43 protein-coding genes and 2 pseudogenes are annotated in these 40747 nt (G+C 67.9%); 29 read left to right on the top strand and 16 right to left on the bottom strand.

The window, feature by feature from the left end; all coding sequences use genetic code 11:
- Positions 1 to 292: 292 nt before the first annotated feature.
- From U1F38_RS16455 to U1F38_RS16445, 3 genes are all read left to right on the top strand, one after another.
- Positions 293 to 712, top strand: coding sequence for an MAPEG family protein (locus tag U1F38_RS16455; RefSeq protein WP_409988154.1), 420 nt, complete (start codon positions 293 to 295; stop codon positions 710 to 712).
- 101 nt (positions 713 to 813) lie between these two features.
- The gene (locus tag U1F38_RS16450; protein WP_409988153.1) at positions 814 to 1041 is read left to right on the top strand and encodes a hypothetical protein; all 228 of its coding nucleotides are present in this window, start codon (positions 814 to 816) and stop codon (positions 1039 to 1041) included.
- Positions 1022 to 1093 (top strand): DUF1010 domain-containing protein, encoded by a 72-nt coding sequence (locus tag U1F38_RS16445; RefSeq protein WP_409988158.1) that lies wholly within the window; start codon positions 1022 to 1024, stop codon positions 1091 to 1093. The genes U1F38_RS16450 and U1F38_RS16445 overlap by 20 nt, the downstream gene beginning before the upstream one ends.
- Positions 1094 to 1215: 122 nt before the next feature.
- On the opposite strand, the pseudogene U1F38_RS16440 reads toward U1F38_RS16445, so the two are convergent.
- Together U1F38_RS16440 and U1F38_RS16435 are read right to left on the bottom strand one after the other, a co-directional pair.
- A pseudogene (locus U1F38_RS16440) lies at positions 1216 to 1785 on the bottom strand (HipA N-terminal domain-containing protein); the annotation flags it as partial.
- Between the two features lie 23 nt (positions 1786 to 1808).
- Positions 1809 to 2048, bottom strand: a pseudogene (locus U1F38_RS16435) (helix-turn-helix domain-containing protein); the annotation flags it as partial.
- A 229-nt stretch (positions 2049 to 2277) separates the two neighbouring features.
- On the opposite strand from U1F38_RS16435, the gene U1F38_RS16430 reads away from it, so the two are divergent.
- Positions 2278 to 2478: a heavy-metal-associated domain-containing protein gene (locus U1F38_RS16430; protein WP_409988152.1), complete on the top strand. Its 201-nt coding sequence runs from the start codon at positions 2278 to 2280 to the stop codon at positions 2476 to 2478.
- 148 nt (positions 2479 to 2626) lie between these two features.
- Positions 2627 to 3019 carry a Cu(I)-responsive transcriptional regulator gene (cueR, locus tag U1F38_RS16425; RefSeq protein ID WP_409988157.1) on the top strand — a complete coding sequence of 131 codons (393 nt, stop codon included), beginning with the start codon at positions 2627 to 2629 and terminating at the stop codon, positions 3017 to 3019.
- 46 nt (positions 3020 to 3065) lie between these two features.
- On the opposite strand, the gene U1F38_RS16420 is transcribed toward cueR, so the two are convergent.
- Both U1F38_RS16420 and U1F38_RS16415 read right to left on the bottom strand, forming a co-directional pair.
- Positions 3066 to 3353 (bottom strand): helix-turn-helix domain-containing protein, encoded by a 288-nt coding sequence (locus U1F38_RS16420; protein ID WP_409988151.1) that lies wholly within the window; start codon positions 3351 to 3353, stop codon positions 3066 to 3068.
- Positions 3334 to 3660 (bottom strand): transcriptional regulator, encoded by a 327-nt coding sequence (locus U1F38_RS16415; protein ID WP_409988150.1) that lies wholly within the window; start codon positions 3658 to 3660, stop codon positions 3334 to 3336. The genes U1F38_RS16420 and U1F38_RS16415 overlap by 20 nt, the downstream gene beginning before the upstream one ends.
- Before the next feature lie 206 nt (positions 3661 to 3866).
- Here U1F38_RS16415 and U1F38_RS16410 point away from each other — a divergent pair, with 206 nt between their 5' ends.
- The 8 genes from U1F38_RS16410 (at position 3867) to U1F38_RS16375 (ending at position 10884) form a co-directional block, all read left to right on the top strand.
- Positions 3867 to 4361, top strand: coding sequence for a Spy/CpxP family protein refolding chaperone (locus tag U1F38_RS16410; RefSeq protein ID WP_409988149.1), 495 nt, complete (start codon positions 3867 to 3869; stop codon positions 4359 to 4361).
- A gap of 93 nt (positions 4362 to 4454) precedes the next feature.
- Positions 4455 to 5324: a DUF2189 domain-containing protein gene (locus U1F38_RS16405; RefSeq protein ID WP_409988148.1), complete on the top strand. Its 870-nt coding sequence runs from the start codon at positions 4455 to 4457 to the stop codon at positions 5322 to 5324.
- Positions 5324 to 5533: a DUF2788 domain-containing protein gene (locus U1F38_RS16400; RefSeq protein ID WP_409988147.1), complete on the top strand. Its 210-nt coding sequence runs from the start codon at positions 5324 to 5326 to the stop codon at positions 5531 to 5533. The genes U1F38_RS16405 and U1F38_RS16400 overlap by 1 nt, the downstream gene beginning before the upstream one ends.
- A 440-nt stretch (positions 5534 to 5973) precedes the next feature.
- A complete protein-coding gene (gene minC / locus U1F38_RS16395; protein WP_409988146.1) occupies positions 5974 to 6723 on the top strand; it encodes a septum site-determining protein MinC in 750 nt (249 codons plus the stop codon).
- A gap of 227 nt (positions 6724 to 6950) precedes the next feature.
- Positions 6951 to 7766 carry a septum site-determining protein MinD gene (gene minD, locus U1F38_RS16390; protein ID WP_409988145.1) on the top strand — a complete coding sequence of 272 codons (816 nt, stop codon included), beginning with the start codon at positions 6951 to 6953 and terminating at the stop codon, positions 7764 to 7766.
- Between the two features lie 3 nt (positions 7767 to 7769).
- Entirely contained in the window at positions 7770 to 8063 is a 294-nt protein-coding gene (gene minE, locus U1F38_RS16385) for a cell division topological specificity factor MinE (RefSeq protein WP_409988144.1), read from the top strand.
- Between the two features lie 178 nt (positions 8064 to 8241).
- On the top strand, positions 8242 to 10137 hold the full coding sequence (locus U1F38_RS16380; RefSeq protein ID WP_409988143.1) for an adenylate/guanylate cyclase domain-containing protein: 1896 nt from the start codon (positions 8242 to 8244) through the stop codon (positions 10135 to 10137).
- A gap of 36 nt (positions 10138 to 10173) precedes the next feature.
- Positions 10174 to 10884, top strand: coding sequence for a hypothetical protein (locus U1F38_RS16375; protein ID WP_409988142.1), 711 nt, complete (start codon positions 10174 to 10176; stop codon positions 10882 to 10884).
- A gap of 35 nt (positions 10885 to 10919) precedes the next feature.
- Here U1F38_RS16375 and U1F38_RS16370 read toward each other — a convergent pair whose 3' ends face one another.
- Positions 10920 to 11192, bottom strand: a complete 273-nt coding sequence (locus U1F38_RS16370; protein WP_409988141.1) for a hypothetical protein — start codon at positions 11190 to 11192, stop codon at positions 10920 to 10922.
- 339 nt (positions 11193 to 11531) lie between these two features.
- Here U1F38_RS16370 and infA point away from each other — a divergent pair, with 339 nt between their 5' ends.
- The 6 genes from infA (at position 11532) to U1F38_RS16340 (ending at position 16092) form a co-directional block, all read left to right on the top strand.
- Positions 11532 to 11801: a translation initiation factor IF-1 gene (gene infA / locus U1F38_RS16365; protein ID WP_377483641.1), complete on the top strand. Its 270-nt coding sequence runs from the start codon at positions 11532 to 11534 to the stop codon at positions 11799 to 11801.
- A gap of 20 nt (positions 11802 to 11821) precedes the next feature.
- Positions 11822 to 12403, top strand: coding sequence for a protein-L-isoaspartate O-methyltransferase family protein (locus tag U1F38_RS16360; RefSeq protein WP_409988140.1), 582 nt, complete (start codon positions 11822 to 11824; stop codon positions 12401 to 12403).
- 636 nt (positions 12404 to 13039) lie between these two features.
- Positions 13040 to 14461, top strand: coding sequence for a cbb3-type cytochrome c oxidase subunit I (locus U1F38_RS16355; protein ID WP_409988139.1), 1422 nt, complete (start codon positions 13040 to 13042; stop codon positions 14459 to 14461).
- Positions 14458 to 15453, top strand: coding sequence for a cbb3-type cytochrome c oxidase subunit II (locus U1F38_RS16350; RefSeq protein WP_409988138.1), 996 nt, complete (start codon positions 14458 to 14460; stop codon positions 15451 to 15453). The genes U1F38_RS16355 and U1F38_RS16350 overlap by 4 nt, the downstream gene beginning before the upstream one ends.
- A complete protein-coding gene (locus tag U1F38_RS16345; protein WP_409988137.1) occupies positions 15450 to 15611 on the top strand; it encodes a hypothetical protein in 162 nt (53 codons plus the stop codon). Before U1F38_RS16350 ends, U1F38_RS16345 begins: the two co-directional genes overlap by 4 nt.
- A 13-nt stretch (positions 15612 to 15624) precedes the next feature.
- The gene (locus U1F38_RS16340; RefSeq protein ID WP_409988136.1) at positions 15625 to 16092 is read left to right on the top strand and encodes a hypothetical protein; all 468 of its coding nucleotides are present in this window, start codon (positions 15625 to 15627) and stop codon (positions 16090 to 16092) included.
- A gap of 49 nt (positions 16093 to 16141) precedes the next feature.
- Here U1F38_RS16340 and U1F38_RS16335 read toward each other — a convergent pair whose 3' ends face one another.
- Positions 16142 to 17227 (bottom strand): 3-deoxy-7-phosphoheptulonate synthase, encoded by a 1086-nt coding sequence (locus U1F38_RS16335; RefSeq protein ID WP_409988135.1) that lies wholly within the window; start codon positions 17225 to 17227, stop codon positions 16142 to 16144.
- A gap of 62 nt (positions 17228 to 17289) precedes the next feature.
- On the bottom strand, positions 17290 to 17532 hold the full coding sequence (locus tag U1F38_RS16330) for an ATP-binding protein (protein ID WP_409988134.1): 243 nt from the start codon (positions 17530 to 17532) through the stop codon (positions 17290 to 17292).
- 55 nt (positions 17533 to 17587) lie between these two features.
- Between U1F38_RS16330 and U1F38_RS16325 the strand changes: the two genes are divergently transcribed.
- Complete coding sequence (locus tag U1F38_RS16325; protein ID WP_409988133.1) at positions 17588 to 17875, top strand: acylphosphatase; 288 nt, start codon at positions 17588 to 17590, stop codon at positions 17873 to 17875.
- A 6-nt stretch (positions 17876 to 17881) separates the two neighbouring features.
- Here the strand turns inward: U1F38_RS16325 and U1F38_RS16320 are convergent, their stop codons facing one another.
- The gene (locus U1F38_RS16320) at positions 17882 to 18466 is read right to left on the bottom strand and encodes an NnrU family protein (protein ID WP_409988132.1); all 585 of its coding nucleotides are present in this window, start codon (positions 18464 to 18466) and stop codon (positions 17882 to 17884) included.
- 244 nt (positions 18467 to 18710) lie between these two features.
- Between U1F38_RS16320 and U1F38_RS16315 the strand changes: the two genes are divergently transcribed.
- Positions 18711 to 20303: an AMP-binding protein gene (locus U1F38_RS16315; protein WP_409988131.1), complete on the top strand. Its 1593-nt coding sequence runs from the start codon at positions 18711 to 18713 to the stop codon at positions 20301 to 20303.
- 159 nt (positions 20304 to 20462) lie between these two features.
- Positions 20463 to 23732 (top strand): carboxyl transferase domain-containing protein, encoded by a 3270-nt coding sequence (locus U1F38_RS16310; RefSeq protein ID WP_409988130.1) that lies wholly within the window; start codon positions 20463 to 20465, stop codon positions 23730 to 23732.
- Between the two features lie 192 nt (positions 23733 to 23924).
- Here the strand turns inward: U1F38_RS16310 and U1F38_RS16305 are convergent, their stop codons facing one another.
- Complete coding sequence (locus U1F38_RS16305; protein WP_409988129.1) at positions 23925 to 26849, bottom strand: EAL domain-containing protein; 2925 nt, start codon at positions 26847 to 26849, stop codon at positions 23925 to 23927.
- Positions 26850 to 27101: 252 nt separating this feature from the next.
- Between U1F38_RS16305 and U1F38_RS16300 the strand changes: the two genes are divergently transcribed.
- Complete coding sequence (locus tag U1F38_RS16300; protein ID WP_409988128.1) at positions 27102 to 27419, top strand: RNA-binding protein; 318 nt, start codon at positions 27102 to 27104, stop codon at positions 27417 to 27419.
- Positions 27420 to 27537: 118 nt separating this feature from the next.
- Here U1F38_RS16300 and U1F38_RS16295 read toward each other — a convergent pair whose 3' ends face one another.
- Positions 27538 to 28218, bottom strand: a complete 681-nt coding sequence (locus tag U1F38_RS16295) for a MarC family protein (RefSeq protein ID WP_409988127.1) — start codon at positions 28216 to 28218, stop codon at positions 27538 to 27540.
- A gap of 93 nt (positions 28219 to 28311) precedes the next feature.
- Here U1F38_RS16295 and U1F38_RS16290 point away from each other — a divergent pair, with 93 nt between their 5' ends.
- Together U1F38_RS16290 and cutA are read left to right on the top strand one after the other, a co-directional pair.
- Positions 28312 to 29472 carry an aminotransferase class V-fold PLP-dependent enzyme gene (locus U1F38_RS16290; RefSeq protein ID WP_409988126.1) on the top strand — a complete coding sequence of 387 codons (1161 nt, stop codon included), beginning with the start codon at positions 28312 to 28314 and terminating at the stop codon, positions 29470 to 29472.
- Positions 29473 to 29652: 180 nt separating this feature from the next.
- Positions 29653 to 30009: a divalent-cation tolerance protein CutA gene (gene cutA, locus U1F38_RS16285; RefSeq protein WP_409988125.1), complete on the top strand. Its 357-nt coding sequence runs from the start codon at positions 29653 to 29655 to the stop codon at positions 30007 to 30009.
- Positions 30010 to 30064: 55 nt separating this feature from the next.
- On the opposite strand, the gene U1F38_RS16280 is transcribed toward cutA, so the two are convergent.
- The 6 genes from U1F38_RS16280 to U1F38_RS16255 form a co-directional block, all read right to left on the bottom strand.
- Positions 30065 to 30796 (bottom strand): LrgB family protein, encoded by a 732-nt coding sequence (locus U1F38_RS16280; RefSeq protein WP_409988124.1) that lies wholly within the window; start codon positions 30794 to 30796, stop codon positions 30065 to 30067.
- Positions 30796 to 31161: a CidA/LrgA family protein gene (locus U1F38_RS16275; protein WP_409988156.1), complete on the bottom strand. Its 366-nt coding sequence runs from the start codon at positions 31159 to 31161 to the stop codon at positions 30796 to 30798. Before U1F38_RS16275 ends, U1F38_RS16280 begins: the two co-directional genes overlap by 1 nt.
- Before the next feature lie 14 nt (positions 31162 to 31175).
- On the bottom strand, positions 31176 to 32690 hold the full coding sequence (locus U1F38_RS16270) for an FAD-linked oxidase C-terminal domain-containing protein (RefSeq protein WP_409988123.1): 1515 nt from the start codon (positions 32688 to 32690) through the stop codon (positions 31176 to 31178).
- A gap of 306 nt (positions 32691 to 32996) precedes the next feature.
- On the bottom strand, positions 32997 to 33422 hold the full coding sequence (locus tag U1F38_RS16265; RefSeq protein WP_409988122.1) for a barstar family protein: 426 nt from the start codon (positions 33420 to 33422) through the stop codon (positions 32997 to 32999).
- A gap of 74 nt (positions 33423 to 33496) precedes the next feature.
- A complete protein-coding gene (locus tag U1F38_RS16260; protein WP_409988155.1) occupies positions 33497 to 33907 on the bottom strand; it encodes a ribonuclease domain-containing protein in 411 nt (136 codons plus the stop codon).
- Between the two features lie 164 nt (positions 33908 to 34071).
- The gene (locus U1F38_RS16255) at positions 34072 to 36372 is read right to left on the bottom strand and encodes an NADP-dependent malic enzyme (protein ID WP_409988121.1); all 2301 of its coding nucleotides are present in this window, start codon (positions 36370 to 36372) and stop codon (positions 34072 to 34074) included.
- 127 nt (positions 36373 to 36499) lie between these two features.
- Between U1F38_RS16255 and U1F38_RS16250 the strand changes: the two genes are divergently transcribed.
- The 4 genes from U1F38_RS16250 to U1F38_RS16235 all read left to right on the top strand — a co-directional run.
- Positions 36500 to 37549 (top strand): SPFH domain-containing protein, encoded by a 1050-nt coding sequence (locus U1F38_RS16250; protein ID WP_409988120.1) that lies wholly within the window; start codon positions 36500 to 36502, stop codon positions 37547 to 37549.
- 65 nt (positions 37550 to 37614) lie between these two features.
- Positions 37615 to 39117: a DUF4178 domain-containing protein gene (locus tag U1F38_RS16245; protein WP_409988119.1), complete on the top strand. Its 1503-nt coding sequence runs from the start codon at positions 37615 to 37617 to the stop codon at positions 39115 to 39117.
- Between the two features lie 28 nt (positions 39118 to 39145).
- Positions 39146 to 39364 carry a DUF350 domain-containing protein gene (locus tag U1F38_RS16240; RefSeq protein ID WP_409988118.1) on the top strand — a complete coding sequence of 73 codons (219 nt, stop codon included), beginning with the start codon at positions 39146 to 39148 and terminating at the stop codon, positions 39362 to 39364.
- Between the two features lie 244 nt (positions 39365 to 39608).
- The coding region (locus tag U1F38_RS16235) for a polyamine aminopropyltransferase (RefSeq protein ID WP_409988117.1) at positions 39609 to 40747 on the top strand (1139 nt) is incomplete at its 3' end.

The raw sequence follows: 40747 nt of genomic DNA, 5'->3' as shown, positions 1-40747 counted from the left end.
GCCCGGTTAATCTCACGCTTCAAAGTTCATGGTTTTTTCACCGACCTTCACCCTCGCAAGCGTTCATCCGCTGGGTGTTTGGCCGTGTGTAGGGCTTCGCCTGCAATCACTTTGCCAGTTTCAAGCATTTTCTGCCTCTAGTGCACGCCAGCCAAGCGCAAGCAGCTATGGGGTTGGTAGCGCTGCGCATTCACGCCCCATTCCATCGCCGGGGCTAACTCTGCGGTCAAGCCGACCGCCTACGGCGGCGGCTTACCTTGGCTGTTAGGCAGAACCAAAGGAACCCTTGTACATGAATCAAGCTGCCATCTTGTACCCAGTAATCGCATTAGCTTTGCTTACTTTCATCGTTCTCCTGCTTATCCCATATCAGCGCGCCAAGGCTCTAATTCTCAAACAAATGGTCATAGACGATTTGAAATTTGGAGAATCTAAAAATGTCCCAGTTGAGGTCAGCATCCCTAACCGGAACTACATGAACCTTCTGGAGCTCCCCTTACTGTTTTATGTGGTGTGCCTAACCACGTTCGTAACTCACACCGTCACCTCCGCTGCAATAGGTCTCGCATGGGGCTATGTCGCGTCACGGGCAGTTCATAGCTTGGTGCATCTCACTTACAACAAGGTGTGGCATCGCCTCGCGGCTTTTGTATCAAGCAATTTTTTTCTATTGGCACTGTGGGGGTTACTGACCCTCAATCTCAGCAAATGAGTGCCAGCTTGCCTAACAAGGCGTTGCACCGGAAAAACTTGCCTCCGCTTCGCTACGGCAATTTTTCCGGTGAACTTGGGCGTTAGAGAAAGGAAATATAAATGAGCGATTGGGATTTTCTTCATGAAATGCATGCCCGTGGCTATAGCTCCGCAGATATTGCTGATGCTGCGGGCTGTGGCTATGCACCTTGGGAAGCTGTTCACATAGCTGAGCAGGAGACAAAAGACGCGTTAAAAGAGCTGCAGACTATGCGTAGCGCGCAAGAGATTTCCCGTGAAGAATTTCTAAAGGCTAGGGAAAAAATTCTTGGCCACGGTAGGCTCTAACCCGGCGGTCAAGCCGATCCGCCTTCGGCGGCCGGCTTACCTTTTTCGTTAGTCCCCTCATAATCCGCTTTATGCAGGCCGTCATTAATCCCAGCGTTTCGTCCTTCTCAAGCGTTTGTTCGCTGGGGTTTTGACGCTCCTCTGGGCTTCGCCTGCATTCGCTGCGCCAGTTTCATTCGGGTAGTCCACGTCCGGGTGGTCGGGCTTGAGGATGTGGGTGGAAGGCGTGGCACCGGCCGGTTCAAACAGCGCGCCATCCTGCAGAACCACGGCCAGCTTGTGCTGCGCGCCGGCCAGCGACATGCGTTTGACGGCGGCGCGCGTCAGCGGCGCTTTGGGCAACTGGCGGATGCGTGTCTGCAGCGCGTCGTCGGGCAAGGGGCGCAGGGGTTCGCCGGCTTGTGGCGCGGCCTCTGGCGGCAGCAGGGTCAGCGACCCGGCAGATTCCGCGCCGTACCAGGCCAGCAGGCCAAAGGCGTCTGCCGCGTCCAACCTGGCATCCTTGGCCAGCAGCACCCGTTGATCTTCTTCCGGCAGCAGGTTGTCGAAGTACCACTGCACCGGGCGCCGGCTGGCACCGTCCAGCAAAGGCTCTGGCGACAGCGGGATATGCGGGCTGAGCGCAAAACCCTTGGGGTTGGCCAGCCAGTCTGCGGCGTACTGAAAGCTCCACAGGCCAGCGACTTCCTGCAAGCGGCCGACTTCGTGCGGGTTGATCGACGCGTGCAAAGACCGGCCGGTCATGGCTTGCCCTTGTTGTCGGCCGGGTCGTTCAAATACGCCGCCACGCTCTCGGGCACGTCCACCATGACCCGGATACCCAAGCCTTCCAGCACCTGAAAGAGCTTGCCCCACTGCACCGTGTCGCCGCCACGCTCGATCTTGCCAAGAAAGTTCTCGCTCACACCGATGCTGCCTGCGGCATCGTCCTGGCGGATCTTCTGTGCCTTGCGGCTGGCGCGCACGATCTTGCCGATGGTGGCTGCGTCGGGGATGGATATGTTCACGTTCAATCTCCACAAGCGTGAGGATTTTCAGCCAGATCACCCCGATTGACAAGAAATCCTTTCGATCATGCGGATTTGTCTTTTGATTGATCTTTCATGCCAACAATCCTCAGCAGCAAGAGGATTTCATGACCACCAAGCGACCCATCGGCCTGTCCGGCACGTCCGTCTTGACTTTCCCATGGTGTCAAGCTTCATGATGCAGCTTTCAATCCACGGAGCTTTCATCATGAACCAAACCTTCACCGTCACCGGCATGACCTGCGGCCACTGCGAGGCCGCCATCAAGCGCGCGCTGGCGCGGCTGGATCCGGCCGCCCAGGTGCAGATCGACCGCAGCCAGAACCGGGTGGACGTGACCGGCAGCCAGCAGCCTCGCGAGGCACTGGCCGCCGCCATCCGCGAAGAAGGCTACGAGGTCAACCCATGAGCGCGCCGGGCCGCTCCCAAGCGCGAATCCCGCAGCGCGCAGCGCGGAGGGTAGTCCAGTGAGCGCCGCACGGCCGTCCGAAGGCGCGAAGGCCCCCTCGGGGGGCAGCGCAGCATGCGCAGCAGCGGAGCGTGGGGGCCAGGAACCCATCAACATCGGCCAGGCCGCCCGCGCCTCGGGCGTGTCGGCCAAGATGGTGCGCCATTACGAATCGCTGGGTCTGCTGGGCAGCGTGGCGCGCACCGACAGCGGCTATCGCCAGTACCGCGCGGCCGACGTGCACACGCTGCGCTTCATCAAGCGCTCGCGCGATCTGGGCTTTTCGATGGCCGAGATCGCCGAGCTGGTGAGCCTGTGGCACGACCAGGGCCGGGCCTCGGCCAGCGTCAAGCAGATTGCCCAGGCGCATGTGGACGAGCTTGAAAAACGCATCGAGGCCATGCAGGCCATGCGCCGGACACTACAAAATCTGTTGCAACACTGCCATGGCGACGCGCGCCCGGACTGCCCCATCCTGGACGACCTGTCGGGCAGCCGCTGACCGGCGCCCGCGCCGCCCCCGGGGCGGCTTTACTGCGTCAGTGGCTTCAGGCCGCCAGCTCGCGCAGCACATCGGGGTGACGCTGCGCCACGGCCAGCAAGGTTTGCGCCGCACCGCTGGGGTGCCGGCGGCCCTGCTCCCACTCCTGCAGGGTGCGCACGCTCACGCCCATGAGCCGCGCGAACTGGGCCTGAGACAACCCCGATGCCGCCCGCGCCAGCGCCACGGGCGAATGCACCACGGCACCCTGGCCCGCGCGCATCTGCTTGACCGAAGCCAGCAACTTGGCGCCCAATTCCGCGCCCGTCATCGTTTCATGCTTGGTTGTAGACATTTTCGATCTCCTGCTTGATCGCCTTGAGCAGGTGCGCCGGAATGCTGCCACGCACCGCTTTGGCGTAGATCACCAGCAGATGAATCACGCCAATTTCCAGCCGATTGAAATAAATCACCCGCACCCCACCGCGCTTGCCCACGCCCGCGCGCACCCAGCGCACCTTGCGGCAACCGCCGGAGCCGGGTATCACGTCACCCGCCTCAGGATTGGCCGCCAACCACGCACAGAACTCACCGCGCTCACCATCGGTCCAGATGCCTCTTGCGTCGGCGCTGAAGACCGGCGTTTCGATGATGGTGTACACACAAAAATTATACGTCAATGACGTATTACAACGATAGCCCGCCGCCCCCGAGGCGGTTTTTTTGCGCAACTTTACAGAGCGACATGCGCGAGCGATGGGGCCGAAACAGCGACGCGCCACACTGCGCAGCAAGGCGGCATTCACACCCGATCCCGGTGCCGGCCCCACGCATCCAAGCCTTTGTTCTCATTGAAAGGACCCCGACCATGACGAACCGCAAACACCTGCTGCTGGCCACCCTGCTGGCCACCGCCAGCACCCTGACCCTGGCACAAACCCCTCCGCCCCCGCCGCCCGCGCCTGGCGCCGCCGCCACGGCGCCCGCCGACTCCGGCGCGCGCCAGCAACGCTGGGCCGAGCGCCGCGCCAGGCACCTGGACCAGCTCAAGGCCGCGCTCAAGCTCAGCCCGGCGCAAGAAGGCGCCTGGAGCACCTACACCGCCGCCATGCAGCCGCCGGCGCAGCGCCCACCGCGCATGGACCGCGCCGAGATGGCCCAGTTGACGACGCCCCAGCGCATCGACCGCATGCAGGCCATGCAGGCCGAGCGCCAGCAGTTCATGACCCAGCGGATGGACGCGATCAAAGCCTTCTACGCCCAGCTCACGCCCGAGCAGCAGAAGGTTTATGACCAGCAGTCGATGCGCCACGAACCGCGCGGTCGCCACGGCGGCGGCCCTGGCATGCATCGCGGCGGCTGACACCCGCCCACGCTGCCCGCCAGGCCAGCCCGCGGCGCAAGCCCGGCTGGCCTGGCTGTTTTTGGCGCGCGCCCGCTGCCTCACAATGGCTGCATGGCGCCCAACAAGATCCACCCCCTCCCGCCCCTGCCACCGCGCCCGGCGCGCGGCACGGTACCCCTGCCCACCATCCGCCCCGTGCCGCTGGGCGCGCCGCTCGCCTGGCTGACGCTGGGCTGGCGCGATCTGTGGCGCTGCGGCCCTTGGGGCCTGCTGCACGGGTTGGTGCTGGCGTTTTTTGGTGCGCTGCTGGTGCTGGGGGCCGGCAACCGGTTCTGGTTGCTGGTGGGCGCCTTCTCGGGTTTTCTGGTGGTGGCGCCGGTGTTGGCCACCAGCCTGTACGCGCTGTCGCGCGCGCTGGAGCGCGGCGAGCCGGTGGGCGCGCGCACCATCGTGCGCACCTGGACGCGCTGGCAGCATTCGCGCTTTGCCGCGCACGGCGGCTACTGGAGCCTGGTGCGCTTCGGCCTGCTGCTGTCGCTGGCCGGCACCGGCTGGGTGCTGACCTCGGCGGCGCTGATCACCGCGCTGGCGCCGCAGCCGGTGGCCACGCCCATCGACTTCATGCGCCACGTGGTGCTGGCGCCCGGCGGCCACGTGTTCGAGCTGTGGCTGATGCTGGGCGCTCTGATGGCCGCGCCCCTGTTTGCATCCAGCGTGGTGGCCATGCCGCTGCTGCTGGACCGCCGCGCCGACGTGCTGCAGGCGGTGCTGACCAGCTGGCAGGCGGTGCTGACCAACCCCGCGCCGCTGGCCCTGTGGGCGGCGCTCATCATGGCGCTGACCCTGCTGGGCATGGCCACGCTGCTGGCCGGGCTGGTCATCACCGTGCCGTGGCTGGGCCACGCCAGCTGGCACGCCTATCGCGCCCTGGTGGACGCCAGCAGCCTGCCCGAGCGCCAGCCGCCCGAAGGAGAGCACTGATGTTCGGCTTCACCGAGGAGCAAATCGCCTGGTTCGGCCTGACCTTCGGCGTCGGCGCCTTCATGCTCTACATGCTGTTCATCGTGGCACAGCTGGCCTGGGAATCCAAGGCCGGCAAGTTCGGCACCTTCGTGCTGTTTCTGGCGCTGGCCTTTGGCATGCTGGGCTTCGTGGCCAAGGGCGTGATCCAGTGGGTGATCGACAAGTAGCGCGCCCGCAAAGCCTGTGCACAAAGCCCGAACAAGTCGGCACTTGTCCACAGGCTCGCGCCGTCATGCCGACTTGTCCCCGCACCGCCGGCGCGCCGCGGCCCGTTCTGCACAGCGCCAACGATAGCGCAAGTCCTTGTCCAGCAAAGCAGTTTTTGCGTTCTTCACAAAAGTGCAGAACTCCTACTACAACTACTATCGATATACACAAACATTCAGATGAAAACCAAAACCGCCCTTGTCCACCGCCGTCGGACGGCTTTGCCCGATTGGCCTTGACCTTGGCGCCGCTCGCCGCTGCCAACTCGTTACATTGCGGCCGCTCGCCGCGGCTGAGCGCGGGGCCCCGCTGGTAAGATCGGCACGCTTTTCTCACCGGCCCGGGGGTCTGCCCGCACCACACCCGCATCCGGGCCCGCAATCGCTCTTCTTCCGCACCCATGTCCGTCGCCCTTGCCGGCCGCAGCCCTGCCAGCTTCGAGATCAAGAGCGCCAGCCTGTCGCTGCTGGCGCTGCGGCTGAAGTCGACCGACATGGATCTGCTGGCCACCGAGCTGCACACCCACTACGGCGACATGCCGGAGTTTTTTTCCAACGACTTGCTGGTGATTGACCTGGCGGCGCTGCCGGCCGAATCGGCAGAAACGCCGCTGGATTTCGAGCGCCTGGCGCAACTGCTGCGCGCGCACCGCCTGAATCCCGTCGGCGTGCGCGCCGGCAGCGCCGAGCACATGGCCGCAGCCGCCGGCGCCGGCCTGCCCGAAGCGCCGGATTTGCGCATGCCCCAGCCCGCGCCGGACAAGCCGGGCGCCGCCGCGCCGGTCGAAGCCGACCTGCCCGCGCCCGGCGCGCTGGTGGTGGACAAGCCCTTGCGCTCGGGCCAGCAGGTGTACGCGCGCGGGCGCGACCTGGTGCTGCTGGCCATGGTCAACCCCGGCGCCGAGGTGATTGCCGACGGCCACATCCACGTCTATGCCCCGCTGCGCGGGCGGGCCATCGCCGGCGCGCGCGGCTGGCCCGAGGCGCGCATCTTTGCGCGCGCCATGCAGCCCGAGCTGGTGTCGGTGGCGGGCGTGTGGCGCACCAGCGAGGAGCCGTTGCCCGAATCGGTGTGGGGGCGACCCGCCAGCGTGTCCCTGTCCAGCGGCGAGGCCGGTGACAAACTGATCTTCGAACCCATTGCGGACTAAAAACACCGGACGCAGAGGACGCAAAGAAAGCGCAAAAGACGCAAAAGAATTCAATTTTTTCAATCAAATCCATCGAACGCGCTTGGGTGATCAGCGCGATATGCTATAGTTTTTAAAGCAATTGAATCGGTTTTTTTTGCGTTCTTTGCGCTTTCTTTGCGTCCTCTGCGTCCGGCTGTTTAGGACTTGTTAACACTGTTTCTGCACGAACCAAGGGTGCTTTCGACATGGCAAGAATCGTCGTCGTGACTTCCGGCAAGGGTGGGGTGGGCAAGACCACCACCAGCGCTGCCTTTGCGTCGGGCCTGGCGCTGGCCGGCCACAAGACCGCGGTGATCGACTTCGACGTCGGTCTGCGCAACCTGGACCTCATCATGGGCTGCGAGCGGCGCGTGGTGTATGACCTGATCAACGTCATCCAGGGCGAAGCCAACCTCAAGCAGGCCCTGATCAAGGACAAGAACTGCGAGAACCTGTTCGTGCTGGCCGCCAGTCAGACGCGCGACAAGGACGCGCTGACGCAAGAGGGCGTCAAGAAGGTGCTGGACGATCTGGCCGCGATGGATTTCGACTACATCGTCTGCGACTCGCCCGCCGGCATCGAGACCGGCGCGCTGATGGCCATGCACTACGCCGACGAGGCGATCGTGGTCACCAACCCCGAGGTCTCCAGCGTGCGCGACTCCGACCGCATCCTGGGCATGCTGGGCAGCAAGACGCAGCGCGCCATCGACGGCAAGGACCCCGTCAAGGAGCACCTGCTGATCACGCGCTACAACCCCAATCGCGTGGCCGACGGGCAGATGCTGAGCCTGGAGGACATCCAGGACATCCTGCGCATCAAGCTGATCGGCGTGATTCCGGAGAGCGAGGCGGTGCTGCAGGCTTCCAACCAGGGCCTGCCCGCCGTGCACCTGAAGGGCACCGATGTGGCCGGCGCATATTCCGACGTGATCGATCGGTTTCTTGGCGTCGACAAGCCGATGCGCTACATCGATGCCGAAAAGCCCGGCTTCTTCAAGCGCCTGTTCGGGGGGCGTTGAGCCATGTCCTTCCTGAGCTTTTTTCTCGGCGAGAAGAAAAAGACCGCCAGCGTCGCCAAGGAGCGCCTGCAGATCATCCTGGCGCACGAGCGCACCGGCCGCAGCGCCGGCGAGCCCGACTACCTGCCCGATTTGCAGCGCGACCTGATCGCCGTCATCAGCAAATACGTCAAGATCGACCCGAAGGACATCAAGGTCAACCTGGAGCGCCAGGACGACCTGGAGGTGCTGGAGGTCAAGATCGAGCTGCCCGAGAAGCCCGAAAAGCCCGGCAAGCTGGCCGTGCAGACGGGTTGAAGCACCCACGCCGCGCATGGGCCTGGGCGCATGCGCGGCGGGTCGGGGGGCCGGATTGGCCGCATCGGTGTTGCTGCCTGGCGTCGGTGGCGTGAACGATGCCGGTATATCGTCGGCATATGGACGCCAGTTGATTTGAGTGATGCGGGGCGGTCCGTGCAAGCCCCAGAATCACACGATGCCCGAAACCCCACTTGCGCCCCCCGTATCGCGCCTGCGGCGTCTGCGCGTGGACCTGGGCACCATCATCACCGTCGGGGTGCTGGGCCAGGCGGCCCTGCTCATCGGCCTGGGCTACTGGGGCGCGCAGCGCATCGTCGGCACGCTGGCCGCCTCGGTGCACCGCGCCGACCACCAGCGGGTGGAAGACCGCATTCGCGCCTTCCTGGACAAGGGTGTGGCCGTCACCCGCACCATGGCCGCCGCGCCGCAGCTCGAACCCGCCGGGCCCGCCAGCGCCCCATCGGCCGCGCTGATGTGGGCGCTGCTGGCCGAGACGCCCGAGCTCGACAGCGTCTACGTGGCCGACGAACGCGCGCGCATGCTGATGGTGCTGCGCTACCCGCAGCCGGCGGTGCGCCACATCGTGCGCGAGGCCGGCGTCACGCGCGAGCGCTGGGACTTCAAGCTGCCCGACTCCGAAGGCGGCGATGCCCGCTCGCGCTATGTCACCCAGCGCACGGACGAGCGCCAGACCCAGTACAACCCGCTGGCGCGCCGCTGGTACCAGCAGGCGGTGGGCAGCGGGCAGCCGGTGTGGACCGCGCCCTACGTGTTCGACGCCGCGCACGAGCTGGGCGTGACCTATGCCATCCCGCTCAGGCGCGACACGGCCCAGGGCGAGCACACCCTGGTGGTGGCCACCGATGTCACCCTGGGCCGCCTGTCCGACTTCGTGCGCCAGTTCAGCCATTCCGGCTATGGCGACAGCGCCCTGCTCAGCAGCGATGGCCGGGTGCTGGCGCGCAGCGACGCGCCCGGTGTGCCGCAAGCCCTGGCCCCGCCCCAGGGCGGCGTGCTGGGTGCGCTGGCCGCGCAGTTGTCGGGCCCGGCGGCCCGGCTGTCCAGTCAGACGCTGGACCTGGACGGCCACGCCTACCTGGTGCAGTCCTCGGTGCTGCCCGCCACCGGGTGGACCCTGCTGAGCTGGGTGCCCGAAAACAAGGTGCTGGGCGGCGTGCGCGGCGCCGTGGTGTGGGGCTTCGTCATGGCCCTGGGTTTCCTGACGCTGATGCTGCTGCTGTCGCTGCGCATGGCGCGCGGCATCACGCGGCCGGTGGAGCGGCTGGCGCGCAATGCGCGGCGCATCGGCCGGCTCGAATTGCAGGCGCTGCCGCGCGTGGACAGCCGCCTGCTGGAGATCCAGCACCTCGACCAGGCGCTGGCCGAATCCGCGCGCGGGCTGCAGGCCTTCATGAAGTTCGTGCCCGTGGACGTGGTGCGCCAGCTGATGGCGCAGGGCCACGCGCTCACGGCCAGCGGCGAGCCGCGCGAACTCACCGTCATGTTTACCGACGTGCGCGGCTTTACCCACATGGCCGAATCGGTGTCCGCCCAGCAACTGGTGGCGCAGATGACGCGCTACTTCAACGCCGCCTCGCAGGTGATCATGCAGCACGGCGGCACGCTGGACAAATTCGTCGGCGACGCGCTGATGGTGCTGTGGGGCGCGCCGGTGGAATTGGCCGACGCCCCCTTGCAGGCCTGCCGCGCCGCGCAGGATTTGCAGCGCACGTTCGACGCCCTGAACGCCGAATGGGCGCTGGCCGGCCTGCCGGCGTTCGAGACCTGCATCGGCATCCACACCGGCCCCGTTGTCGCCGGCGTGCTGGGCGCCGACGACCGCCTGACCTACACCGCGCTGGGCGACACCGTCAACGTCGCCAGCCGCGTCGAGGACCTGAACCGCGCACTGGGCACGCGCATCCTGATCTCGGACACCACGCGCAGCGCCCTGGGCGAGCGCCTGCCCACCCGCGCCATCGGCGCCGTGCCGCTGCGCGGGCGCCAGACCACACTGGAGGTGTGGGAGCTGCTGGAACGCGCGCCGCCGCAGCCGGATCCCGGAGCGTGAGCGCCGTATCATGCGCGCAGGATGTCTCCCCGCGCCATGAGCCCCGCCCCCACCGACGACCCCACTGAAGCCTCCCTGCGCCCGCCCGAGCCGGCGCGCGAGACCAGTCCCTTGCGCTGGGCGGGCTTGCTGGTGGCGCTGCTGGCCCTGGCGCTGGCCGCGTGGCACGGCTGGGGCTGGTTGCATGAATACGTGGCGCAGCGCCACGCGGTGGCCGAGGGCCGGGCGCCGGCGGCGCCTTCGGCTGACGGTGCCGAGGGTGCGGCGTCGGCGCCGCCTGCCGCCGCAGCCCCTTCAGTCGCCGTCGCGCGGGGCGATTCGGGCGAGCCCATGGCCCCGGCCGTGACGGGCGAGGCGATCCGCCGCTGCATCCAGCCCGACGGGCAGTTGACGTTTACCAACCAGGCCTGCCCCGCCGGCTCCAGCGCCGAGCCGACGCCGGCTGCCGCCGCGCCCGAGCTTCGGCAGGCCGTCCGCTTTGACGCGGGCGAAGACCCCAGCCTGCACGAGGCCAGTTGCCACTATCTGGCCGCCGAAATCGCGCGGCTGGACTACGAGTTTCGCCAGCCCTTGCCGCCGCCGGTGATCGATTTGATCTCCACCCGCCTGAGCACCTTGCGCAACCAAAGCGAGCAGGGCCGTTGTGCCCCGCTGCCCAAGCCGGCGACGGTGGCCGCGCCCAGCGAGCGCGCCACGCGCAAGGTGCTGACGGAGAACCCGGGGGCGGCGCCCAAGCCGCGGCGCTGACGCGGCGGCGGCGCGCTTTGGCCGTTTGCAGGCTCTCAGGGCCGCGGCTTGGTCTCGGGGCCGGCGCTCGGCCCGAAGTTGCTTTGCGCCGGCGGCGGCGCTGACGCCGCGCCGCTGGCGGGGGCGGGGGCGGCCGGCGCGGTCGCGTTGGTGGCCGTCGCGGGGCGGGCGGTGCTTGACGCACGCGGCGAGCTGGCCGCCGGAGTCCGGCTTGGCATGGGCATCTGGGCGAAGGCCGGGACGTTCCATGCCATGGCGGTGGTCATCACCACGGCGGCGGCGGCGTTGCGGACAAGTTGCTTGGTCATCTCCGAGCTTCCTTTCGGTCGGTTGAACACGGAATCCAGTTTGCCCTCATTTGCTGTTACAACCACGGCGCCCCCGTTGGTCTTGTAACGGTGTGAATGCACACTCACCTGACAATTTCCAACACCGGCGTGCCGGTGGATCACCCGCCCGCGAGCGCGGTGCGCCGCCGGGCGACGGCGCCCGCAGTCCTGCGGGGGCATGCTCAAAAACGGCCGCACGCGTTAAAATATTGGGTTCAACCGACTGGGGGTCAGTCGTTGGCGCCATGCCTTCGCCGTCACCGGGAGTTGCCGCGCAACCCGCAAACCCCAACGCACGGACGCACAAGGAGCATTCACATGGCCAAGGAAGAACTGATTGAAATGCAGGGCATCGTCAACGAGGTGCTGCCCGACACACGCTTTCGCGTGACGCTGGATAACGGCCACGAGCTGGTGGCCTATTCGGCCGGCAAGATGCGCAAGAACCACATCCGCATCCTGGCGGGCGACCGCGTGACGCTGGAGCTCTCGCCCTACGACCTCTCCAAGGGCCGCATCAGCTTCCGCCACCTGGAGCGCCGCGGTCCGCCACCCACGGGCGGCAATCCGCAGCGCCGGCGCCGCTGACGCGGCGTCCAGGGGCCGCCGTGCGCGATGGCGCTCCGCCCCCGTGCGACGCCGTCGCGGCGGCGTTCCGGGCCCATCCGCGCAGCGCCTTTCTGCGCCCCGCCGAGCGGGCGCAGGCCGCCTACGATGGCCCGCTGCCCATCGGCTGCGGCCAGACCAATTCACAGCCACGCACCGTCGAAGCCATGCTGCGCCTGCTTGAGCCGGCGCCCGGCATGCGCGTGCTCGATGTCGGCGCCGGCTCGGGCTGGACCACGGCCCTGCTGGCCCACCTGGTGGGGCCGAGCGGCGCGGTGCACGGGGTCGAGCTTGAACCCGAGCTGGTGCGCTTCGGCAGCGCCAACCTGGCCGCCACCGACCAGCCCTGGGCCTCGATCGTGGCCGCCGAGCCCGGCGTGCTCGGCCTGCCGCAGCTGGCGCCGTTCGACCGTATCCTGGTGTCGGCCGAGCCCGAGGTTCTGCCGCAGACCCTGGTCGAGCAGCTGGGCGAGGGCGGCGTGATGGTGATCCCGGTGGCCGGCGTGATGCTGCGCGTGCGCCGCCGCGGCATGCACATCGAGCGCAGCGAACACGGCTTCTACGCGTTCGTGCCGCTGCGCTGAGGGTCAGCGCGCCGCGCGCCGCGCCCGCACCGCATCGGCCAGCGTGCGCAGCACCGGCACCGCCTGCTCGAAGCTGATGCAGGCGTCCGTCACCGACACGCCGGGTTTCATGTGCTGCGCGTTGTTGCACTGAACCCCTCAAGACTGCATCGCCAGTGACGGGGGAAACCCCGGCCACGGCGATCGCGGGCATGGCCTGCTTTGCGGCCTTTCGGCTCTTTGGGTTTCATGTGCTGCGGGCCGCGCGCAGGGCCTTGGCAGTTGAACCCAAGCTTTCTCGGCTGCTGGCGCTTGGTGGGAAAGCGCATTCAGCTATGAAAACAAGAGTATTGGTGGGTTGGGTTGAGGCGCGAACCCAGCGGCAGGCGGCGCCGCCGACCCAAGCGTGCGAGCGGCTGTCGACGCCCGTTGAGCCACGCGATACCGCCGTCGTGGGTTGACCCAGCGTCCTTGCCAGAGCCACCGGCTCCCGCGCCCTTGCACCGACTTCACGGACGCCGTGCAGCGCCTATGCCTGCATCGGCGTCATAGCTATCGCGCTCGTGCAATAGTCCATCGGTCGCGCGACTGCTTTCCGGTGGCGGATGGCGGAGCGAAGAGACGACAAATGCCGGGGAGGGACATGGAGTACCCACGATGTCCAACGATGCGGCCGTCCAGGCCGGAGCGCACGGCCATGGTGACGGTGACCGCCAGCTGACGGCGATTTTCTCCGCCTACACCATCACCGCCACGCTGTGGCTGCTGTTTGCCACCGCCATCGGCTTGCTGCTGGCCTTCAAGTTCGGCGCCCCGGATTTCTGGGCCGCGAAGTACCTGACCTTCGGACGCCTGCGGCCGATCCACACCAACGGCACGTTTTACGGCTGGGCCAGCATCGCGCTGGTCGGCCTGGCGTATGACGTCGCGGCGCGCAGTTGCGGCACACGGCTGTACAGCACGCGGCTGGCCTGGATCGGCCTGTGGCTGTTCAACATCGCGGCGGTCGCCGGCACCATCGCGCTCGAGCTGGGCTACAACGAGGGCGATCTCGAATACCGCGAGTGGCCGTGGCCGATCCGCCTGATCTTCCTGGCGGCGCTGATCGTGACCGCTTGGAACCTGATCGGCACCGTGGCCCGGCGGACTTCGGACGACATCTACCTGTCCAACTGGTACACCATGGGCGCGCTCCTGTGGACCTGCGTGATCGCCATCGTGGCGATCCTGCCCTGGTATCAGCACGGGCTGGGGCAGGTGGCGATCTCGGGGTATTACATGCACAACGCCGTCGGCATGTGGTTCACGCCGCTGGCGCTGGGCGTGTTTTATTACGCCATTCCCAAGATCATGAGCCGGCCCATCTATTCGTACGCGCTCGGCGTGTTTGCGTTCTGGACCAATCTGTGCTTTTACCCGCTGCTGGGTGGGCACCACTTCCTGTTCAGCCCGCTGCCGTGGTGGCTGCAGACCACCGCCATCGTGTTTTCGGTCGCCATGATCGTGCCGGTGTGGGGTGGCAGCGCCAACTATCTGCTGACGATGCGTGGCCGCTTGCGTGACCTGACGCACGCCTATCCGCTGGCCTTCATCTTTGTCGGCGTGATCGGCTACCTGGTGGGTTCCACGCAGGGCACCGTGGAGGCCTTTCGCTCGCTGCAGGCACTGTGGCATTTCAACAATTTCACCATCGGCCATTCGCACCTGACGATGTACGGCTTCGTCAACTTCGCCATCTGGGGCGGGCTCTACGCCCTGCTGCCGCTGGCGACCGGCAAGACCGCCGGACGTTTCGGTCTGGCGCTGCATTTCTGGATGGCGCTGGTGGGCAGTTTCATCTACGTCATCTCGCTGTCGATCGGCGGCACCGTGCAAGGCCTCGGCTGGGTTCAGGGCAAGCCGTTCATCGAGTCGGTGACGGACATGGCGCCGTACTACGTCTGGCGCGGGGTGGGCGGCATCCTGATGTTCCTGTCGCACCTTGTCTTCGCATGGAACGTCTGGCGCATGACCACGGGCGTCGCGGGCAACGCCGCTTCGCCCATCCTGGCTCCGGCCGAGGCAGGAGCGGCGGCATGAAAAAGCTGGTTCTGATCGCCGGCGGCGCGCTGCTCGTGTACGTGCTCATCGTGCTGGCGATCGCCGTGATCCCGGCCATCGAGCTGTCGCGCGTGCCGCCGGGCCCCGGCGTGGTCGATCTGACGCCCGTGCAGGCCGAAGGCCGGCGGGTGTTCGCGGCCAACGGCTGCGCGTATTGCCACACGCAGCAGGTGCGCCCGCTGGCCGAGGACAAGGAGTTCGGCCGCCCCTCGGCGCCGGGCGACTTTGCCTTCCAGACGCCGGAGCTGCTGGGCTCCGAACGGACCGGCCCGGACCTGAGCAACGTGGGCGTGCGCAAGGGCAGCGACGTCTGGCAGTACATCCACCTGTATCAGCCGCGCGCGCTGGTGCCGCAATCGATCATGCCGGACTTCAAGTTTCTGTTCCGCGTCATGGCCAAGGCCCCCGCGGGCGAGACCGCGATCCCGGTGCCCGCACCGTTCGCCCCTGCCAATGGCGTGGTCGTGCCGACGCCCGAGGCCAAGGCGCTGGTGGCCTACCTGCTGTCACTCAAGCAGTCGAGCATTCCCGGCTACGACATGAAGGGCGCCGCGCCGGCCGCCGCAGCCCCCGCCGCACCCGGGTCATCTGGCGCGCCCGCGGCCGTTGCCGGTGCCTACGTGTTCAGTCAGGCCAAGGGGCAGGCCCTGTTCACTGCCAACTGCGCGGCCTGTCACCAGGCGTCGGGCGAGGGCGTGCCGAGGGCCTTCCCGCCACTCCGGGGCAATGCGGCCGTGCTCGATGCCGATCCCACGCTGCATCTCAGGACGATTCTGGAGGGAGCGCACGGCAAGACCATCGGCGGCGCGACCTATGGCAGCGCCATGCCGCCATTCGCCAGTCAGCTGAGCGATCCGGAGATTGCCGACATCGCCAACCATGAGCGCACGTCCTGGGGCAACAGCGCCAAGCCGGTCACGCCAGCCGAGGTTGCGGCCGTGCGCGCCAAGCCAGCGGGGGCGGACCAATGACGATGGCCAGCGGGCCCTTCTGGGGCATGGTGGCGATCATCGCCGTCACGGGCGTGATCACACTGGCGTGTTTCGTCGCCGCGTTCTGGATGCTGCTGCGCCCCGGCGAGCACGACCCGCGCCACGTCAAGTACGACATCCTGCGCCCGGATCGCTGATGGAGCCTGCACGATGACCGCCCACAGGAAACCGCATGTTCGCGTGTACGTGGACGACAGCCCGCGTCCGCTGATCGACCACGAACTGCCGACCACGCTCGCGCTGGACACGCGGCAGCTGGCCGATGGCCCGCACCGACTGGTGATACGCGCCGAGGACCAGAGCGGCGCCGAAGGCGTCGAAGAGATTGCGTTTCGGGTGCAGAACGGCCCGGGCATTCTGGTGTCGGGGCTGCGACCGGGCGCCACGCGCGGCGGCACCCTGCACCTGACGGTCGACGCCTTCAGTACCGACGACCCGTTCGACCCCCGGCGCGCCGAGGCGCGCTCGTCCATTCCCGTCTGGGTCTGGGTGCTGTGCCTGTTCGTGCTGGCCTGGACCGTCTGGTATGCGGCGCGCATGTGGGATGTGCCGGCGCAGTACGCGCAGACGCCCACCTACGCGCCGCCGGTGGCCGCCACCGCGCCGGCCAAGCCCTGACGCGGCACGGGGGCGCGAGGGGCCGTGGTCGAGCGCGCTCCCTGGCGCTTCAGCGGCGCCGCCGCGCCCGCACCGCATCGGCCAGCGTGCGCAGCACCGGCACCGTCTGCTCGAAGCTGATGCAGGCGTCCGTCACCGACACGCCGGGTTTCAGGGGCTGGCCCGGCACGATGTCCTGGCGGCCTTCGTGCAGGTGGCTTTCGATCATCACGCCCATGATGCGCGCGTCGCCCGCCGCCACCTGCGCGGCCACGTCGCCCGCCACCTCGATTTGTTTTTGATGCTGCTTGCTGGAGTTGGCGTGCGAGCAGTCGATCATCACCCGCTCGCGCAGGCCCGCCGCGTGCAGCAGCGCGCCGGTGGCGTCCACGTCGGCCTTCGAATAGTTGGGCTGCTTGCCGCCGCGCAGGATCACGTGGCAGTCGGGGTTGCCGCGCGTTTCGAACACGGCGGCCTGGCCCATCTTGGTCAGGCCCAGAAAGGCGTGCGGCGCCTGCGCGGCGACGATGGCGTCCACCGCCATCTTCACGCTGCCGCCGGTGCCGTTCTTGAAGCCCACCGGGCAGGAGAGGCCGCTGGCGAGCTGGCGGTGGCTTGGGCTTTCGGTGGTGCGCGCGCCGATCGCGCCCCAGCTCACCAGGTCGCTGATGAACTGCGGGCTGAGCAGGTCCAGAAACTCGGTGCCCACCGGCAGGCCCAGCGCCAGCACGTCGAGCAGCAGGCGCCGCGCCAGCCGCAGGCCTTCGTTGATGGCGTAGCTGCCGTCGTGGTGCGGGTCGTTGATGTAGCCCTTCCAGCCCACGGTGGTACGGGGCTTTTCGAAGTACACGCGCATGACGACGATCAGCTCGCCGGCCAGCGCGTCGGCCTGGGCCTTCAGGCGCCGCGCGTACTCCAGCGCCTCGTCGTGGTCGTGGATGGAGCAGGGGCCGACGACGACGATCAGCCGGTCGTCGCCGCCGTGCAGCACGCGCGCCAGGGCGGCGCGGCTGGCCTCCACCGCGTCGATGGCGGTCTGGGGTGCCGGCAGCCATTCCTGCAGCAGCGCGGGCGTGATCAGCGGGCGCACGGCGCTGATGCGCACGTCGTCGATGCGGGTGCTGTCCTGGGTGCTGGGGGCTTCGAATTCGGGCATGGTGAAATCTGGGTCAAATGGGCTTGCTGCGCGCATGCATCAAGCGCAAGCAGCTATCAAAATCATACTCGATCGGCGGACTCGACGAGGGCCGGGCGGCGCACCATGGCGATGGCGTCGAACGGGCAGCGCACCGCGCACAGGGCGCAGCCGGTGCAGCCGGGCGCGTCGTCCAGCGCCGAGACCTTGACGACGCCCCGCGGGTGCAGGGACAGCACATGCGGCGGGCACACCGCCACGCACCAGCCGCAGCCGGTGCAGCGGTCGGGGTCGATCCGGGGCAGGGCCAGGCCGCGGGCTTTCATGATGGGCGCATTGTCGCGCGGCGCGCCGTGCCGTGCCTGCCTATCATGGCGTGTCATGCAAGCCGAGCCGATCACCCGTCACCTGCGCATCGAAGGCCGCGTGCAGGGCGTGTTCTACCGCGCCAGCCTGATCGACGAGGCGCGCCGCCTGGGCCTGGCGGGCTGGGTGCGCAACCGGCGAGACGGCAGCGTGGAGGCCGTGGTGCAGGGCGAGCCCGCGGCGGTGCAAACGCTGATCGACTGGGCCCACCAAGGCCCGCCGCGCGCGCAGGTGAGTGCGGTGCAGGTCAGCGCCGCGCCCGGGCAGGCCTTCAGCGTTTTCGAGCGACGCGATACCGCCTGAGCGCTGTCAGCCGCGCGCGATCGGCGCCACGCCGATCCAGGCCGCGTGCAGCCAGAAGGCAAACGCCGCCCAGGCCGCCGCGCCGACCACCACGGCCAGCAACGTCGGCGCCGGCTTGCCCGGCGCGTACACCGTGCCCAGCGCGCGGTCGCGCTGGCGGGCGGCGCGAAAGTCCAGCACGGCCCACAGCAGGAAGGCGCCAAACAGCACCAGATCGGCCAGCGTGGCGGTGGCCAGCAGGTGGCCAAAGGCCCACAGCTTGACGCCCAGCACCATGGGGTGATGCAGCCGCGCGCGGATGCTGTTGCGCGGCACGTAGGCCGCCGCCAGCAAGACGAACGCCAGCAGCGTGAACAGCGAGTTGAGGTGCTTGAGCATGGCCGGCGGGCTCCACAGCACCACCGGCTGCATCCGCGCCTGCGCAAAGCCCCAGATGATCAGCCCGAAGCCGATCAGCGACACCACCGAATAAAGCCCTTTCCAGCCCATCTCGCCCAGGCGCGCGATGGCGCGCGTGCGCCAGCCCTCGGCAAAGATGCGCACCGAATGCGCGCCCAGGAACAGGATCAGTCCGACAATCAGCATCCACATGTTCAGCCCCAGCTTGCACGCCGAACCGGCGCATGCAAACCATTATCGATGGGCAGGGTGTCGCCAAGGCACTGGCGCGTGTGGTGGGCTTGCGGCACGATGTCGCGAACAGCCGGACGCAAAGGACGAAAAAAATACGCAGAAGACGCAAAAGGAGAAATCCAAAAAATGGGTTTTTTGCGTCCTTTGCGAATCCTTTGCGTCCTCTGCGTCCGGTATTCGAAGTTTTCAAAGGCCCAACCCCATGCAACCCTTGCACGAACACCTGCGCCAGCACGCCCGCACCCGGCCCGATCGGCCGGCCCTCATCTGGTATGGCGCGCCCATCAGCTGGGCCGCGCTGGACCGCGCCAGCGACGCCTTTGCCGCCCGCCTGCAGGCGCTGGGCGTGCAAAAGGGCGAGCCGGTGGTGCTGTTTCTGAGCAACTGCCCGCAGTACTTCGTCGCCCACTACGGCATCCAGAAGATCGGCGCCATCGTCTGCCCCAGCGGGCCGCTGAACAAGGCGCACGAGCTGGGCTACCAGGTGGGTGACCTGAAGGCGCGCGTGATCGTCGCTGCCAGTGACCTGCTGCCGGTGGTCGAGCAGGTGCGCGCCGGCAGCACGCTGGCGCACGTGTTTGCCGTGCACTATGCCGACTGGCTGCCGGAGCAGCCCGCCATCGACCTGCCCGCCGAATTGACCGCCGCGCGCCAGGCCCCGCGCGCCGTGCCCGCGGGCTGCGAGGACTTCGAGGCGGTCGTGCGCACGGATGCGCGGCCCGTACCGGTGTCGGTGTCGATGGATGACGTCGCGCTGATGACCTACACCAGCGGGACGACGGGCCTGCCCAAGGGCGCCATGCTGAGCTTCGGCAATGCGCTGTTCAAGACCACCGTCACCGTGCAAAGCGCCGAAATCGGCGCCGATGACGTGGCGCTGTCGGTGGCGCCGCTCTACCACATCGCCGGCATGCTGATGGGCGTGAACGTGCCGGTGCTGGCCGGCGCCACGCAGGTGCTCTTGTACCGGTTCGATCCGGTGGCGGTCTTGCAGGCCATTGCCCAATACAAGGTCACGCACTGGTACTCCATCGCGCCGATGAACGGCGCCTGCATGCAGGTGCCGGGTGCCGAGCGCTACGATTTGAAGAGCCTGCGGCGCAATCCCGTCACCAGCTTCGGCATCACCTTCACCGAAGCGCTGGCGCAAAAATGGCAGGCCTTCACCGGCGGGCCGTGCATCAGCTGCGAGGCTGCGTATGGCCTGTCGGAGACGCACACCATGGACACCGGCATGCCGTTTGACGCCATCCGCTGGGGCACGCATGGCAAGCCCATGCCGGGCGTCACCATCCGCATCATCGACCCCGACACCGGCGCCGAGCAGCCGGCGGGCGAGCTGGGCGAGATCACGCTGATGTCGCCCGGCAACTTCCGTGGCTACTGGAACAAGCCCGAAGCCACCGCTGCGACGCTGAAGAACGGCTGGGTGCACACCGGCGACATGGGCAAGCTGGACGCCGAGGGGTATCTGACCTTCATCGGCCGCTTCAAGGAGATGATCAAGGTCTCGGGCTACAGCGTGTTTCCCGAGGAGGTCGAGACCATTCTGATCAAGCACCCGGCGGTGGCGCAGGCGGCGGTCATCGCGCAGCCCGATGCGGACAAGGGCGAGGTGGTCAAGGCCTTCATCGTGAAAAAGCCCGGCGCCGAGCTGACGGCCGAAGCCGTGATCGCGTGGTCGCGCGAGAACATGGCGCCCTACAAGGCGCCGCGCCACGTGCGGTTCATCGACGCGCTGCCGGCCACCGGCGCGGGCAAGGTGCTGCGGCGGATGTTGAAGGATTTGGATTGATGGGGCGAGCCGTGGACTTGCTCCCTCCCCCGCTGGGGGAGGGTTGGGGTGGGGGCCAGCGGCGCACAAACGCAAGCGTGGCGCATGGCTCGGCAACGGCTGCCCCCATCCCTGCCTTCCCCCAGTGGGGGAAGGAGTCTGACCGACACGAGAGACCCGATGTTTAAAAAAATCCTCATCGCCAACCGTGGAGAGGTCGCCCTGCGCATCGTGCGCGCCCTGCAAGAGCTCGGCATTGCCAGCCTCGCGGTCTACGCCGACGACGACGCCCAGGCCCCGCACGTGCGCGCCGCTGACGCAGCGCTTGCGTTGGGCATGACTGGCCCGTCGGCGTATCTGGACGGCGCGCGCCTGCTGGCCATCGCGCGCGAGCACAGCGCGGACGCCATCCACCCCGGCTATGGCTTTTTGAGCGAGCGTGCCGATTTCGCCCGCGCCTGCGCGGCTGCCGGGGTGCGCTTCATTGGCCCCACGCCCGAGCAACTCGACGTGTTGGGCGACAAGGCGCAGGCGCGCGCATTGGCGCAGCGCTGCCGCGTGCCGGTGCTGCCGGGCAGCCCCGGCGCCGTCACGCTGGACGAGGCCCAGGCTTTCCTGGCCGCACAAGCCGGCGCGGGCGTGATGCTCAAGGCCGTCAGCGGCGGCGGTGGGCGCGGCATGCGGGCGGTGCGCTCGGCCGATGAAATGGCCGCGGCGTATGAGCGCTGCCGCGGCGAGGCGCGCGCCGCCTTTGGCGTGGACGAGGTGTACGTCGAGCGGCTGATGGCCAGCGCGCGCCACATCGAGGTGCAGGTGCTGGGCGATGGCCATGACGTGATCGCCCTGGGCGAGCGCGACTGCACGCTGCAGCGGCGTTTTCAAAAGCTGGTCGAGATTGCGCCCAGCCCGGTGCTGACCAATGCCTTGCGCACGCGCCTGATCGACGCCGCGCTGACGCTGGCGCGCGCCGTGCGCTATCAAAACCTGGGCACCTTCGAGTTCCTGGTCGATCCCGCGTCCAGTGATTTGCCCTTCGTCTTCATGGAGGCCAACCCGCGCCTGCAGGTCGAGCACACCATCACCGAAGAGGTGTTTGGCGTCGATCTGGTGCAGGCGCAGATCCGGCTGGCGGCGGGAGGCACGTTGCAAGAGCTCGGCCTCGATCCTGCCGCGCCGCCCCGTCCGCAAGGCTTTGCCATCCAGTGGCGCATCAACGCCGAGACGCTGGACGCGCAAAGCAAGGCCACGCCCGGCAGCGGCCAGCTCACACGCTTTGACGTGCCCACCGGCCCCGGCCTGCGCGTGGACACGCACGGCTTTGCCGGCGCCACGCCCTCGCCGCACTACGACACCCTGCTGGCCAAGCTGATCGTGCACGCGAACGGCGGCTTCGATGCCGCGCTGCGGCGCTCGCGGCGGGCGCTGGCCGACTTTCACATCGACGGTGTGGCGACCAATCTGCCGCTCTTGCGCGCGCTGGCCGATCGCAGCGAGATGGCCAGCCAGGCCGTGCACACGCGCTGGCTTGAAAGCGTTCTGCCCGAGCTGCTCGATGCTTCAAAAAATATAGCTGTCAGCGCGTTCCCCACAAGCGCCACAGGCCAAAATCATTCAAAACCAGCGACCGACGCGCCGCCCCACGCCATCCTCGCGGCCATGCCCGCGCGCCTGGTGCAGCTCAGCGTGGCCGAGGGCGACGAGGTGCCCGCCGGCGCCGAGATCGCCGTGCTCGAAGCCATGAAGATGGAGCACGTCATCACCGCGCCGCACGCCGGCCGCGTGGCGCGCCTGCTGGCCGTGCCCGGTGGGTATCTGGCGCAAGGCCAGCCGCTGCTGGTGCTCGAACCCATCGAGGGCGAGGCGCACGCCAAGAAGGAAGACGCCGCGGCGCACGACCCCGACCACATCCGCGCCGACCTGCAGCGCGTGACCCAGCGCCGCGCCCACACGCTGGACGCCGCCCGGCCTGAGGCCATGGCCAAGCGTCATGCGCAAGGCAGCCGCAGCGCGCGCGAGAACATTGCCGACCTGTGCGACGAGGGCAGCTTCATCGAATACGGCCAGCTTGCCATTGCCGCGCAAACGCGCCGGCGGACGATGGAGGATTTGATTGCCAACACGCCCGCCGACGGCATGGTGACGGGCATCGGCGGCGTCAACGGCGCGATCTTCGGGGCAGAAAAAGCGCGCACCGTGGTGATGAGCTACGACGCCACCGTGCTGGCCGGCACGCAAGGCATGCGCAACCACGCCAAGACCGACCGCATGCTGGGCATCGCGCAAGCGCAGCAACTGCCCGTGGTGCTGTTTGCCGAAGGCGGCGGCGGGCGGCCCGGCGACACCGACACCGCCGTGGTTGCCGGCCTGCATGTGCACACCTTTGCCGCCTACGCCGCGCTGTCGGGCCAGGTGCCGGTGGTTGGCATCGTGCACGGGCGCTGCTTTGCCGGCAACGCCGCGCTGGTGGGTTGCAGCGACGTCATCATCGCCACCCGTGCCAGCAATATCGGCATGGGTGGGCCGGCCATGATCGAGGGCGGTGGTTTGGGCGTGTTCAAGCCCGAGGACATCGGCCCGAGTGACGTGCAACACGGCAACGGCGTGATCGATATCCTGGCCGACGACGAGACCAAAGCGGTGGCGGCGGCGCGCCACTACCTGTCGTTCTTTCAGGGCCGCGTGAAGGACTGGATAGAGCCCGACCAACGCCTGCTGCGCCAGGTGGTGCCCGAAAACCGCCTGCGCGTGTACGACACCCGCGCCGCCATGGCGGGCCTGGTCGATGCAGGCAGCCTGCTGATGCTGCGCACGGGTTTTGGCGTGGGCATTCACACCGCGCTGGCGCGCATCGAAGGCCGCCCCGTGGGCCTCTTGGCCAACAACCCGCTGCACCTGGGCGGCGCCATCGACGCACCGGCGGCGGACAAGGCCGCGCGCTTCATGCAGCTGTGCGACGCGCATGGCCTGCCGCTGGTCAGCCTGGTCGACACGCCCGGCTTCATGGTCGGCCCCGAAATCGAGAAGACCGCGCAGGTGCGCCACGTCAGCCGCCTGTTCGTCACCGCCGCGAGCTTGCGCGTGCCGTTTTTCAGCGTCGTGCTGCGCAAGGGCTATGGTTTGGGCGCGATGGGGATGACCGCGGGCAGCTTTCACGGGCCCGTGTTCACCGTCGCCTGGCCGACGGGCGAATTCGGCGGCATGGGGCTGGAAGGCTACGTGCGCCTGGGTTTTCGCAAGGAGTTGGAGGCCGCCCCCGAGGGCCCCGAGCGCGATGCCCTGTTTGCCAAGCTGCTGGCGCGCCAATATGCGCACGGCGAGGCCATCAACATGGCGAGCACGCTGGAGATCGACGCGGTGATCGACCCGGCCGAGACCCGCGCCTGGCTGGCGCGCGGGCTCGCCGGGGCCCGTACAGGCTTGGCCCGCCCCCGTTTTGTCGATGCGTGGTAGCGCCTGAAGGGGAGGTGCGCAGCGCGTTGTGCACGGATGGGCATTTCTTCGTTGGCGCGGCGGGGTCGATCGTTCATCCCACGACGGGTGTCGAATGCCAGCGCGCTCCCGATGCGATGGATGCATTGGTGAACGATCGCGCGCTCCGTGCGCTGCGAGCCATCCGGCCAATGCAGGCGCTTCGCCGGCGCGTCACTGCGGTGTCGCCGCGCCAGGCGCCGGGGCTTCGCGCGCCTGCCGCTCGATGAAGCGCTCCACCTCGTCCAGCGGCACCGGCCGCGCCAGCAGGAAGCCCTGAAACAGCTCGCAGCCGCGGTCGGCCAGAAAGCGGTACTGGGCCTCGGTCTCCACGCCTTCGGCGATCACCGACAGCTTGAGGCTGTGCGCCAGCTCGATGATGGCGCTCGAGATCGCCGCGTCGCTGGGATCGGTCAGCACGTCGTCGACAAAACCCTTGTCGATCTTGAGCTGGTCCAGCGGCAGGCGCTTGAGGTAGGCCAGCGATGAATAGCCGGTGCCGAAGTCGTCCAGCGCCAGCGTCACGCCGGCGCGCTTGAGCGTGTCCATCTTGGCCAGGGTGATCTCGGCGCGGTCGGCCAGCAGGCTTTCGGTCAGCTCCAGCTTGAGCAGACGCGGCGGCACGCCCTGCGCGACGATGGCGGCCATGACCTGATCGACGAACTCCGGGTGGCGAAACCAGCGCGCGCTGATGTTGACGGCGATGCCGAGCTCGCGCGTCTCGGGCCGCTGTGCCCATGCGGCCAGCCGCTGGCACGCCTGCTGCATGACCCAGTGGTCCAGCGGCAGGATCAGCCCGGTGTCTTCGGCGATCGGGATGAATTCATCGGGCCCGATCAGACCCCGCACGGGGTGCTTCCAGCGCAGCAGCGCTTCCACCCCCACCACGCGGCGCGCGCGATCGAACTGCGGCTGGTAGTACAGCAGAAACTGGTCGCCCGCCTGGAGTGCCGCGCGCAGATCGGCGCCCAGGGCTGCGCTGGCGCTCAGCGCGGCCTGCAGCGCAGGGTCGAAGAAGGCCACCGTGTTGCGCCCCAGGTTCTTGGCTTGGTACATGGCCATGTCGGCCTGCTTGAGCAGCTCGCTTACACCCTCGTGCGCGGCGCTGAACTGGGCCACGCCGATGCTGACGGTGCTGTAGTGCTGGTAGCCGTCCAGATCGAAGGGCTCGCGCATGCGCGCCAGCACCTTGCTGGCCACCGTCAGCGCCTTGTCGACGGCGCCCCTGCGCTCGCGTCCCAGGTCCTGCAGCAGCACCACGAACTCGTCGCCGCCGATGCGCGCCACCGTGTCGGTGCGACGCACGCAGCCGGTCAGCCGTTCGGCGATGCGGCGCAGCAGCAGGTCGCCGCGCGAATGCCCCAGGGTGTCGTTGAGCACCTTGAAGTTGTCCAGGTCGATGAACATCAGCGCGCCCTCCTGGCGGCTTTGCTCGCTGACGGTCAGGGCGGACTGCAGGCGTTCGATCAGCAACTGGCGGTTGGGCAAGTCGGTCAGCGCGTCATAGAAGGCCAGGTGGTGGATCTTGGCGTCGGCCTGCTTGCGCTGGGTCACGTCGCGCCCCACCGCCACCCAGTGCGTGACGCGCTCGTGCTTGCCGCGCACGGGCACCACGTCCAGGTCGATCCAGTGGCTCGCGCCATCGCGGTGGCGCAGCAGCATTTCGCGCCGGCGCAGCGGTGCGCCGTGCGGGTGGGCCAGGCCACGCGAGAGCTCATCCAGCAGGGCCGCACCCACGCCCTGCTCCAGCAGCGCCAGGTCGCGGCCGACCACCTCGCCGCGCGTGAACCCCGTCAGGCGCTCGAAGGCGTCGTTGACGAAGGCGATGAGCGCGCCGGGCGGCTGCTGGTCCAGCACTTCGACGATCAGCACCACGTCGTTCAGGCGCGCGATGCCGGTCTGCAGCAGCATCAATTGCTCCTGCGTGTGGCGCCGCGCGGTGACGTCGTGCAGGTACACCGCCAAGCCCTCCGCATAGGGGTGGGCGCGCAGTTCGAGCCATTTTCCCAGCGCGGGGTAGAAGTCCTCGAACACGGCGCGCCGGTTGTGCGCCAGCGCGTCTTCGAGCTCGTGGCCCAGCAGGCCCTCGCTCTGGCCCGCCAGCCGTTGGTGGATCGGCTGGCCCAACAATGCGCTGGCGTCCAGGCCCAGCAGATGCTCGCTCGCGCGGTTGACATACATGAACCGGCCTTGCCGATCCAGCGTCACGAAGGCGTCGGTGATGCTGGCCAGCGTCGTGGTCAGCCGCATCGCCAGGCGCGTGGTTTCTTCCTGGGCCTGCTTGCGCGTGGTCACGTCCTGCACCGCGCCGTGGATCTCGCGGGTCGTGCCGCCGGGTGCATCGATGACTGCTTCGCCGATGAAGCGCAGCCAGCGGCGCGTGGCCTCGGCACCGCCCAGCGGCACCTCGACGTCGATCGGCCGGCCGTCGCGCAGGCAGGCCACGAAGGCGTGGCGCAGCGGTCGGGCCGCGTCGGGCGCAAAGCGCTGCAGCAGCGTATCCAGCGGCGTATCCAGCGACGTGGGTGGCGCTTCGCCCGCATCCATGATCTGGGCGGCATCGCTGCTGAGCTCCAGGCGTCGCGGCTCCACGGCGTACACCCAGCTGCCCATTTGCAGCGCCCGCAGGGTGCCGTGCAAGCGGGCCTGCAGCGGGCCGGTCGCGCGCGGTGCGTCGGATGGCCGCGTCGCCGCGCCAACCGGTCGCGCCTGCAGGCCACCCGCGCTCAGCGCGTGCGCCAGGCGTTCGAGCCGCTGCGGTGCATCGGCCACCGCGGCATCGGCCTGAAAACCCATGGCGAGCAGCCAGCCGGCAGCGGCGCCGCCCGCCTCGCGCAGGGGCGTTGCCACCGATTGCCGCACCGGGCCGGGGTCCAGCAATGGTGCGGCTGTCGCGTCGCCCTGCTGCGCCCACGCCAGCAGGGCGGGCAGTTGCGCGGCTTGCATGGGCGCGCCAAAGGCGCCCCAGCGCGGCGGCGCGCTTGCGCCGGGCGCCAGCCACAGGGCCGCCGCGTCCAGCCCCGTCAGCTCGGCCGCCAGCCGGGCGATGTCGTCGAGCGCCGCATCGCGAATAGGGTGCGGCGATGCACGCGCAGGCATTGCGTCGTGCTCTGATGCTTTCGATATCGGCTTGAGCGAATTTTTCACGATCGGATGCATAGCGTGGACAGTGGCTGGACGAAGTTGTCGTGCTTCGCGTGGTTTTGGTTTATTGTGACGTCCTCACACGATTGTGAACATGTGTGTCACGCTGCGCATCTGGATGGTCGGTGCATGAAAGGCACGAATCCGCGAGCGGTTTGAAGGTCAGGCGCGCCACCGGGTGATTCAGGCGGCGTTGGGAGATCAGGGATGACAACAACATTTCAGGCGCTGCGTCAGTGCGCCAACGTAGCCGAGTTGCGGTCTGCCGTGCGCCAGATCTGCGCACCGTTTGGCCCGATTCAACGGCTCGACATCCTCACCTCGGTGCACGAGGGCGTGCAGCAGGCCATCTGTTTTCTTCGCCTCGCCGACCGAGCGCACGAACCGGCGCTGATGACGGCGTTGGGCGTGGGCCGCTTCGGCGGCGAGATCGTTTTTGTCGTGGACCTGCCCGACCAGTCCGCGGGCGAGGACGACGGGCCGGCGGGGCCGTCTTCGCAGTGGGCCGATTTCGACGATCTGTAGGGTGCTGCACAACTTGGTTGCGCAGCCGTCGCGGGCTCTCGACGAATATCTTGTCGTGCGCTGCTGGATGACCCGGTCGAGGTCATATCGAGGTCGCCGTGGGATTGCAGCAGGCTTGTCAATGGCGCAGGGAGCCGATCAGCGCACTCGCCCCATCCCACAAAATCTGCACGCCGATGCTGAGCAGAATGAAGGCCATCAGCCGCATGAAGACGATCTGCCCCATTTCGCCCAGCGGACGCAGCAGACGCGTGGCGTAGCGGTAGGTCAGCGCCACCAGCACGCCGATCAGCGCCATGCCCAGCATGCCGCCGGCAAAGGTGACCAGCGACTCGGCCACCTTGGGCGTGTGCAGGCTGGCGCCCACGGTGATGGCCACGGCGATCGATCCGGGACCGCAGGTGAGCGGAAAGGTCAGCGGGTAGAAAGCGCGGATGCGCATGTTGCTGGCGGTCACCGACTGCGCCATCTGGTCGGGATCGCCCTCGGCCGCCTGCTGGGCGTTCAGCATGCGCCAGGCCATGGAAGCCACCACCAGGCCGCCGGCCACGCGCACGATGGGCAGCGAGATGCCGAAGAAATCCAGCACGTAGGAGCCCACCAGCGTGGCGCCGATCAGCAGCATGGCCACGTGCCGGCCGATGCGGCGCGCCAGATCGGCGCGGGTGGACTCGTCCACTCCATGCGTGAGCGTGGTGAACATGGGCGCCGTGGCCAGCGGGTTGACGATGGGCAGCACGGTGGCCACGGCAAACAGCAGGCTCTTGCCGAAAGTGCCGAGCAGGAGCGGGATTTCCATGGGCGCTAATGTAACGGGGCGATGGTTCGCGTGATAAGCTGAATTGCTTGCCTCGCGCGTGCATGGTGCCGAGGCCTACCCAGGAGAGACTTCATGCCCGGTTTGCTGCCCCACATCGACCCCGACGGCCTGCTCGAATTTTCGGTGGTCTACACCGACCGCGCGCTCAACCACATGTCCAAGCGTTTTCAGGGCGTGATCAAGGACATCAGCGCAATGCTGAAAGAGGTGTATGGCGCCGACGCCACCGCGCTGATCCCCGGCAGTGGCACCTTCGGCATGGAGGCCGTGGCGCGCCAGTTTGCCGGCGGGCAGAAGGTGCTGATCGTGCGCAACGGCTACTTCAGCTACCGCTGGAGCCAGATCCTGGAGGCCGGCGGCATCACCAGCGGCGAGCGCATCACGGTGCTGAAGGCGCGTCGCACCGGCGATGGCGCGCAGGCCCCGTGGGCGCCGGCGCCGATCGACGAGATCGTGGCCGCCATTGCGCGCGAGCAGCCGGGCGTCGTCTTTGTGCCGCACGTGGAGACGGCCAGCGGCATCCTGATGCCGGACGATCAGCTCAAGCGCATCGGCGAGGCCGTGCACGCGGCGGGCGGCCTGTTCGTGCTGGACTGCGTGGCCTCGGGCGCGGTGTGGGTGGACATGCGCGCTTTGGGCGTGGACGCGCTCATCAGCGCGCCGCAAAAGGGCTGGAGCAGTTCGCCCGCCTGCGCCATGATCGGCCTGTCGGCGCGCGCGGTGAAGGCGCTGGAGGGCACGACGAGCAGCAGCTTCTCGATGGATCTGAAGAAGTGGCACCAGATCATGCAATCGTATGAGACCGGTAGCCATGCCTACCACGCCACCATGCCCACCATGGCGCTCGTCGACCTGCGTGACACCATGCGCGAGACGAAGGAGCGCGGCTTTGCCACCGTGCGCGCGCAGCAGTTCGAGCTGGGCCGCCAGGTGCGCCAGCTCCTGGTCGATCGCGGCTTTCCCAGCGTGGCCGCAGCGGGCTTCGAGGCCCCGGGCGTGGTGGTCAGCTACACCACCGACCCCGAGGTGCAGAACGGCAAGAAGTTCATCGCCCAGGGTGTGCAAAGCGCCGCCGGCGTGCCCCTGATGTGCGACGAGCCCGCAGGCTTCTCCACCTTCCGCCTGGGCCTGTTCGGGCTGGACAAGTGGGCCCACGTCGAGCGCAGCGTGGGCCAATTGGCGGCGGCGCTGGATCGCATGGGCTACCCGGCGCGCGCCACCGCCGCGGCCTGAGGGGCGTCATGAGCGCCGCACGGCCGCCCGAAGGCGCGAGCGCCCCCTTGGGGGGCAGCGCAACAGGCGCAGCCGTGGAGCGTGGGGGGCCAAGATGAGCGCCGCACGGCCGCCCGAAGGCGCGAGCGCCCCCTTGGGGGGCAGCGCAACAGGCGCAGCCGTGGAGCGTGGGGGGCCATAGTGCCTGCGCCGCTGCCTTGGCTGGTGGTCACCACCGTCGGCTCGCGCGAAGAGGCGCAGGCTTTGGCGCGCGCCATCGTGCACCTGCAACTGGCGGCCTGCGCGCAGATCGAGCCGATCGACAGCATCTACCGCTGGCGCGGCGAGGTGTTCGAGGATGGCGAGTTTCGCGTGCTGTTCAAGACCATGCCCAGCCAGTACGCACAGGTGGAGGCCGCCATCCGCGCGCGCCACCCCTACGAGCTGCCGGCCATCCACGCCATCGCCACCGTGGCGGCCGACCCGGTGTATGCCGCGTGGGTCGCGGAGAATTCGGGCGGCGCCGGCGATCGGGTGCCGATCGGCGGTTTGCTCTGAACCGCCTTGCCCCCTCTCCGCCTGGGAGAGGGCCGGGGTAAGCGCCAGCGTGGCCCTAAATGGGCAGCCAGCGAAACACCAGCGGCATCAGCACCGATGCCAGCAACACCTGCAAGCCCAGCGCCAGGCCCGCATAGGCGCCGGCGCTGGGGTGGACCTGCAGGGCGTGTGCCGCGCCGATGCCGTGCGAGGCTGTGCCCAGGCCGAAGCCGCGCACGCGCCAATCGTCCTCGCTGGTGCCAAAGCCCATGCGGGTGTAGAGCACGCGGGCGCTGAGCGCGCCGATGACGCCAGTGGGCACGGCAAAAAAAGCGGCCAGCGCCGGAACGCCGCCGATCTTTTCGGCAATGCCCATGGCCACCGGCGCCGTCACCGACTTGGGCGCCAGCGACAGCAGGACCTCGCGCGGCAGCCCGAACAGCGCACCGAGCCCAACCGCCGTGACCGCCGCGATGGTGCCGCCCACCAGCGCGGCCAGCAGGATGCGATGCCAGTGCTGGCGCAACTCGCCCAGGCGCTCATACAGCGGCCAGCCCAGGGCCACCACCGCCGGTCCAAGCAGAAAGTGAATGAACTGGGCGCCCGCAAAATAGGTTCCGTAATCGACGCCGGTCAGCACCAGCGCCGTGGCCAGCACCAGCATGCTCCACAGCACCGGATTGGCCCATGGGGCCTGGCCGACGCGGCGATACGCGCTCATCGCCAGCACGTAAACCGACAGTGTGGCGGTCAAGCCGAACAGCGGCTTGGATGCCAGGTACACCCACAGCGCGACAAAGTCCGGCATCACGACCCCTGGCTGTCACCGTGCGCGGGGCGCTCGCGCACGGCCCGCAAGGTCCAGGCCGTCGCGGCCAGGCCGGCCCAGGTCGACAGCGTGATCACCACCAGGATCCGCACGCCGTACGTGGCCAGCAGGCCCAGATGGGCCATGACGCCCACGGCCACCGGCACGAACAGCAGCGACAGATGGCGCAGCAGGAATCCGGCGCAGGCGGCCACCTGACGGTGGATGCCTGGAACGCGCAGCAGCGGCAGCAGCAGCACCATGCCGATCACGGGCCCCGGAAACGGCAGCACGAGCGCGTGGGCCAGCAACTCGCCCAGCGATTGCAGCACCAGCAGCCAGGCCATGCCCTTGAGGCCTTCCAGGCCATGGTCGGTCATCAGAAGCGTTCCAACTCGGGAAACGGCAGGCGCCCACCCTTGAACACCTGCTTGCCGTACTCGGCGCAGCGCACCAGCGTCGGGACCAGCTTGCCGGGGTTGAGCAGCTCGCCGGGGTCGAAGGCGTGCTTGAGCGCCATCATCTGCGCGTTCTCGGCGGCGGTGAACTGCACGCACATGCTGCTCAGCTTTTCCACCCCCACGCCGTGCTCGCCGGTGATGGTGCCGCCCATGGCCACGCTGGTCTCCAGGATGTCGGCGCCGAACAGCTCGCAGCGGTGCAGCTGGTCGGGGTCGTTGGCGTCGAACAGGATCAGCGGGTGCAGGTTGCCGTCGCCGGCGTGAAACACGTTGCAGCAGCGCAGCCCATATTTTTTTTCCATCTCGGCGATGGCCAGCAGGATGTCGGCCAGGCGCTTGCGCGGAATGGTCGAGTCCATGCACATGTAGTCGGGGCTGATGCGCCCGCTGGCCGGAAAGGCGTTCTTGCGCCCGCTCCAGAACTTCAGGCGCTCGGCCTCGGTCTGGCTCACGGCAATCTGCGTGGCGCCCGCCTGCGTCAGCACCGCCGACATGCGCTCGATCTCTTCGGCCACCTCCTCGGGCGTGCCGTCGCTCTCGCACAGCAGGATGGCCGCTGCATTCAGGTCATAGCCGGCATGCACGAAGTCCTCGACGGCGGCGGTCATGGGCTTGTCCATCATCTCCAGCCCGGCCGGGATGATGCCGGCGGCGATGACGGCGGCCACCGCCTCGCCGGCCGCGCGCACATCGGCAAAGCTGGCCATGATGCAGCGCGCCAGCTGCGGCTTGGGCAGCAGGCGCACCGTCACTTCGGTGGTCACGGCCAGCATGCCCTCGCTGCCGGTGACCAGGGCCAGCAGGTCGTAACCGGGCGCGTCCAGCGCTTCGCCGCCGAATTCGATCGGCTCGCCCTGGACCGTGAAGCCCTTGACCTTGAGCACGTTGTGCAGCGTCAGGCCGTACTTCAGGCAATGCACGCCGCCCGAGTTTTCGGCCACGTTGCCGCCGATGGTGCAGGCAATCTGGCTGCTTGGGTCGGGCGCGTAGTACAGGCCGTGCGCGGCGGCGGCCTCGCTGATGGCCAGGTTGCGCACGCCGCACTGCACGCGGGCGATGCGCGCCAGCGGGTCGATCCTGAGGATTTGGTTGAAGCGCGCCAGCGACAGCGTCACGCCGCGCTCGTGCGGCAGCGCGCCGCCCGACAGCCCCGTGCCCGCGCCGCGCGCCACCACCGGCACGCCCAGGGCGTGGCAGGTTTGCAGCACGGCCTGCACCTGCTCGTCCGTCTCGGGCAGGGCCACGGCCATGGGCCGCTGGCGATAGGCCGTCAGCCCGTCGCATTCATAAGGGGTGGTTTGCTCGTCGGTCCACAGCAGGGCAGCGGGCGGCAGCACGGCTTGCAGTGCCTGCACCACCTGGGCTTGCCTCTGCGCGTGGCTGGGAGCGTCGGGCGCGGCCGGGCTGGATGTGGGGAGGGCGGGCTCTTGCATGGGACGACTCGGGGGCAACAAGGATGACACTATATCGGCCCGCGTGGCGATGGCGCGCAATCAGGGCGCGCGCGCAAAAAAGCCCGCCGGTGGGGGCGGGCTTTCCTGGCCGGGGGGCGTCCGCGGGTCAGGCGGCGCTGAGCCAGTAGCCGGCGTTGAAGGGGCTGCTCATGCGCAGCGCCAGTGGGGAGATGTCCACGAGCTTGTCGGTGGGCATTTTTTCGCCGGACTCGATGCCGGAGTCGTCGGTCGCTTCGGTGTTTGCCTCGTTCGCCCGTTCTGCTTGGCTGGTGTGTGCAGAACGGGCTACCGAAAAGAATAGAAGCACCGGAACGGGATCTTGCGATCGCTCCAGTAGTCGGCCGCGTCGCGGAAGATGTCGAGCAGCTGCTCGCGCGCTTCCTTGTCGAACTTGGGCGTGGCCGGAATGTGCTCGAGCACGACGATGAAGCCCGGCTGCGAGCCCGCCTTGTGCAGCGGGTCGGTCATGCAGTCGTACAGCGCGTCGAAGTTCTTGCCGAAGTGCGCCGGCAGGCTGAACTGCGCGGCCAGTTGGTCGAGCACGTCCTGCTTGGTCTGGGCCTGCGCCAGGTTGGCGTACAGGAAGTGCTGACCCAGCTCGGTGGCGGCCTCCTGCAAGTCGCCCGCGTGAAAGGCGCGAATCGACTGCACGATGTTGGCGCGCACGTTTTTCAGGGGCACATCCCCTGGTTGACGAAGTGGCTGATCCATCTCCGCTGCTCTCTCTGAAGTCAATGACCGATCCGGCACAGCCAGCTGTACCGGTTGAAACTGCTCATGCGCCTTCATGGCTCGACGATCCTCTTGAAACTCGAATAATGGTCGCTGGTGTAATAACAGGCGTCGGGTTGCGTGCGCTCGGCGCCGCCACAGACGATGCGGCGGGCGCCCCGATTGCGCGCACCGGGGGTTTCGACGGTGTATTCACGGTAGTAGCCGCGCCGCATGGCGGGCAACTGGCGTTCGCGATTGCCGAAAACCACGCCGTCCTTCTCATGGGGGAACGGCCCGCCTTGATGAATCAGGCGCCAGGTTTGCTGGCCCTGGCGGGGCAATTCGGCCACCGCGATGGTGGTGGATTGCGCCCCCCAGAACCCGCTGCGCGCCTGGGCCACGCCCGTGCCGACCCAGGGGGTTGCGCACAGCGACAAAACCAGGAGCGATCGGGCAACATGCGATGCCGCTGTTCGCAACATGAAAAAACACCTCTCAAGAACCCCGGGTAAACCCGAAAATTCCAAGGCGATAGTGTGACGCAGCGGGCGAGAAAAATCAAGCACTTGCCCATGCTCCTGCGAGGGCCCGTGCGGGTGAAAAAGCAAAATTAGTGTGCGCTCACTAATTTCGCAGGGCTGTGTTTTCAATCATTCGCGTCGGCGACGGCCAGTGCCGTCATATTCACGATGCGGCGCACGGTGGCGCTGGCCGTGAGAATATGCACAGGTTTGGCTGCGCCCAGCAACACCGGGCCGATGGCAATGTTGCCGCCGGCGGCGGTTTTCAGCAGGTTGTAGGCGATGTTGGCCGCGTCGATGCCGGGGAAGACCAGCAGGTTGGCGTTGCCGGCCAGCAGCGCGCCCGGCATCTGCGCGCGCCGCGCGGCGCCGTCCAGGGCCACGTCGCCGTGCATTTCGCCGTCCACCTCCAGCCAGGGGGCGCTTTCGCGCAGCAGGGCCAGGGTGCGGCGCATCTTGAGCGCGCTGGGCTCGTCGCTGGTGCCGAAGTTGGAATGCGACAGCAGGGCGGCCTTGGGGTGGATGCCGAAGCGCAGCATTTCCTTGGCCGCCATGGTGGTGATGTCGGCCAGCGCCTCGGCGCCGGGGTCGTAGTTGACGTGGGTGTCCACCAGAAACAGCTGCCGGTCGGGCAGCAGCAGCCCGTTCATGCAGGCGTACACCGGCGCGCCGGCGCGCTTGCCGATGACCTGGTCGATGTAGTGCAGGTGGTTGGCCGTGGTGCCCCAGGTGCCGCAGATCAGGCCGTCCACATGGCCGTGGTGCAGCATCATGCAGCCGATCAGGGTCAGGCGCCGGCGCATCTCGATCTTGGCCACCTGCACGGTGATGCCCTTGCGCTCGGTCATGCGGTGGTAGGTTTGCCAGAACTCGCGATAGCGGTGGTCGAAGTCGGTGTTGACCACGTCGTAGTGCGTGCCCTCCTTCAGCCGCAGGCCGAACTGCTCGACGCGCTGGGCGATGATGGCCGGCCGCCCGATCAGCGTGGGGCGGGCGATGCCCTCGTCCACCACGATCTGGGCCGCGCGCAGCACGCGCTCTTCCTCGCCCTCGGCAAAGGCAATGCGCTTTCTGGCGGCGGCGCGGGCCGTGTCGAAGATCGGCCGCATCGTCGTGCCCGATGCGTAGACGAAGGCCTGCAGCTTCTCGCGGTAGGCGCCCATGTCGGCAATCGGGCGCCCGGCCACGCCGCTGGCGGCCGCCGCCTCGGCCACGGCCGGGGCGATCTTCATCATCAGGCGCGGGTCAAAGGGCTTGGGGATGAGGTATTCAGGCCCGAAGGCCAGCTTTTCACCGGCATAGGCGCGCGCCACCACCTCGCTTTGCTCGGCCTGCGCCAGCTCCGCGATGGCGTTGACGGCGGCGATCTCCATCTCGCTGGTGATCGTGGTGGCCCCGCAGTCCAGCGCGCCGCGAAAGATGTAGGGGAAGCACAGGACGTTGTTGACCTGGTTGGGGTAGTCGGTGCGGCCGGTGGCGATCAGCGCGTCGTCGCGCACCGCCTTCACGTCCTCGGGCATGATTTCGGGGTTGGGGTTGGCCAGCGCCAGGATCAGCGGCCGCGCGGCCATGCGCGCGGCCATCTCGCGCTTGAGCACGCCGCCGGCCGACAGGCCCAGAAAGACGTCGGCGCCCTCGATCACCTCGGCCAGGGTACGCTTGTCGGTCTGTTGCGCGTACACCGCCTTGTCCGGGTCCATCAGCTCGGTGCGGCCTTCGTAGACCAGGCCCTTGATGTCGGTCACCCACACGTTCTCGCGCGGCACGCCCAGCTTCACCAGCAGGCCCGTGCAGGCCAGTGCGGCCGCGCCCGCGCCGGAGACCACCAGCTTGACGTCCTCGATCTTCTTGCCCACCACCTTCAGGCCGTTGACCACCGCCGCGCCCACCACGATGGCCGTGCCGTGCTGGTCGTCGTGAAACACGGGGATGCTCAGCCGCTCGCGCAGCTTGCGCTCGACGATGAAGCACTCGGGCGCCTTGATGTCCTCCAGGTTGATGCCGCCAAAGGTCGGCTCCAGCGCGGCGATGATCTCCACCAGCTTGTCCGGGTCCTTCTCGGCGATCTCGATGTCGAACACGTCGATGCCCGAGAACTTCTTGAACAGCACCGCCTTGCCCTCCATCACCGGCTTGCCCGCCAGCGGGCCGATGTCGCCCAGGCCCAGCACGGCCGTGCCGTTGGTGATGACGCCCACCAGGTTGCCGCGCGCGGTGTACTTGAAGGCGGCGGCCGGGTCGGCCACGATTTCTTCGCACGGCGCGGCCACGCCCGGACTGTAGGCCAGCGACAGCTCGTAGCGGTTGCTGACGGTCTTGGTCGGCTGCACGGCAATCTTGCCGGGCACGCCGTGCTCGTGATAGTCCAGCGCGGCCTGGCGCAGCTGGGCTTGTTTGTCGTCGTCGCTGGGGATCGGGGTGGTCATGGGCATTTCCTCGGGCACCGCTCGGGTCGGTGGTGGATGGGCGCGGCGATTGTAGGAAACCAGCCTGTACGGGTGCGCGCGCTGCCCGTATCATGCGCCCACATTTCACCCAACGGAGCGGCCCGCCATGGCACTGATGGATTTCATCAAGAAACAGTTCATCGACATCCTGCAATGGACCGAGACCGGCGACGGCACGCTGGCCTGGCGCTACCCGATGCAGGACATGGAAATCCAGAACGGTGGCCAGCTGGTGGTGCGCGAGTCGCAGGTGGCGATGTTCGTCAACGAGGGGCAGGTGGCCGACGTGTTCGGCCCCGGCACGCACACGTTGACCACGCGCACCCTGCCGGTGCTGACCTACCTGAAGAACTGGGACAAGCTGTTCGAGTCGCCCTTCAAGAGCGACGTGTACTTCTTCAGCACGCGCCAGCAGATCGATCAGAAATGGGGCACGCCCCAGCCCATCACCGTGCGCGACAAGGAGTTCGGGGCCGTGCGGCTGCGGGCCTTCGGCAACTACGCCTACCGCATTGCCGACCCGAAGAAGTTCTACACCGAGATCTCGGGTACGCGCGACGCCTACAACGTGAGCGAGCTGGACGGCCAGCTGCGCGGCCTGATCATGCAGAACATCGCCACCGGCATCGCGCAAAGTGGCGTGCCCTTTCTGGACCTGGCGGCCAACCAGCAGGCCTTTGCGCAGGCGTTGGCCAGCGCCCTGGGCCCGGCCATGGAGGCCTATGGCCTGAAGCTGGAGGCCACCACGGTGCAAAGCATCTCGCTGCCCGACGAGTTGCAGAAGGTGCTGGACCAGAAGATCGGCATGGGCATGGTCGGCGGCGACATGGGCAAGTTCATGCAGTACCAGACCGCACAGGCCATCCCCAAGATGGCCGAGGGCGTGGGCGCGGGTGGCGACGGCGGCGGCCTGGCCGGCGCCGGGCTGGGCATGGGCGCGGGCGTGGCCATGGGGCAAATCCTGGCGCAGAACATGCAGTCCGCGCTGCAGGGCGGCGCGCCCGCGGCCGGGCCTGCCGCGGCAGCGCCGGTGGGCGTCAAGCCCGAGGACGTGATGGCCACGCTGGAGAAGCTGGGCGAGCTCAAGACCAAGGGCATCCTGACCGAGGACGAGTTCAACGCCAAGAAGGCCGAGCTGCTCAAAAAGCTCGTTTGATACTATTAAAACAATAGCTGTTGGCGCCCGCTGCATGCGCGCCAGCGGCCTGAAACCTTCATAAAATGGCCACCGACGCCCCGCAGCGTCACTACCGCGCGCCCTGCCCGTCCTGCGGCGCGCCGGTGGAGTTTTTGAGCGCCAGCGCGCCCTATGCCGTGTGCGGCTACTGCCGCAGCACGGTGGTGCGCAGTGGCGACCAACTCAAACGCATCGGCCGCATGGCCGAGCTGTTCGACGACCACAGCCCGCTGCAATTGATGGCCAGCGGGCGCGTCACGCTGGACGGGCGCGAGCAGCCCTTCACCCTGGTCGGCCGCCTGCAGTACAAGAGCGACGCGGGGGTGTGGAGCGAATGGATCGCCGCGCTGGATGACGGGCGCACCGCCACCCTGGGCGAGGACAACGGCAGCTACGTCTTCACGCAAGCCGACAGCGGAACACTGGTACCGCCCCAGTGGGCCAAGCCGGACGTGGGCAGCACCATCAACGTGGCGGGGCAGTCCTGGCAGGTGGCCTTCAGCGGCGCGGTGCAGCTGATCGCCGCCGAGGGCGAGTTGCCCAAGCTGCCGCCCCTGGGCCAAGCCTTCAACCTGATCGAGCTGCGCAGCGAAAACGGAGAGGTTTGGTCCATCGACTACGGCCACGCGCCGCCGCAAATCGAGCGCGGCCGCGCCGTCCAGTTGGCGGACTTGCAACTGAAGGGCCTGAAGGACGAATCCGCGCGCGAGGACGCCGGCGGACGCTCCTTCGCCTGCCCCAATTGCGGCGCGCCCGTCAGCGTGCTGCTCGACAGCTCCAAAAGCTGCACCTGCCCCAGTTGCCACAGCGTGATCGACCTGTCGCAGGGCGTGGGCGGCGAGCTCAAGGCGGTCGAGCAGTCCGTCCATTCCACGCCGCTGATCCCGCTGGGCAAGGTGGCCACGCTGCAGGGCGCCAGCTGGCAGGTGGTGGGCTATCAACGGCGCCAGGGCCGCGAGCCGGGCGACGATGAAAGCTTTGCCTGGAGCGAATACCTGCTCTACAACCGCGAGCGCGGCTTTGCCTTTCTGGTCGACGCCGAGGACGGCTGGAGCCTGGTGCACACCGCCACCGGCGCGCCGCGCATCGACGCCGACCGCAAACGCGCCACTTACCTGGGTAGCACCTACCAACTGCAATCGAGCTACGAGGCCACCACCACCGAGGTGCTGGGCGAGTTCTACTGGCCCGTGCAGGCCGGTCAGCAAACCGCCAACCACGACTACGCCAATGGCAACAACCTGCTGTCCACCGAGCGCAGCAACGGCGAAGTCACCACCTCGGTGGGCAGCAAGATCAGCGGGCAGATGGTGGCCGAGGCCTTCGGTCTGGTCGCGGCCCGGCAGCAGTTCGAGCGCCAGACCGTCGGCCCCTTCGTCGCCGCCAAGGGCGTGGGCTGCGCCACCATCATCCTGATCGTGGTGGCGCTGATCATCGTGATGGTGCTGGTCAGCAACTGCTCGGGACCATCGGGCAGCGGCGGCGGCTACTCGCGCAGCTCGGGCGGCTCGTATGGCGGCTACTCCAGCGGCGGCAGCCACAAGTGATCACTTTTCGCACCCGGAGGACTTCATCATGGATCAGCACTGGCTCAACCCCGCCGCCTTCGTCGGCTCCATCGTCTACGCCCTCGTCGGCGTGGTCATTTTCTGGCTGTGCTTCATCATCATCGACAAGCTCACGCCCTACGACCTGTGGCTGGAAATCGTCGAAAAGCACAACCGCGCCCTGGCCCTGATCGTGGCCGCCATGTGCCTGGGCGTCAGCATCATCGTGGCGGCGGCGATACATTGACCCACCCCCAGTCTCCACACGCTGTGCGTTGTTGCGCCCGGTGCTCGCCGCCAGAGGCGGCGGCCCTTCGGTCTGTCCAGACCTGCGCAGGCAGGTCTGGAGCCGCAGACCTCAGCCCCCTCGAAGGGGGCATCGCCAGTGGCCGGCGCAGGTCCGGCCACGGCGATCGCTGGCGTGGCCTGCTCCGCGGCCCTTGGGCTCCTGGGGCTGCATGCGCCGCAGGCGATGAGGTGCGCCGCGCCCCATGAACGCCCAGCCCTCCGCGATCGTTGCGCCCGCGCGCCCCACCCCCCGCCCCATCGCCGTGGCGCTGCTGGCCAGCGTGTTCGTGGTGGCCGCGTGCGGGCTGCTGTACGAGCTGGCCGCGGGCGCGCTGGCGTCCTATCTGCTGGGCGACTCGGTGCTGCAGTTTTCCACCGTCATCGGCACCTACCTGTTCGCCATGGGCGTTGGCTCGTGGCTGTCGCGCCATTTCGAACGCGAGCTGCCGGCGCATTTTTTGCGCATCGAGCTGTTGATCGCCCTCCTGGGCGGCGCGTTGCCGGCCGTGCTGTTCATCGCCAACGCCACGGTGCCGGGGGCGTTTCGGCCGCTGCTGTACGCCCTGGTGCTGGCGGTGGGCACGCTGGTGGGGCTGGAGATTCCGCTGGTCATGCGCATCCTGCGGCGCGACGTGAGCCTGAAGGATCTCGTCAGCCAGGTGCTGACCTTCGACTACCTGGGCGCGCTGGCGGTGTCGCTGGCCTTTCCGCTGCTGCTGGTGCCGCAGCTGGGGCTGATCCGCACCGGCTTTCTGTTTGGCCTGATGAACGCCGCGGTGGCCGTGTGGGCGCTGTGGCTGTTTCGCCATGAGCTGCCGCGCTGGCGCGAATTTGCCGTCGCCTGCGCGCTGGTGGGCGCGCTGCTGCTGGTGGGCATGGCCGGCGCCGGGCAGATCACCACGCTGGCCGAGGAGCGCTTCTATCAGGACCGCATCGCCTTTGCCGAAACCACGCCGTACCAGCGCATCGTGGTCACGCACGGGCGTGGCGGCTACCGCTTGTTCCTGAACGGCAACCTGCAGTTTGCCGAGCGCGACGAATACCGCTACCACGAGGCCCTGGTGCACCCCGCCATGGCCGCGCAGGGCGCGCCGCGCCGCGTGGCCGTGCTGGGCGGGGGCGACGGCATGGCGGTGCGCGAGATCCTCAAATACCCCTCGGTCGAATCCGTCACCCTGGTCGAGCTGGACCCGGCCATGACGCGGATGTTTCGCGATACGCCACAACTGGCGCAGCTCAATGCGCATTCCCTGAGCAACCCCAAGGTGCACATCGTCAACACCGACGCGTTTCAGTGGCTGCAACAGGGAGATGAAACCTATGATGTGGTTGTGGTGGACTT

The organism is Ottowia sp., from assembly GCF_046348305.1.
In the GTDB taxonomy this organism is placed as follows: Bacteria; Pseudomonadota; Gammaproteobacteria; order Burkholderiales; family Burkholderiaceae_C; genus Ottowia.
This window is presented reverse-complemented; position numbering and strand designations above follow the sequence as displayed.

Bases quoted from the DNA above. Each gene is read 5' to 3' on its own strand.
- U1F38_RS16455 (WP_409988154.1), top strand. From the start codon at position 293: ATGAATCAAGCTGCCATCTTGTACCCAGTAATCGCATTAGCTTTGCTT.
- U1F38_RS16450 (WP_409988153.1), top strand. From the start codon at position 814: ATGAGCGATTGGGATTTTCTTCATGAAATGCATGCCCGTGGCTATAGC.
- U1F38_RS16430 (WP_409988152.1), top strand. From the start codon at position 2,278: ATGAACCAAACCTTCACCGTCACCGGCATGACCTGCGGCCACTGCGAG.
- U1F38_RS16420 (WP_409988151.1), bottom strand. From the start codon at position 3,353: ATGTCTACAACCAAGCATGAAACGATGACGGGCGCGGAATTGGGCGCC.
- U1F38_RS16410 (WP_409988149.1), top strand. From the start codon at position 3,867: ATGACGAACCGCAAACACCTGCTGCTGGCCACCCTGCTGGCCACCGCC.
- U1F38_RS16405 (WP_409988148.1), top strand. From the start codon at position 4,455: ATGGCGCCCAACAAGATCCACCCCCTCCCGCCCCTGCCACCGCGCCCG.
- U1F38_RS16400 (WP_409988147.1), top strand. From the start codon at position 5,324: ATGTTCGGCTTCACCGAGGAGCAAATCGCCTGGTTCGGCCTGACCTTC.
- minC (WP_409988146.1), top strand. From the start codon at position 5,974: ATGTCCGTCGCCCTTGCCGGCCGCAGCCCTGCCAGCTTCGAGATCAAG.
- minD (WP_409988145.1), top strand. From the start codon at position 6,951: ATGGCAAGAATCGTCGTCGTGACTTCCGGCAAGGGTGGGGTGGGCAAG.
- minE (WP_409988144.1), top strand. From the start codon at position 7,770: ATGTCCTTCCTGAGCTTTTTTCTCGGCGAGAAGAAAAAGACCGCCAGC.
- U1F38_RS16380 (WP_409988143.1), top strand. From the start codon at position 8,242: ATGCCCGAAACCCCACTTGCGCCCCCCGTATCGCGCCTGCGGCGTCTG.
- U1F38_RS16375 (WP_409988142.1), top strand. From the start codon at position 10,174: ATGAGCCCCGCCCCCACCGACGACCCCACTGAAGCCTCCCTGCGCCCG.
- U1F38_RS16370 (WP_409988141.1), bottom strand. From the start codon at position 11,192: ATGACCAAGCAACTTGTCCGCAACGCCGCCGCCGCCGTGGTGATGACC.
- infA (WP_377483641.1), top strand. From the start codon at position 11,532: ATGGCCAAGGAAGAACTGATTGAAATGCAGGGCATCGTCAACGAGGTG.
- U1F38_RS16355 (WP_409988139.1), top strand. From the start codon at position 13,040: ATGTCCAACGATGCGGCCGTCCAGGCCGGAGCGCACGGCCATGGTGAC.
- U1F38_RS16350 (WP_409988138.1), top strand. From the start codon at position 14,458: ATGAAAAAGCTGGTTCTGATCGCCGGCGGCGCGCTGCTCGTGTACGTG.
- U1F38_RS16345 (WP_409988137.1), top strand. From the start codon at position 15,450: ATGACGATGGCCAGCGGGCCCTTCTGGGGCATGGTGGCGATCATCGCC.
- U1F38_RS16340 (WP_409988136.1), top strand. From the start codon at position 15,625: ATGACCGCCCACAGGAAACCGCATGTTCGCGTGTACGTGGACGACAGC.
- U1F38_RS16335 (WP_409988135.1), bottom strand. From the start codon at position 17,227: ATGCCCGAATTCGAAGCCCCCAGCACCCAGGACAGCACCCGCATCGAC.
- U1F38_RS16330 (WP_409988134.1), bottom strand. From the start codon at position 17,532: ATGAAAGCCCGCGGCCTGGCCCTGCCCCGGATCGACCCCGACCGCTGC.
- U1F38_RS16325 (WP_409988133.1), top strand. From the start codon at position 17,588: ATGCAAGCCGAGCCGATCACCCGTCACCTGCGCATCGAAGGCCGCGTG.
- U1F38_RS16320 (WP_409988132.1), bottom strand. From the start codon at position 18,466: ATGTGGATGCTGATTGTCGGACTGATCCTGTTCCTGGGCGCGCATTCG.
- U1F38_RS16315 (WP_409988131.1), top strand. From the start codon at position 18,711: ATGCAACCCTTGCACGAACACCTGCGCCAGCACGCCCGCACCCGGCCC.
- U1F38_RS16310 (WP_409988130.1), top strand. From the start codon at position 20,463: ATGTTTAAAAAAATCCTCATCGCCAACCGTGGAGAGGTCGCCCTGCGC.
- U1F38_RS16305 (WP_409988129.1), bottom strand. From the start codon at position 26,849: ATGCCTGCGCGTGCATCGCCGCACCCTATTCGCGATGCGGCGCTCGAC.
- U1F38_RS16300 (WP_409988128.1), top strand. From the start codon at position 27,102: ATGACAACAACATTTCAGGCGCTGCGTCAGTGCGCCAACGTAGCCGAG.
- U1F38_RS16295 (WP_409988127.1), bottom strand. From the start codon at position 28,218: ATGGAAATCCCGCTCCTGCTCGGCACTTTCGGCAAGAGCCTGCTGTTT.
- U1F38_RS16290 (WP_409988126.1), top strand. From the start codon at position 28,312: ATGCCCGGTTTGCTGCCCCACATCGACCCCGACGGCCTGCTCGAATTT.
- U1F38_RS16280 (WP_409988124.1), bottom strand. From the start codon at position 30,796: ATGCCGGACTTTGTCGCGCTGTGGGTGTACCTGGCATCCAAGCCGCTG.
- U1F38_RS16270 (WP_409988123.1), bottom strand. From the start codon at position 32,690: ATGCAAGAGCCCGCCCTCCCCACATCCAGCCCGGCCGCGCCCGACGCT.
- U1F38_RS16265 (WP_409988122.1), bottom strand. From the start codon at position 33,422: ATGGATCAGCCACTTCGTCAACCAGGGGATGTGCCCCTGAAAAACGTG.
- U1F38_RS16260 (WP_409988155.1), bottom strand. From the start codon at position 33,907: ATGTTGCGAACAGCGGCATCGCATGTTGCCCGATCGCTCCTGGTTTTG.
- U1F38_RS16255 (WP_409988121.1), bottom strand. From the start codon at position 36,372: ATGACCACCCCGATCCCCAGCGACGACGACAAACAAGCCCAGCTGCGC.
- U1F38_RS16250 (WP_409988120.1), top strand. From the start codon at position 36,500: ATGGCACTGATGGATTTCATCAAGAAACAGTTCATCGACATCCTGCAA.
- U1F38_RS16245 (WP_409988119.1), top strand. From the start codon at position 37,615: ATGGCCACCGACGCCCCGCAGCGTCACTACCGCGCGCCCTGCCCGTCC.
- U1F38_RS16240 (WP_409988118.1), top strand. From the start codon at position 39,146: ATGGATCAGCACTGGCTCAACCCCGCCGCCTTCGTCGGCTCCATCGTC.